Origin of the sequence: Acinetobacter sp. UBA3461 (assembly GCF_002381195.1) — a bacterium.
Taxonomy (GTDB): Bacteria; Pseudomonadota; Gammaproteobacteria; order Pseudomonadales; family Moraxellaceae; genus Acinetobacter; species Acinetobacter schindleri.
Genome location: NZ_DFRO01000016.1, coordinates 81,188 through 138,858, shown reverse-complemented (window position 1 = coordinate 138,858; position 57,671 = coordinate 81,188). Strand labels below are relative to the sequence as shown.

At 42.4% G+C, this 57,671-nt stretch carries 45 protein-coding genes, 1 tRNA gene and 2 pseudogenes (1 of these 48 cut by a window edge); 26 read left to right on the top strand and 22 right to left on the bottom strand.

Annotated elements, in window-relative coordinates:
* Window positions 1–397: the 3' portion of a YqiA/YcfP family alpha/beta fold hydrolase gene (locus tag B3D47_RS03180; RefSeq protein ID WP_004810867.1), read on the top strand. It extends 110 nt beyond the left edge of the window; the window shows 397 of its 507 coding nt (coding positions 111–507); its start codon lies off the left edge, out of view; it ends in the stop codon at window positions 395–397.
* Window positions 398–465: 68 nt separating this feature from the next.
* Here the strand turns inward: B3D47_RS03180 and B3D47_RS03175 are convergent, their stop codons facing one another.
* Window positions 466–1,008 (bottom strand): adenine phosphoribosyltransferase, encoded by a 543-nt coding sequence (locus B3D47_RS03175; protein ID WP_286859886.1) that lies wholly within the window; start codon window positions 1,006–1,008, stop codon window positions 466–468.
* A gap of 497 nt (window positions 1,009–1,505) precedes the next feature.
* Between B3D47_RS03175 and rubA the strand changes: the two genes are divergently transcribed.
* From rubA to oxyR, 4 genes are all read left to right on the top strand, one after another.
* Complete coding sequence (rubA, locus tag B3D47_RS03170) at window positions 1,506–1,670, top strand: rubredoxin RubA (protein ID WP_004783011.1); 165 nt, start codon at window positions 1,506–1,508, stop codon at window positions 1,668–1,670.
* A gap of 78 nt (window positions 1,671–1,748) precedes the next feature.
* Window positions 1,749–2,927 (top strand): NAD(P)/FAD-dependent oxidoreductase, encoded by a 1,179-nt coding sequence (locus B3D47_RS03165; protein WP_004810871.1) that lies wholly within the window; start codon window positions 1,749–1,751, stop codon window positions 2,925–2,927.
* A gap of 56 nt (window positions 2,928–2,983) precedes the next feature.
* Window positions 2,984–3,928 (top strand): esterase EstB, encoded by a 945-nt coding sequence (gene estB, locus B3D47_RS03160; RefSeq protein WP_004810873.1) that lies wholly within the window; start codon window positions 2,984–2,986, stop codon window positions 3,926–3,928.
* 12 nt (window positions 3,929–3,940) lie between these two features.
* Window positions 3,941–4,840: a LysR family transcriptional regulator OxyR gene (gene oxyR / locus B3D47_RS03155; protein ID WP_004810876.1), complete on the top strand. Its 900-nt coding sequence runs from the start codon at window positions 3,941–3,943 to the stop codon at window positions 4,838–4,840.
* A 116-nt stretch (window positions 4,841–4,956) separates the two neighbouring features.
* Here oxyR and ppk1 read toward each other — a convergent pair whose 3' ends face one another.
* Complete coding sequence (gene ppk1 / locus B3D47_RS03150) at window positions 4,957–7,038, bottom strand: polyphosphate kinase 1 (protein ID WP_071319957.1); 2,082 nt, start codon at window positions 7,036–7,038, stop codon at window positions 4,957–4,959.
* A 127-nt stretch (window positions 7,039–7,165) separates the two neighbouring features.
* Entirely contained in the window at window positions 7,166–7,840 is a 675-nt protein-coding gene (mtgA, locus tag B3D47_RS03145; RefSeq protein WP_163168485.1) for a monofunctional biosynthetic peptidoglycan transglycosylase, read from the bottom strand.
* Window positions 7,841–7,917: 77 nt separating this feature from the next.
* Here mtgA and B3D47_RS03140 point away from each other — a divergent pair, with 77 nt between their 5' ends.
* Window positions 7,918–8,736 (top strand): rhomboid family intramembrane serine protease, encoded by an 819-nt coding sequence (locus B3D47_RS03140; protein ID WP_278362941.1) that lies wholly within the window; start codon window positions 7,918–7,920, stop codon window positions 8,734–8,736.
* Between the two features lie 18 nt (window positions 8,737–8,754).
* Here the strand turns inward: B3D47_RS03140 and B3D47_RS03135 are convergent, their stop codons facing one another.
* Complete coding sequence (locus B3D47_RS03135; protein WP_278362942.1) at window positions 8,755–11,229, bottom strand: ABC transporter permease; 2,475 nt, start codon at window positions 11,227–11,229, stop codon at window positions 8,755–8,757.
* Between the two features lies 1 nt (window position 11,230).
* Entirely contained in the window at window positions 11,231–11,956 is a 726-nt protein-coding gene (locus B3D47_RS03130) for an ABC transporter ATP-binding protein (RefSeq protein ID WP_004893459.1), read from the bottom strand.
* A 78-nt stretch (window positions 11,957–12,034) separates the two neighbouring features.
* On the opposite strand from B3D47_RS03130, the gene B3D47_RS03125 reads away from it, so the two are divergent.
* Window positions 12,035–12,601 carry an arylesterase gene (locus B3D47_RS03125; RefSeq protein WP_372510645.1) on the top strand — a complete coding sequence of 189 codons (567 nt, stop codon included), beginning with the start codon at window positions 12,035–12,037 and terminating at the stop codon, window positions 12,599–12,601.
* 35 nt (window positions 12,602–12,636) lie between these two features.
* Here the strand turns inward: B3D47_RS03125 and B3D47_RS03120 are convergent, their stop codons facing one another.
* Window positions 12,637–13,251 (bottom strand): carbonic anhydrase, encoded by a 615-nt coding sequence (locus B3D47_RS03120; protein ID WP_004810892.1) that lies wholly within the window; start codon window positions 13,249–13,251, stop codon window positions 12,637–12,639.
* A 307-nt stretch (window positions 13,252–13,558) separates the two neighbouring features.
* Here B3D47_RS03120 and B3D47_RS03115 point away from each other — a divergent pair, with 307 nt between their 5' ends.
* Both B3D47_RS03115 and B3D47_RS03110 read left to right on the top strand, forming a co-directional pair.
* Window positions 13,559–14,596 carry an alpha/beta fold hydrolase gene (locus tag B3D47_RS03115; RefSeq protein ID WP_163166803.1) on the top strand — a complete coding sequence of 346 codons (1,038 nt, stop codon included), beginning with the start codon at window positions 13,559–13,561 and terminating at the stop codon, window positions 14,594–14,596.
* Between the two features lie 14 nt (window positions 14,597–14,610).
* Window positions 14,611–15,615, top strand: a complete 1,005-nt coding sequence (locus B3D47_RS03110; RefSeq protein WP_278362943.1) for a hypothetical protein — start codon at window positions 14,611–14,613, stop codon at window positions 15,613–15,615.
* Between the two features lie 42 nt (window positions 15,616–15,657).
* On the opposite strand, the gene B3D47_RS03105 is transcribed toward B3D47_RS03110, so the two are convergent.
* Window positions 15,658–17,721, bottom strand: a complete 2,064-nt coding sequence (locus B3D47_RS03105; protein ID WP_286859880.1) for a TonB-dependent receptor domain-containing protein — start codon at window positions 17,719–17,721, stop codon at window positions 15,658–15,660.
* A gap of 178 nt (window positions 17,722–17,899) precedes the next feature.
* On the bottom strand, window positions 17,900–18,538 hold the full coding sequence (gene nfuA / locus B3D47_RS03100) for a Fe-S biogenesis protein NfuA (RefSeq protein ID WP_286859878.1): 639 nt from the start codon (window positions 18,536–18,538) through the stop codon (window positions 17,900–17,902).
* Between the two features lie 160 nt (window positions 18,539–18,698).
* Here nfuA and B3D47_RS03095 point away from each other — a divergent pair, with 160 nt between their 5' ends.
* Entirely contained in the window at window positions 18,699–19,316 is a 618-nt protein-coding gene (locus B3D47_RS03095; RefSeq protein WP_008304768.1) for a rhomboid family intramembrane serine protease, read from the top strand.
* A 200-nt stretch (window positions 19,317–19,516) separates the two neighbouring features.
* On the top strand, window positions 19,517–21,058 hold the full coding sequence (locus B3D47_RS03090) for a hypothetical protein (RefSeq protein WP_286859877.1): 1,542 nt from the start codon (window positions 19,517–19,519) through the stop codon (window positions 21,056–21,058).
* 372 nt (window positions 21,059–21,430) lie between these two features.
* Here B3D47_RS03090 and B3D47_RS03085 read toward each other — a convergent pair whose 3' ends face one another.
* Entirely contained in the window at window positions 21,431–23,050 is a 1,620-nt protein-coding gene (locus B3D47_RS03085; RefSeq protein WP_017401556.1) for an inorganic phosphate transporter, read from the bottom strand.
* A gap of 516 nt (window positions 23,051–23,566) precedes the next feature.
* Between B3D47_RS03085 and metH the strand changes: the two genes are divergently transcribed.
* Both metH and B3D47_RS03075 read left to right on the top strand, forming a co-directional pair.
* Window positions 23,567–27,253 carry a methionine synthase gene (metH, locus tag B3D47_RS03080; protein ID WP_286859876.1) on the top strand — a complete coding sequence of 1,229 codons (3,687 nt, stop codon included), beginning with the start codon at window positions 23,567–23,569 and terminating at the stop codon, window positions 27,251–27,253.
* 244 nt (window positions 27,254–27,497) lie between these two features.
* Window positions 27,498–28,328 (top strand): TIGR02391 family protein, encoded by an 831-nt coding sequence (locus B3D47_RS03075; protein WP_180184827.1) that lies wholly within the window; start codon window positions 27,498–27,500, stop codon window positions 28,326–28,328.
* 56 nt (window positions 28,329–28,384) lie between these two features.
* Here the strand turns inward: B3D47_RS03075 and B3D47_RS03070 are convergent, their stop codons facing one another.
* Window positions 28,385–28,798 (bottom strand): endonuclease domain-containing protein, encoded by a 414-nt coding sequence (locus B3D47_RS03070; RefSeq protein WP_286859874.1) that lies wholly within the window; start codon window positions 28,796–28,798, stop codon window positions 28,385–28,387.
* A gap of 285 nt (window positions 28,799–29,083) precedes the next feature.
* Here B3D47_RS03070 and dhaK point away from each other — a divergent pair, with 285 nt between their 5' ends.
* Window positions 29,084–30,814, top strand: a complete 1,731-nt coding sequence (dhaK, locus tag B3D47_RS03065; RefSeq protein WP_286859872.1) for a dihydroxyacetone kinase subunit DhaK — start codon at window positions 29,084–29,086, stop codon at window positions 30,812–30,814.
* A gap of 95 nt (window positions 30,815–30,909) precedes the next feature.
* Here the strand turns inward: dhaK and B3D47_RS03060 are convergent, their stop codons facing one another.
* The 3 genes from B3D47_RS03060 to B3D47_RS03050 all read right to left on the bottom strand — a co-directional run bounded on the left by B3D47_RS03060 (window position 30,910) and on the right by B3D47_RS03050 (window position 34,105).
* The gene (locus B3D47_RS03060; RefSeq protein WP_286859870.1) at window positions 30,910–32,184 is read right to left on the bottom strand and encodes a glutaminase; all 1,275 of its coding nucleotides are present in this window, start codon (window positions 32,182–32,184) and stop codon (window positions 30,910–30,912) included.
* A 422-nt stretch (window positions 32,185–32,606) separates the two neighbouring features.
* A complete protein-coding gene (locus B3D47_RS03055) occupies window positions 32,607–33,413 on the bottom strand; it encodes an SDR family oxidoreductase (RefSeq protein WP_048881397.1) in 807 nt (268 codons plus the stop codon).
* 17 nt (window positions 33,414–33,430) lie between these two features.
* Window positions 33,431–34,105 carry a hypothetical protein gene (locus tag B3D47_RS03050; RefSeq protein ID WP_008305002.1) on the bottom strand — a complete coding sequence of 225 codons (675 nt, stop codon included), beginning with the start codon at window positions 34,103–34,105 and terminating at the stop codon, window positions 33,431–33,433.
* A 188-nt stretch (window positions 34,106–34,293) separates the two neighbouring features.
* Here B3D47_RS03050 and B3D47_RS03045 point away from each other — a divergent pair, with 188 nt between their 5' ends.
* Both B3D47_RS03045 and B3D47_RS03040 read left to right on the top strand, forming a co-directional pair.
* Entirely contained in the window at window positions 34,294–37,188 is a 2,895-nt protein-coding gene (locus B3D47_RS03045; protein ID WP_286859868.1) for a valine--tRNA ligase, read from the top strand.
* A gap of 76 nt (window positions 37,189–37,264) precedes the next feature.
* Complete coding sequence (locus B3D47_RS03040; RefSeq protein ID WP_180085125.1) at window positions 37,265–38,221, top strand: hypothetical protein; 957 nt, start codon at window positions 37,265–37,267, stop codon at window positions 38,219–38,221.
* Between the two features lie 69 nt (window positions 38,222–38,290).
* Here B3D47_RS03040 and B3D47_RS03035 read toward each other — a convergent pair.
* The 3 genes and pseudogenes from B3D47_RS03035 to B3D47_RS03025 all read right to left on the bottom strand — a co-directional run.
* Window positions 38,291–38,557, bottom strand: a pseudogene (locus tag B3D47_RS03035) (endonuclease domain-containing protein); the annotation flags it as partial.
* 184 nt (window positions 38,558–38,741) lie between these two features.
* Window positions 38,742–39,770 carry a molecular chaperone DnaJ gene (locus tag B3D47_RS03030; protein WP_286859866.1) on the bottom strand — a complete coding sequence of 343 codons (1,029 nt, stop codon included), beginning with the start codon at window positions 39,768–39,770 and terminating at the stop codon, window positions 38,742–38,744.
* A 111-nt stretch (window positions 39,771–39,881) separates the two neighbouring features.
* Complete coding sequence (locus B3D47_RS03025) at window positions 39,882–40,601, bottom strand: carbonic anhydrase (protein ID WP_286859864.1); 720 nt, start codon at window positions 40,599–40,601, stop codon at window positions 39,882–39,884.
* Window positions 40,602–40,986: 385 nt separating this feature from the next.
* Here B3D47_RS03025 and B3D47_RS03020 point away from each other — a divergent pair, with 385 nt between their 5' ends.
* Complete coding sequence (locus B3D47_RS03020; RefSeq protein WP_163168504.1) at window positions 40,987–41,667, top strand: DUF421 domain-containing protein; 681 nt, start codon at window positions 40,987–40,989, stop codon at window positions 41,665–41,667.
* Here B3D47_RS03020 and B3D47_RS03015 read toward each other — a convergent pair.
* The 3 genes from B3D47_RS03015 to B3D47_RS03005 all read right to left on the bottom strand — a co-directional run bounded on the left by B3D47_RS03015 (window position 41,664) and on the right by B3D47_RS03005 (window position 45,053).
* A complete protein-coding gene (locus B3D47_RS03015; protein WP_286859862.1) occupies window positions 41,664–42,353 on the bottom strand; it encodes an HAD family hydrolase in 690 nt (229 codons plus the stop codon). The two genes, B3D47_RS03020 and B3D47_RS03015, sit on opposite strands and share 4 nt — an antisense overlap.
* A gap of 139 nt (window positions 42,354–42,492) precedes the next feature.
* Window positions 42,493–43,671 carry a porin gene (locus tag B3D47_RS03010; RefSeq protein ID WP_286859861.1) on the bottom strand — a complete coding sequence of 393 codons (1,179 nt, stop codon included), beginning with the start codon at window positions 43,669–43,671 and terminating at the stop codon, window positions 42,493–42,495.
* Window positions 43,672–43,808: 137 nt separating this feature from the next.
* A complete protein-coding gene (locus tag B3D47_RS03005) occupies window positions 43,809–45,053 on the bottom strand; it encodes an MFS transporter (RefSeq protein ID WP_286859859.1) in 1,245 nt (414 codons plus the stop codon).
* A gap of 133 nt (window positions 45,054–45,186) precedes the next feature.
* Between B3D47_RS03005 and B3D47_RS03000 the strand changes: the two genes are divergently transcribed.
* The 5 genes from B3D47_RS03000 (at window position 45,187) to putP (ending at window position 49,941) form a co-directional block, all read left to right on the top strand.
* On the top strand, window positions 45,187–45,816 hold the full coding sequence (locus tag B3D47_RS03000; RefSeq protein ID WP_286859857.1) for a 1-acyl-sn-glycerol-3-phosphate acyltransferase: 630 nt from the start codon (window positions 45,187–45,189) through the stop codon (window positions 45,814–45,816).
* Between the two features lie 62 nt (window positions 45,817–45,878).
* Window positions 45,879–46,796, top strand: coding sequence for a patatin-like phospholipase family protein (locus B3D47_RS02995; RefSeq protein ID WP_286859855.1), 918 nt, complete (start codon window positions 45,879–45,881; stop codon window positions 46,794–46,796).
* 99 nt (window positions 46,797–46,895) lie between these two features.
* Window positions 46,896–47,357 (top strand): NfeD family protein, encoded by a 462-nt coding sequence (locus tag B3D47_RS02990; RefSeq protein ID WP_004810952.1) that lies wholly within the window; start codon window positions 46,896–46,898, stop codon window positions 47,355–47,357.
* A 23-nt stretch (window positions 47,358–47,380) separates the two neighbouring features.
* The gene (locus B3D47_RS02985) at window positions 47,381–48,235 is read left to right on the top strand and encodes an SPFH domain-containing protein (RefSeq protein ID WP_004810953.1); all 855 of its coding nucleotides are present in this window, start codon (window positions 47,381–47,383) and stop codon (window positions 48,233–48,235) included.
* 215 nt (window positions 48,236–48,450) lie between these two features.
* On the top strand, window positions 48,451–49,941 hold the full coding sequence (putP, locus tag B3D47_RS02980; RefSeq protein ID WP_286859853.1) for a sodium/proline symporter PutP: 1,491 nt from the start codon (window positions 48,451–48,453) through the stop codon (window positions 49,939–49,941).
* A 64-nt stretch (window positions 49,942–50,005) separates the two neighbouring features.
* Here putP and B3D47_RS02975 read toward each other — a convergent pair whose 3' ends face one another.
* Window positions 50,006–50,914: a polyprenyl synthetase family protein gene (locus B3D47_RS02975; protein ID WP_076753204.1), complete on the bottom strand. Its 909-nt coding sequence runs from the start codon at window positions 50,912–50,914 to the stop codon at window positions 50,006–50,008.
* A gap of 252 nt (window positions 50,915–51,166) precedes the next feature.
* Window positions 51,167–52,360: a 2-methylaconitate cis-trans isomerase PrpF gene (gene prpF / locus B3D47_RS02970; protein ID WP_286859851.1), complete on the bottom strand. Its 1,194-nt coding sequence runs from the start codon at window positions 52,358–52,360 to the stop codon at window positions 51,167–51,169.
* Between the two features lie 332 nt (window positions 52,361–52,692).
* Between prpF and B3D47_RS02965 the strand changes: the two genes are divergently transcribed.
* From B3D47_RS02965 to B3D47_RS02950, 4 genes are all read left to right on the top strand, one after another.
* Window positions 52,693–54,045: an amino acid permease gene (locus tag B3D47_RS02965; protein ID WP_286859849.1), complete on the top strand. Its 1,353-nt coding sequence runs from the start codon at window positions 52,693–52,695 to the stop codon at window positions 54,043–54,045.
* A 91-nt stretch (window positions 54,046–54,136) separates the two neighbouring features.
* Window positions 54,137–54,209, top strand: a tRNA-Arg gene (locus tag B3D47_RS02960).
* A gap of 348 nt (window positions 54,210–54,557) precedes the next feature.
* A complete protein-coding gene (locus tag B3D47_RS02955) occupies window positions 54,558–55,850 on the top strand; it encodes an OmpP1/FadL family transporter (protein ID WP_004810962.1) in 1,293 nt (430 codons plus the stop codon).
* Between the two features lie 324 nt (window positions 55,851–56,174).
* On the top strand, window positions 56,175–57,395 hold the full coding sequence (locus B3D47_RS02950; RefSeq protein WP_286859846.1) for an OmpP1/FadL family transporter: 1,221 nt from the start codon (window positions 56,175–56,177) through the stop codon (window positions 57,393–57,395).
* 69 nt (window positions 57,396–57,464) lie between these two features.
* Here the strand turns inward: B3D47_RS02950 and B3D47_RS02945 are convergent.
* Window positions 57,465–57,671: pseudogene (locus tag B3D47_RS02945) on the bottom strand (bifunctional phosphoserine phosphatase/homoserine phosphotransferase ThrH); the annotation flags it as partial.

Sequence of the window (57,671 nt, the reverse complement as noted above, 5' to 3'; positions counted from 1 at the left end):
TTACCGCAACCTCAATTATGCGACTGTGGCAGAGTTTTATAACGAGATGATTGAAAAAATTCATCCAGATATTCTGGTTGGGCACAGTCTGGGGGGTTACTGGGCACTGAAAATGTCACAGCAACACCAGATTCCTTGTGTAATTGCCAATCCAAGCCTAGCTCCCTATTTCCGCGATGATTATCCTGCAATTTGTGATAATGACCTACAACATGACATTCCTCAGCTTGCCTATATTGAGTTAGGCGATGAAATACTGGATATGCATGCAGTACAGTCCCAACTAGAAGATTATATGCAGGTAGAAGCGGTTCCCGGTGGACATCATCGCCTTGAAACACCAGAACGGATCAACCCCCTGATCCTGCAAATCCAACAGAATCTGCAAAAAAGTTAAGTGGTACATTTAAAGAACCCATAAAAAAAGCCCTGCAATATGCAGGGCTTTTTATTCATCTGTTGCGTTTAAGCAGCATTAGCTTGAGGCTTAGATTTGTCATCCAATACAGACCAGATATTCAGCCCAAGATCACTATGTAAATCAGGTAGATCAAGAAAAATGCTCGCGCCGAGTACTTTATGATTACATTTTTCAGCCAGTTCATTGACAGCTTTCAATGTACCGCCAGTGGCCAATACGTCATCTACAATAATTACTTTTTGTGATTGAACCTCAGCAGACATTTCCAGACGGTCCAGACCGTATTCCAGGCTATAACCCACACCAACCACTGGAGGTGGTAATTTACCTGCCTTGCGAACCAACAACAGGCCCTTGCCGGTACGTTGTGCCAACAAGCTTGCCAATACAAAGCCACGTGCTTCAACAGCAATAAAGCTATCTACTTCTGCCAGTTTTTCAGCAGGAATGCTTGCAATCAAAGCATCAGTTAATGGACCGATGTTATTCATGAAAAGCGGTGTTAAGTCAAAGAAACTAATACCCGGCTTTGGAAAATCCTGGACAGTACGAATGTGAGACCACAATGAAGTAGACATATTGCTCATGGGAGATCGTTAGATAAGAAAAAGGAACCGGCAAATTTTAAACTGAATTACGACTAAAGGATAGGGAAAACCGAGTATTATTGCAGCAACACCCCTATTGACATGCAATTATTTACTTATATTTCATTAATTTATAAGAGCACTTTTTTCATAAAAAATTTAATGATTTTTTTAAATCCATGAATCATTACCCAACGGTAAAATATTTTTTTATTTCTCTCAGTGTGAGAAACAATAAGCTTTTATTTATTTGCATAAATAAAATTATATTCCGGCATTTTCAAGAGAATAAAAAGCTTGAGTAAAGGACTTTTACTGACCCGGATCACTATTCTGCTTTTAATTTTGCTGTTTAAACTGTTATCTACTTTACTTTCTGAACAGAACTGCGTAAAAATTTAGCCAAATATGTCCGCTATTAAATGCCATATTATTAGAGTCTTGCCTGTTTAGGATTTTTGAGCCAGCTTCCATATTCGCTGGTTTTGGAGAGTTACATGAAAAAATATCAATGCATCGTTTGTGGATGGATTTACGACGAAGCGGAAGGTTGGCCTCAGGACGGTATCGTCCCTGGTACTAAATGGGAAGATATTCCAGATGACTGGACCTGCCCAGACTGTGGCGTTTCTAAAGTCGATTTTGAAATGATCGAAATCTGATTTCGCCCAAACAAAGGCCATATTGAGTGGTCTTTTTTTATGCCTTTCTACTATCTATAAAAAAGCATGGAGTTAAATATGCATCCTATCGTCATCATTGGTTCAGGTATGGCAGGCTATGCTGTCGCACGCGAATTCCGCAAGCTGAATCCAGACCATGAACTCGTCATGATTTGTGCCGATGATGCAACCAACTACGCCAAACCGACACTTTCCAATGCTTTAGTGGGCAAAAAAGCACCCGAAAATATTGCCTTGGGCGATGCTGCCAAAATGGCAGCTCAGTTAAATATGCGTATTGAAACGCATACCTGGGTTAAAGCCATTGATGCTACTGCACATGAACTGACTGTTGTAAAAGATCAGTCTGAGCAAAAACAGGCATATTCAAAACTGGTTCTTGCCGTGGGTGCACAGCCAATTCGTCTGGCAATTGCTGGTGATGGCAGTGACGATATTCACGTGGTCAACAACCTGACTGATTATAAAGCTTTCCGTACCAGCCTGGAAAAACGTGAAGATAAGCGGGTAGTGATTTTGGGTGCCGGTTTGATTGGCTGTGAATTTGCCAATGACCTTCAGCACACGGACCATCAAGTGACTGTAATTGACTTGGCACCTCAGCCTCTAGCCCGTTTATTGCCTTCACATGTTGCAGATGTTTTCCAGCAAAACCTGGAAGAAACTGGTATTAACTTTGTATTAGGCACGACTGTAGAGAAAGTCTCTAAAGTTGAAAATGGTGACTACCTGGTGACATTAGCCAATGGTCAGTCAGTCGTTGCAGATGTGGTTCTGTCTGCAGTGGGCTTACAACCAAATGCCTCGGTAGCCAAAGAGTCTGGTGTACAAATCGGTCGTGGTATCTTGACCAATAGCCAGCTCGAAACGAATTTAGCTGATATTTTCGCTGTCGGTGACTGTGCTGAAGTGAATGGTACTTTATTGCCTTATGTGATGCCGATCATGCAGCAGGCGCGTGCGCTGGCTAAAACCTTGAATGGTGAAACGACAGCAGTGCATTATCCAGCAATGCCTGTTGCGGTAAAAACACCTGCTGCTCCCCTGACTGTACTGCCTGCACCCGCCAATATTGATGTAACCTGGGACACTGAAGAGTTTGAGGATGGCATGATTGCCAAAGCCACAGATACTGAAGGAACCCTGCGCGGCTTTGTACTATTAGGCGCTACCGCAGCGAAACAGCGTCTTATATTGACTAAGCAGGTTCCTGACTTGATTCCTGTATCAGTTTAAGGTTTAAATACAAAGGACATTCTTTGTACAGAATGTCCTTTTATAGGGAACTTAACATGAATAGTCATGTGCAATCGAGTCTATTACCATCACCATATACTGCTTTCATGCATGAAACCAAGGTTGACCTTGGCAATGGTATTGAATTGCATGTAGAGGTAGGTGGTCAGGAGAATCACCCGACCTTGTTGCTGATTATGGGCCTGGGTGCACAGATGCTGTATTGGCCGGACTTTTTCTGTAAATCTTTTATCGACCAAGGTTTCCGGGTCATCCGTTTTGATAACCGCGATATTGGCCTATCCTCTAAAGTCCATCATAAAGGTCCACGATTAAATACCATTAAACTGATGAGTCGCTTCATGCTAGGCCTGGGTAACCAGGGAGCACCTTATACCCTGTATGACATGGCAGATGACGTCAGTCTGCTGATTGATAAAATGGAACTGGACGAGGTGTATGTGCTCGGTGCTTCGATGGGTGGTATGATTGCCCAGATTCTGGCAGCACGTTATCCTGAAAAGGTTAAAAAGCTGGCCCTGTTATTTACCAGTAACAATCAGCGTCTGTTACCTCCACCATTTCCAAAACAGCTCTTTAGTCTGATTGGCAAACCCGCTTCGCAGGATGAAAATGGTATAATTGACCATAGTTTAAAACTGTTTAACATCATTGGCTCGCCTGGTTATATTAATCAGCTTGAGGCAATGCAGACCGCCCGTAAATTATATAATCGAAGTTATTACCCAGCGGGTGTACTTCAACAGTTTTTAGCAATATTATGTACGGGCTCGTTGCTGCAACTGGATAAGCAAATCCGACAAGAGACGCTTGTAGTTCATGGTTCTCAAGATCGCTTGCTACCACCCAGCCATGGTAAGGCTGTTGCGAAAGCAATATCTGGTGCTAAATTTGAATTAATTGATGGAATGGGGCATGATATCCCACCGCATTTTATTCCATATCTTAGCGAATTATTTGCTGATCATTTTAAATCATAAAATTAGGACACTATGGCTGCATTACCATCCCTAAGACAGCTGTCATATCTCGTAACACTGTCTGAGACGCTGCATTTTACAGAAGCTGCTCGCCGTTCATTTGTGACCCAGTCCACCCTATCGGGCGGGATCATGGAGTTGGAGCGTTTACTCGGTGGCGTTCTTGTTGAACGTGATCGCCAGAATGTACGCTTGACTCCACTCGGAGAGCAAGTGGTTGCACGCGCTCGTGTTCTACTGGCTGATGCTCAGGACTTAATGCGTTTAAGTCGTGAGATGAGTGAACCTTTAACAGGTGATCTGCATTTAGGTGTGATTCCGACCATTGCGCCGTTCATTCTGTCGCAACTTCTTGATGAAGTGCATAAACAGTTGCCGAAAATTCAGCTGCATCTGCACGAAGCACAAAGTGAAAAAATTGTTGAAAAGCTGGAACATGGCAACCTGGATATGGTTGTACTGGCCCTGCCTTTTGATACACGTAGCCTAAAAGTTGCTGAAATTGTGAAAGAAGATCTGTATGTGGTTCACCACAAGTCAGATCAGAATGCAGCTCAGGCCACTTCCTTAGAAGATCTGGATCTTTCTCGTTTAATGTTACTTGAAGAAGGCCACTGTCTACGTGATCATGCTTTAAGTGCTTGTCCAATTGGTGAGCGTAAGAATGATCATCGCCTGAAAGCAAGCTCATTGCCAACGCTGATCGAGATGGTATCTTCCGATCTTGGTTTTACCTTGTTGCCTGAAATTGCACTTCATACCAACATGATTAAAGCCAATCCTGAACTTCAAGTGAAAAAGATTGCTGCTGCACCAAGCCGCACCTTGGCATTGGTGACACGTAAGAGTACACCGCTACAAAGCGAATTTGATGTACTGCTACCTATCCTGCAAAAGATCGCGCAGCAATAATGATACTGCTATAGCGTAAAAAAGGAGCCCACACTGGCTCCTTTTTTTGTTTTTAGAGACAGCATATTTATATAAAAAGAGACTGAAAATTCAGTCTCTTTTTAAAAGATTATGTCTTATTTAAAGGTTTCCAGTAACACGCGCTGTGCATTATGCGGCTGTTCACCTTGCGCAGGCTGTGCACGGATCCAGGTACCATCACTTTGCAGTAACCAGGATTGCTGATTATCTTTGAGATAGTTCAATAAGCCTTGCTGATAGATGCGTTTTTTCAATGCTTCATCTTCAATCGGGAAACAGGCTTCAACACGATTAAACAGGTTACGGTCCATCCAGTCTGCGCTTGAGCAATAGATACGGGAATTGCCATTATTGCTAAAGTAATACACGCGAGTATGTTCCAGGAAACGTCCGACGATGGAACGAACGCGGATATTTTCCGACAAGCCCGGCAAACCAGGACGTAAACAGCAGATCGAACGGATAATCAGGTCAATCTGCACGCCTGCTTGCGATGCTTCATACAATTTATTAATGAGCTGTAGTTCTGTCAGCGCATTCACTTTGACAATAATCTGAGCCTTTTTGCCTTCTTTGGCATTGGCAATTTCATTGTCGATGTAATTCACCAGCTGGGTATGTAGTGTAAATGGAGCATGTAACAGCTTTTTCAGCTTGGCCATTTTTCCCATACCGGTGAGTTCCTGGAAGATACGGTGTACATCTTCACACAGTTCTTTGTCTGTGGTTAACAGTCCATAATCGGTATAGATGCGCGCATTACCCGCGTGATAGTTCCCGGTACCCAAGTGTACATAGCGCACCAGCTTGTTATTTTCACGGCGTACCACCAGAATCATCTTGGCATGAGTCTTATAGCCAACAATACCATAGACAACTACAGCCCCTGCTTCTTGGAGGACATTGGCTACGGCGATATTGGACTCTTCATCAAAACGCGCACGCAATTCGATGACAGCAGTCACTTCCTTGCCATTTCTTGCTGCTTCAGCCAGTACCTGAACAATTTCAGAATCCGCTCCACTACGGTATAAGGTCTGCTTGATCGCCAGGACTTGTGGATCACGCGCAGCCTCACGCAGTAATGAAATTACGGGCGAGAATGATTCAAAGGGATGATGTAGCAGGATGTCCTGTTTCTGCATCGCGCTAAAGATATTTTCTGATTTCTTCAGTACTTTCGGTACGATCGGCGTATGTGAATCATAGCGTAAATGTGGACGTTTAAAATTCGATAACAGACGTGCCAGATTGACCGGTCCGGCAACCTTGTACAGATGCTCTTCTTCTAGATCAAATTCATCCAGCAGGTATTCATAAATATGTTTTGGACAGTTTTCTGTAACTTCCAGACGTACTGCACGCCCAAAACGACGCGAGTTCAATTCACCTTTTAAGGCAATCGCCAAATCTTCGACATCTTCGTTTAAAGCCAGATCAGCATTACGGGTTACACGGAACTGATAGCAGCCTGTTGCAGTCATACCCGGGAATAGATCAGAGACATGTTCATGTATAATTGCGGAAAGCATCACATGATGTTCCTTGCCACCTGTTAATTCATCCGGTAAACGCACCACACGTGGTAGTGAACGTGGTGCAGGTACAACAGCCAAATCGATCTGACGGCCAAAAGCATCCTTCCCTTCCAGCGTCACAATAAAGTTTAGCGACTTATTCACTAAACGTGGAAATGGATGGGCTGGATCCAGGCTGATCGGGGTTAAGACTGGTGCTACCTGTTCCTGAAAATATTTTTTTATCCATTGTGACTGTGCTGGTGTCAGTTCACCACGGCGCAGGAAACAGATATCTTCTTCACGCAGTTTAGGCAGAATTTCTTCATTCAGAATGCGGTACTGGCGTTCGATGGCAGCATGTGCAGTTTTGGAAATTTGATCTAGCACCTGCTTCGGCGTTAGCCCATCCGGACTACGACTTTCATTGCCCAGATCCAGCTGTTCCATCACCCCAGCCACACGAATTTCAAAGAACTCATCCAGATTACGCGAGAAAATCAGCAGAAAGTTCATGCGTTCAAGCAGTGGATGTAAAGGATCGACAGCCTGTTCCAAGACACGCAAATGGAAATCCAGAATAGACAATTCCCGGTTAATGTACCGGTCATTATAGGTATATTCAGTTTGTACCGAAGGGCTGTTGGCTGCCGTATTCATATCGAACCTTTAATCGTTTTAAAGCCTGAGTCAATAATATCAGTATGCTTCAAATTTATGACAATTTCATAAAAAAAGCCCGAATTCTCGGGCTTTATGGCAATTTTTTTATAACGATTTTTTACTGTCAGGGTAATTCTGCATAACGCATATAACGTTGAATCATGCGTTTACGTGCTTTTAAAGCAGAAGCATTGCGATTTTCTTCAAAATATTTTGGATTGGTCAAAATTGCCGCCAGGAAAATTGCCTCTTCTCTGGTCAGACTTTCTGAAGTTTTACCAAAATAATGTTTGGCGGCCGCTTCCACCCCGTAAATATGATGACCAAACTCAATCGAGTTTAAATACACTTCAAGAATACGCTCTTTCGACCACATGCGTTCCATCATCCAGGTGGCAACCGCTTCCTGACCTTTACGCATGAAAGAACGTTTGTTGAACAGGAACAGATTTTTTGCCAGCTGCTGGGAAATGGTAGATCCCCCCGCAACAACTTTACCCTGCTCTTTATTACGGCTTAAAGCTGTTTGAATCCCATCCCAGTCAAAACCATGATGATGCACAAATTTTCCATCTTCCGCAGTTACCACTGCTTTTTTCAGATTGGTACTGATCTCATCATAAGGACGCCATTGATGTTGAATGGGCTTGGAGGGTTCAGTCCAATAATCGATCCGCATCATCATCGTGGTATTGACCGGATTAAAACGCCACCAGGCCAGACTGGCAAAGATCCAGAGCTGAATACATAAAACCACACTGAACAGCAGCAAGAATATTCGGATTAGGAAAGCTTTCATGTCAGTGGGTTACTCCTGAAGATGTTATTTTTTCGTGTTAAGCTTATTTGAAATATCTCATACAGCGCAAGAATAGCATGTCTGAATACGCACCTCCTTCCATTCACCGTAAACTGGACGTCCACACCTGGTGGTTTACTGCGGTATTGATTGCAGTGAATGTCGGATTGTTTGCCTGGCAGATTTTTTCTGGCACAGATGCCAGCCATCCAAGTACGCAAGATGCCATCCGCTGGGGTGCTGATTATGCACCTTTGACTTATCTGGCGGAACCCATTCGTGTGTTCAGCAGCATGTTTTTTCATTTTGGCCTGATTCACTTGATGTTAAACATGTGGGCGCTTTATATTTTTGGAAGCGTGGCAGAACAGCTATTTGGGCGCTGGTATTTTGTTGGCCTCTATCTTTGTGCTGGGCTGATGGGCAGTCTGTTCAGCGGTTATATGAATATTCAGGATAGTTATGCCTTAATTAAAGGTGGGGTCGCCAATCCGGGACTTTTACCAAGCGTAAGTGCTGGTGCATCGGGTGCTGTCATGGGCTTGGGCGGTGCACTGACAGTCTTGTCGATTCTGCCAGTTCTTCCACGTCAGCGCTTTATTTTAGATAAAAAAACCTTGCTGATGGTGATGGGGATTAACCTGTTCATGGGCTTTATGATTGCTGGCATTAACAATGCTGCACATATTGGTGGCATGATTATGGGCGCTGTGCTGGCTACACTCTGGTATGCCGGGCAAAAGCTGCAACGCGCAGGTTTTATTCAATTCATCGCACTCATAGCTGCTTTAGCAGCCTGCTATGAGCTTTATCAATATAACTTGATCCTGATTGATCCTATTAAGTCGCTCTGGCAGGAAATTCTGGAGATGATGCGTCAGCAGTTAAAGCTGTAACTGACGCATCTTCGATTTTTATTGATTCAGTTCGCGCAGACTTTGCAGCGGTGGAATATCACTCAGATAACTCAGTCGATAACGACCAATCAGCGCACAGAGTAAAGTCATAAAGATCGGTAGAATCATCCAGATTTCCCAGTGTGGCTGAATCGTTAATTCCATGCGGTAACTCGCGACGGCGCTAATCACTTCGGCAAACAGGCAAGATACAATTCCGGCACATAGACCAATAAAACCAATTTCCAGACTAAGCATGGTTTTCAGTTTCTGTTTGGAACTTCCGAATGAGCGTAGTAAAGCCACCTCCCGCTTGCGTTCATCCATGAGCAGATTCAGACAGGCAATCAGAACCAGTATCCCTGCTACACTCACCAGTAAGGCCAGGATCGTCACGATCTGTACCAGTACATTCACAATACGCTTGATCTCGTTCAGAATCAGGCTGACATCGATAAAGACCGTATTAGAAAACTGCTGGATCAGCTGAACCAGTTTTGGTCGTTCCTGTTCCGGCACATAGAAACTGCCCAGATAACTACCGGCATTGGCATCCATGGTATTCGGAGTAAAGATAAAGAAGAAATTCGGACTAAAGCTTTCCCACTCCACACTACGCAGATTCACCACTTTGGCTTCTAGTGGTCCCTCAGGTAAGCTAAACGTTAGCTTATCTCCAATCCTGATTCCCAGCTCTTCCGCAGTCGTGGCTTCAACCGAAACTTCTCCCGGCTGTTTCAATTGCGCTTCGCCAGTTAAAATCACATTATCTTGTGGATACTGATCGGTCTGGGTCAGGTTCAGTTCACGGCGTAGTGTATTACTCTTCTTGACTAAGTCTGCAGCAAATGGCTGATCATTTTTGGCAATCAGACGGCCACGAATATTCGGATATAGCGGCGTACTGTTCCAGCCATTTTGCTCTAACTCAGCCCTCAACTGTGGCATCTCAAAAGGCGGCAAGCCATAGACAAACTGGTTCGGTGTACCTTCTGGTAACTGCTGTTGCCAGCGTTCCAGCAGATCGGTACGCAATACGGCTAATACAGTAATCAGACTCAAGCCCAATGCCAAAGCGGTGATCTGTAATGCAGTCTGATACGGTGTCCGCACATAAGCGGAAATCCGGGATTTTGTATTACGCAGGACTTTCAGCAAGCCCCATACGGTGAGATACAGCACAGCACAAAGCAGAATAATGGCGCCAATCACCCAAGCCGTTAATACAATATTCTCGGTGAGCACCACACTGAAAATAATCAGGCTCAGTGTCCCACTCACCAGCATCCACAACATGGAATGTACGGATTTTTCTTCCTGACGGATAACCCGGATTGGTGCAGTATTAAGTAGTTGCCACAAACTTGGCAGCACAAAACCAAGCAATACCACAGCACTGGTCAGCATCGCAATCGGCAATGGACCTGATAGCATTGCCATCGCCGAGAATTGCAGCTGCAGATGTGGAATCAGCTGTAACATGAGTTGCAGCAAAGCATAACCTAAACTGATGCCAACAATGGTGCCTATGAGCATCGCGATTGCCAGTACCAGTCCAAGTAATGCCAGATAAGCCGCCAGAATTTGCTGTTTCGTCGCGCCGATACAACGCATTAACGCAATATGATCCTGATTCTGCTGTACATAGCGCTGTGCGGTTAAGGCAATCGCGATACCACAAAGCAAGATGGTCAAAATATTTGCCAACTGCAAAAAGGTATCCAGATTAGCAATCGGCTTCATCAAACGGGTATTGCTTTCACTGGCATTTCTTAGACGCAGACTATTCTGCTCCTCAAACTGTTGTTCCTCAGCTTCTGTATCCACACCCGGTTTAACAATCTTCTTAAAGTCTTTTTGATAGGTTTGAACACTGTCCGGATCACCTGCCATGAGCAGACGATAATCAATCCGGCTACCGACCTGAATCGCATTGGTTCGTGCCACATCTGCCTGAGAGATAATTACGGTCGGTGAGAAACCTGAGAAGCCTAATTCCTGATTAGAGTCATAGTCAATCACGGCAGTAATCTTGAATGAGGCATCGGCAATATTGACCTGATCCCCCACTTTGACTTTGAGCAGATCCATGGCACGCTGACTGAGCCAGATTTCACCCGGTTTTAATTGTTTAGCTTCAGGTTTGACTCTTAGCTCACCGCGTAAAGGAAAAGCAGTATCAATCGCTTTGACATTGACCATGACAAATTCGTCATTGGTATGTGCCATACTGCCAAATACAGTAACCTCCGATTGCTGCAAACCCAGCTGATCAGCCTTTTCTCGCCAGGCATCTTCGATCGGCTCGTTATTACTGAGTAGCAGATCTCCAGCCAGCATTTCCGCAGCTTGCAATGCCACGGCATTCTGAATCTGCTCATTACTGAACTTAAGCGCTGTGGTCGCGCTAATTGCCAGGGTCAATGCAATAATCAGCAGATAAATGCCCGTAGTCTTAAAACTTTGAGTCAGTAAAGGACGGAAGAGGTTCATATCATCCTCCATTCACATGTTCAGTTAACTGACCATTGCTTAACTCAAAATGACGCTGGCATAGTTGTGCCAGTTTCTGGTCATGGGTCACCAGAATTAAAGTGGTACCCAATTCATGGTTTAACTGAAATAACAGCTGTTCAATTTCCTTGGCGGTCTCCCCATCCAGATTTCCAGTCGGTTCATCAGCAAAAATGATTTTTGGCTCACTCACCAAAGCACGGGCAATCGCAACACGTTGCTGTTCCCCGCCAGAAAGCACTTTAGGGGTTTGCTGGGCCTGACGGTCCAGCCCTACTCTTTGCAACAGATTCAACGCTTTTTGTTCAGCTGCGGCATAATTGAAGTTTGGCTGTAAACGTAAGGGCAACATCACATTTTCTAATGCAGTCAGATGTGGCAACAGCTGAAAAGACTGAAATACAAAACCGATATTTTCCAGTCTGACCTTGGCTCGCTGTTCTTCATTCATTTCAGTAATCGATTCGCCACAGACCTGTAACTGACCTGAACTGGCCTGATCCAGGGTTGCCAGTATGCCCAGTAAGGTGGATTTCCCAGAGCCGGATCGTCCGGTAATCGCTACCTGTTCTCCAGCCAGAATCTCCAGATTGAGGTCCTCAAAAATCGTCAACTGTTTTTGTGATAGTTGTATCTTTTGTGTCAATTGTTGAGCAGAAATTATTGGCTGTGGCATGATGGTAGCTTTCTGGCGATCTTGAATCATACTTTTCCTATGCATCTGAATATTCAAATTCTAAAGTCTTATTTATTCCGCAGCTTAGCACTGTTTGGCCTGTGCCTGATGCCGGTGCTGGTTTCAGCAAAGACCATTATGATTCTGGGTGACAGCTTAAGTGCGGGTTATGGTATTCAACCTGAACAGGGTTGGGTCAATCTGTTGCAAAAACGTTTAAACCAACAGTATCCGAAACAGCATAAAGTGGTCAATGCAAGTGTAAGCGGCGAAACCACCAGCGGTGCACTGGCACGTCTGCCTAAACTCCTCCAGACCCATAAGCCACATATTGTCGTTATTGAACTGGGTGGTAATGATGGCCTACGTGGTCAGCCGCCACAGATGATTCAGAAAAATCTGGCAAATCTGGTGCAGCAAAGTCAGAAAGCCAAAGCAAAAGTCATTCTTTTTGGCATGAAAATGCCGCCAAATTATGGTCAAAGTTATACAAAAGCTTTTGAAAATAATTACAAGGTGGTGAGCCAGCAATATAAAGTGAAATTGTTACCATTCTTTTTGAATGGGGTAGCAGGAAATAAAAACTTGATGCAACAGGATCTGGTACATCCAAATGCCAAGGCACAAAGTATCCTGTTAAATAATGCTTATCCATATATTAAAGGCGCCCTCTAAGGCGCCTTTAATATCATTCATTCTTAAAATTCAAATTAGAAATCAAAAAAGGTGACTTCACCAGTTTCCAGTGAGTATTCAGCACCTACCACCAGTAATTTACCTTGTGCAATGAGATTTTCCAGTACTGCTGAACCATGACGTAGCTGGTTCACAGAAGCAAATACATTCGAACGTACTGCATGCTTAGACAGTTTATTCAAGTCATCTTTCAGTTCAGTCTGCATCAGAATTTCAACTGATGGACGTACACGGTTAACAATTGACATCAGATTTGCAGATGGCGGAGTTGCCGGATTGGTCAGTGCTTCAATCGTAGAATGAATTGCGCCACAATGTGTATGACCCAAAACAATGACTACGGGACAACCAAAGCTTTCTGCAGCAAACTCAACACTACCAACCTGAGACGGCGCGACAATATTCCCTGCTACGCGAATGACAAACAGATCACCCAAACCTTGGTCAAATACCATTTCTGCTGGCACACGTGAATCTGAACATCCTAAAACAATAGCAAATGGTTCCTGACTTTCTGCCATTTCAGCACGTTGCTGATGCGATAATAATTTTAAATGCTGCGTTTCACCGTTGACAAAGCGTTGGTTACCCTTTTTAAGACGTTCTATAGCTTCCTGAGCTGTGAGCATTCGTGTTTACCACCGTTGTTTTAAGTTGCAATATCTTAATCCTCTGATTTATGAATGTCACTTGCAAAAAATCAGCTTGTCTAAATTTCTATCAGTAGACCTGTATCACACTAATATTTCAATTTATGATCAGAGTTCACATGAAAACTGAATTTTTTTCATTTATGCGGATAACTTATTGGTGACATTACTTCACAATTATTTACAATAGAAATAACTCTATGATTTTATCCGAACAAGGTGGATTTGCTTCAGAATAAAACTGTTTTGAACAGTACGCTGGATGCAAGACAAGGAATGTGACGCCATGATAAGAAAATTAATAAAGCGCTCAAAATTACTCTGCGCCATGACCCTAATATTAGCCCCAAGCTTCAGCACACTAAGTCAAGCCCAAGTCAGTTTTCCTACGCGTGCTCAGCCAAGCAATAATATTCTTAGCCAGTATCTGGTTCAGGAACGGCTACAGGCGGGTCTGAAAAGCAAAACGCTGAAAGTCGGTCATATTTCCTGGAGCTATAACGAGGGCGGGAATGTCAATAAACCGTCTATTTTACTGATTCATGGTCTGGCGGGCACCAAAGACGACTGGAATCGTGTCGCACGGTTTCTTACCCCTTATTATCATGTGATCGTTCCCGATTTACCCAATAATGGTGACACCCGTACACCTGCAGATTTTGATTTCTCAGTACCGAATGTAACCTCTCAACTGCGTATCTTTCTGGAAGCTTTGGATGTCGATGAGAATCTGCATGTTGCTGGACATTCTCTAGGGGGGTCGATTGCCACAGTTTATGCTTCTCAATATCCTTTCGACACGCAAAGCCTGTTCTTACTGAATAGTGCCGGAATCTATAAAAATGCCAATACGCGCTATACTCGTGATCCATATGCTTTAAAGAATCTGATTGTAAGCAAACCGGGAGATCTGGAAGATGTCAGTCATAAACTGATGCAGCATCCGCCTGCTCTCTCAGATCAGTTAAAACATGCCCAGGAAAAACTGCTGATTTCCCGTTCCGAGCAGACCAGCAAAGCCATTGATCAAATTGTCATGCTGAGCCGGATCTACACCCCGGAAACATTTGCTCGTTTGACCCGTACTGTAGAAGCACCAACTTTGATTTTATGGGGTAAGCAGGATCGTATTATTAATGTTGAAGTGGCTAAAGAGCTGCACTCCCTATTTAAACGTGCCGAAACACCAGTGATCCTGAACAATGTTGGTCATATACCGATTCTTGAAGCAGAAAGACAGGTTGCACAGTATTATTTACCTTTTCTTGCAAAGACACAGACCCTAAAAAATCCACTTGCTGATAAACTCATCCCTTTAAATTAACTTTTAGAATCAATATGCAGAAACACCCGATGATTGAGCAATTGATCGAAGCTCAGCTTGACTTTCTAGATCAGTCATTTGCTCAATCTGAAACGATTCAAGATGAGTTTCAGGCTTTTTATCTCTGGTTTCGCAAACAGACCCTGAAAGATCTGTGGAGCCCGATGCAAATTAACCTGCTATTGCAAAAACAAATATTAGGCACAGCAGCCAGCTCTTTTCTGATTGAACAGATTGCAGAACATATCCGTTTTGCTTTGGTCCATCCTGCAAATGACAATACCAAGATTGCCGATGTGATTCCTGTACTGACCATTGATAAAATTGCTCAGTATGTCGCAAGTAAAAGCAGTCATCGTCAGCGCCTGATTAAGAAAGTAGTAAACAACCCTGCCTTCTCTGCCATGATCAGCCAATTAATCCAACATTCAATTCAGGATTATCTAGATAATTCGGTGATTGCCAAAAGCGTACCCGGTGTTTCCCGCTTTATGAAAATGGGCAAGTCTGTACTGGAAAATGTCACTGATACCAGTCTGGACAATACCATTGCCAAATACTTGCAAAAGAATATTCTCAAGCTTGGCCAGTTGAGTGAAAATATCCTGAACCAGCATTTTGATGATGAAAAGCTCTATCATTTTCAAGCGAATCTCTGGCATAAAATCAAAGACATGCCTCTGTCTGTATTAAAGAATTATATTGAAGTACAAGACCTGACCCAGACTGTGAATTTGGGCCATGAGATCTGGGATCACATGCGCCAGACCGATTATCTGCAACAGCAGATACAGGATGGCGTACATGCTTGGTATGTCCGTAATCAGGAACACACTTTTGATTTGCTACTTCGTGATCTGAATATCAATGAGTCGCTGATTCAACATGAATTAAATGAATTACTGGTCCCCGTCATTCAGCAGATAATTTCACAAGGTCATTTACGTGAACGTGCGCGCCAATATCTGGAACAGTTTTATTATTCCGAAAGTACACTGAATATCTTAAAGATTGAATAATAAAAAAAGCCGCTTCACGCGGCTTTTTTTATACTCACAGATTTAGAATTTTGCATTTAAGCTGATACCGTAACGACGACCATCTAATAATTGGTCACCATCAATATCTTCTGCTTTTTCATCTAGCAGATTATAGACCCCAAATTTACCTGTCAGGCTCGAGCTAAATTTGTAGTTAAAACCAAGGTCTATAAATTGATAGCCTGGATTCGGCTGGGCTATAGAGGTACGACTCAGGTAAGCAGATGTTTCAGAACGATGGTGCAAGCGGCTCCATACATTTAATGCATCGCTTAATTCGTAATCTACCCCGATATTGAACATATGTTCTGGCATCTGGTTCAGTGGCTGACCTTTAAAATCACCCGACTTAAACTCAGAATCTGTATAAGTATAATTTGCAGTTAATGTCGTATAGTCATTTAAAGTTGCTTCTAAAGTAGCTTCCACACCACGAATTTCTGCTTCATCCACGTTAATACGCTCACTGATGAAGTAGAACGGCGTATTTCCTTCGAAACATGTCCAGTTTTGCCAGTTATTTCGGTTTGTCGTTGCACCATCGGTATCGGTTTCACAGGCACGCACTTCGGTAATACGGTCTTCATATTTAGTGATAAAGCCGGTAATAGAAGTACTGATATAATCATTTTTCCAGTTGAAGCCCAGTTCAGTAGATAGACTCGATTCAGGTTCTAAATCCGGATTCGCACGAATGATGCCACGCCCTGTTGGTAATGGTGAACCGCTGCCACCGGTAACACTATAGAAACCTTCAGTGGCTGCACGAATATCAGGTTGTTTATAACCTGTGGCTACACCGCCTTTTACAACAAAATTATCATTTACAGCGTACACCCCATACAGACGTGGTGATAAATGACCACTATAGTTTTCATCATGGTCATAACGTAAGCCGGCTGTTAAATCGAAACGATCTGTCATGCTCCAGGTATCTTCCAAGAACGCTGCAGCAGACCAGCGCGTCAATTCACTAAACTCAGGTGAATTCGGATTACGGTTAGTGGCTTTATCTTCGAGCTTTTCATCTTTAAAATATCCACCAAATGATAAAGTATGGTCACCCAACAACAAATTCCATTGACTGTTAGCAGTCCAGGTATCTAAGGTAATTCCTTTGGTACCCAGTTCCGTATTGCCTCGATCCGGATTTTTTGAATTTTCATATTGAATATATGATGAACTGTCCAAGTTATCGTTATAACGGCCATTATGAGTTACTGAATAAACATTACGATAATTGCGCGAAAACGAATCTGCAGCACCTTGAGCGGGTGCTACCGTTTTACCGACTGAAGTCGTAGATTCCTGTTGCACAAAATTGGCTTCAACTTGCACATCATGATCATCATTAATCGCATAGGTCAAACGCGAGTTTAAGCTTTCACGCTCGGTGCCACGGAAGCCGCCAATATAACGATCTTCATTACGTTCCTGCTTATTGACTGCCAGTTGCAAGCCAAGCTTATCTGCAATTAAAGGACCGGCAAGATATACAGAACCATTTTTAATATCACCTGAGCGGTTACTATCCTGAATGATAGTCCCTAACTCAATATTGCCAGACCATTCATCAGACACTTTTTTGGTAATGATATTAACTACCCCGCCCATGGCGTCTGTGCCATAAAGAGTTGACGCTGGACCACGGATAATTTCAATACGTTCAATTGCGGCAATTGGTGGCAGGATATTTTTTTCAAAACCACCGTCATCACCATTTGGGTTTACATCTTTACCATATTGACGCTTACCATCTACTAGAAACAAGGTGTAATTTGAGCTCATGCCACGAATACTGATGGTCTGTGCAGAACCTGCACCTGAAACTACGACCCCTGGCGTATTACGCAATACATCGGTAATGTCGTTATATTCACGCTTTTCTAATTCTTCACGATCAATGACCGTAATGGATGCAGGTGCTTTAGCCAGGTCTTGTTCATAACCTGTTGCAGTTACCACAATCGTTTGCAGTTTCGCAGCTTCAACTTGTGGAGCACCAACTTCTACTGCAAATGTATTGCCCGCCATTGCCGAGCCGATTGCAAAAGCTAACGTCGATTTCAAAAACGGTGTGTTCATACTCTATTTACGCCCCAAAAGTAGATTTATGAAGAAATATTGATGGAATTGTGACGCATTGTATCAAATGTTACTCTAAATACAATTACTATTGATAATTATTATCATTATTAAATACAAATAAAAAAAAGACCTCAATATTTGAGGCCTTTTTTATAAGCTAAATTTTATTCGCTACTTACTTGAAGTATGCACCTTCAGCCTGACTATGGTCGGTCTGGTCAACCACACGTGCAAGTTCAGGAACGTGTTGTTTCAAAGTCGTTTCAACGCCTTGTTTCAAAGTCACGTCAATTGCTGAACAGCCCTGACAGCCGCCGCCAAATTTAAGTACAGCAGTCAAACCGTGTTCAGGATCTTCAACCACTTCAACCAGTGCACAGTTACCACCATGACCTGCCAGACCTGGATTAATTTCTGACTGAAGCACGTAAGTGATACGCTCTTCTACAGAGGCATCAGGACCTACACGTGGCACTTTAGAGTTTGGTGCGCGGAAAGTCAGCTGACCACCAAAACGGTCTTTGTTGTAATCAATTACTGCATCAAGCAAATAAGGAATAGATGGAGTATCGATGTACGCAGGGAATTTTGGATAATCCTGTTTGTAATCTGTCGGTACAACTTCATCTGGTGCACTATAAGCCATGCAACATTCAGCGCGCGGTGTACCCGGATTTTCCACGAAAACGCGTACACCAATACCTGGTGTATTTTGCTTTTCCAGTAGATCCTTTAAATACTCTTGTGCAGTCGGTGTAATCAATAGATTTGGAATTTCTTCTGTAACTGCAGTGCTGCTGTTCTCAGTCGACATAACAATAATTTCCTCAAGCTGAAGCTGCCATTTTAACTGAAGATGCGGGGTAAATTTAAAATTTCAACTAAAATTGTCGGATTTATTATAAAAGTACTACCTAAATGTCAGAATAATGGCAAGATTAGGGATCACTACTTCAGAATTAGAACTGCCGTCTATGCTGCATTTACCCTTTAATCATACCGTTACCCTTATTCTGATTACCTGCATCATCTCTTTTATTGCCTTTTCCAAAGAGCAGGTCATGAACCGTCTGATTTTCTGGCCACCAGCAATTCAACGTGGTCAATATGACCGTTTTATTTCGCATGGCTTTATTCATGCAGATGGCACACATCTACTGTTCAATATGATTACGCTGTTCTTCTTTGGCAGTATTATCGAGAGCTTTTATCGCCAGTATCTTTATGATCTGGGCTTTGTCCTGTTCTATCTGGGTGGTCTGATTGCAGCCATTATTCCGAGTTATCTGCAAAATAAAAATAATCCACGCTGGGCAAGTCTGGGTGCCTCGGGTGCAGTATCAGCAGTATTATTTGCCTATATTCTGTTTGAGCCATGGAAACTGATTTTCGTGTTTTTTATTCCTGTGCCGGCCATTATTTTTGCAGTACTTTATGTCGCTTATAGTGTCTGGTCTGGCAAACGCGGGAACAGCAATATCAATCACAGCGCCCATCTTTGGGGGGCGGCTTATGGTGTGATTATGACTATTATCCTGGAACCTCGACTTATTCCACACTTCCTGAATAAACTGGCTCAACTTCCCTTCTAGATTCTTTCATTCATTAAGGATACTGAGAATTAGTTTTTAAACGAGTGATCATAAGGAAGCCATGCGCTTCCTTTTAGTTGGAAACATCTCGTAATAATTTTAAAAGTCAGGATGTCATATATTGCCAACCTTGGAGTGGATTTTGCAGTGATAATGTATACATCTGTATATTAATTGCTGTAAATCGCGAGATATTTTGCATGTCCAATTCCCCAGACGGTCTTCAATTCCCTATTTCTGCTTCACAACAAAAACCTAGCACTTCAAAAATTGGCCGCACTATCATTTCTGAAGCCTTAAACGCTGTTAATCCTGTACATGCCAGCGCAGCTCAACAGGAAAAAAACTGGCGTAAGCAATATCCGGTTCACTTTAAACATCTGGTTGAAGACGGCCTGCGCTCTCCAGGTGCAGCACTGAATATTGCCCAACAAGGTCTGGAAACAGCGCATGCCAGTTTTGAATATTACCGTGATGGCCAGAAGCATCTACTCAAAGATGTAATGTCTTTACCTGCGCAAAACCTGAGTACCTTTCAGCTGAAAGGTCAGTCTGAAAAAGCTCCTGAATGGTATGTGCCTTATCATGGTAAAAAATTGCAGGGACAAGCCCTACTGAACCAGATCCAACTATGGGAAGAACGTGGTATCGTCGAGCCAAGTCATGCTCATGCCCTGCGTGAATGTATTGCCCATCCGGAATGGTTTGACCTGTCAGATCGTACCACGGTGCTGTTCGGTGCTGCTTCTGAAGCGGGTCCACTGACCTGGTTATCTAAATGGAAAGCCAATATCGTGGCAATTGACCTGCCAAATACCCGTGTCTGGAGCAAGATTCTGGATACGGTAAGTGAAGGTAATGCTACTTTATATGCGCCTTCAGCTGAAACTCTGCCAGCGGATACTTCAATTGAAGTTCTAAAAGAGAAGCTCGGTGCCAACCTGTTGACGCAAATTCCAGAAATTGCCCAATGGCTGATTCAGTTCAAGCAAAACCTGGATCTGGCAGCAATCGCCTATCTGGATGGTGAAAAACATGTGCGTGTTTCCATGGCAATGGATGCAATCATGAAACACGTTAGCGAGCAGAAAGCCAATACCAGTCTGATGTATATGTGTACGCCAACTGACGTCTATGCCGTACCAGAAGAAGTGGTTCAAGCATCGCAAAGCAAATACCAGCAACTGTCTAAACTGGAAAGCACTTTGACCAAAGGTATTTCGCTAATCTCACGCAAATATTTCTTTAAGAAAAATGCACAAGATTTATTCAAAGTTGCTGATCAATCCTATGGCATATGTGACTGCTTGGTGGTTGAACAAGGCCCGAACTATGCGCTGGCAAAACGTATCCAGCAGTGGCGTGCGACACTGGCGCGTGCCAATGGCCAACGTGTCAGTATTAATATCGCACCTTCTACAACCACTTATTCTGTAACCAAAAATCCTCTGCTTAAAGCTGCGTTTAATGGTGCCAGCCTGTTTGATGTCGAAGCTTTTGCACCAGAAACTACCAATGCGATTATGGCAGCCTTATGGATTCATGATCTGCGTAATCCGGAGTCTGTAGCTAATCCAGATGTAAAACTGAATCATCCACTTGAGCTGATGATGTCCGGTGCAAATCATGGTGGTTTATGGCGAGTGGCTTATCTGGCACGTACTGCACTGCCATTTGCTGCGCTGTATGGTTTTGCGACGGATAAACTGCCGAAAGGATTGTTAGGTAAGTTGAAGAAGTAAATTGAAAGTTCCTTCTCCTCCTAGGAGATGAGCAGCACTGCTGCGCAAGGAAGAGGTCAATATAGGCTTTGAATCTTTCAAACTTTTATGAATGGACTTTAAGCAAATTGAAGTTGATCCATTCTATACATTCTTTTTTTCTTTACTTTTGAAAGATGAGCAGCACGGCCGCGCAAAGGTAAAAAAATCTTTTGTTAGGCTGATGATATATCCTGAGTAATTTTTTAAGCATTGCTTTAAAAAATTACGCAAGACAACCTAACGGCGACATCCCTGTCGCCTTCATCATAATTTAAAACCTTTCGATTTTTAAACTTTTCAAAACGTCATAAAAAACGCTGCCTCGGCAGCGTTTTTTTACATCAAATTTTCTTAGAAAACTTTTAACAGTACCCAGTACAAACCACCTGACAGACAGATCGTTGCTGGCAGTGTGAACACCCAGGCAGACAGAATCGTTTTCACCATCTGGAAGTTCAGGCCAGACTTGTTCGCTACCATCGTACCTGCAACCGCAGAGTTCAGAACATGAGTCGTTGATACCGGCATACCGAAACCGTCTGCAGCAGCAATTGTAGTCATGGCTACCAGCTCCGCAGACATCCCCTGACCATAAGTCATATGTTGTTTACCAATACGCTCACCTACAGTCACTACAATACGTTTCCAGCCTACCATGGTACCTAGACCAAGTGCTAAAGCAACTGCTACTTTTACCCAAGTCGGGATGTATTGCAGGAATGAATCCAGGTTATCACGATAGTCGTCAACTGTTTTTTCCTGTGCAGCAGTCATCGCAGGTAAAGCTTCTGCTTTATCCAAGCGTTTAAATGCTGTGGTGCTCAAGTACATGTCATTACGGAATTCTGAAACTTGCGCCTCAGGCACATCTTTAATATTCGTATATGAACCGACTTTTTCACCCAAATGATCCGTTAAGCTTGCCAATGCTGGTACAACTTCAGCATTTAACTCTTTAGTCTGAATATATTTGGTAATTACGGCACGTGCCTGTTCATCCGGAATATCATCATGCTGTGGATAAATCACATCAGCAGTTTGAGCAGATAACTGACCGAAAGACTGGATATGCTGGGCATCAAGATTCTTGTTTAACGAGTATGCCAAAGGTACACAACCGATCAAGATCAGCATGATCAGGCCCATACCTTTTTGACCATCATTTGAACCATGGGCAAAGCTTACGCCAGTACAGGTAAAAATCAGAATGGCACGAATCAGTGGTGGTGGTGGCTTGTTACCTTCAGGTGGCTTAAACAGTTCTAGCTGCTTTCTGAAGATTTTTTTCACCAGTAAGAACAGGATTGCAGCAAAAGCAAAACCGATCAAAGGCGAAAATAACAGCGCCTTACCGACTTTCATCACCTGTTCCATGTCCACACCGGAAGCACCGCCACCTGCATTGAGCAGATAGTTCATGATACCCACACCCAGAATCGAACCAATCAGGGTATGTGAACTAGAAGCAGGAATACCCAGGAACCAGGTGCCCAGATTCCAGAGAATCGCGGCGATCAACATGGCAAAGACCATGGCAAAACCGGCACCTGTACCCACGTTCATAATCAGTTCAACAGGAAGTAATGCAATGATCCCGTAAGCAACGGCACCACTGGCCACCATTACCCCAAGGAAATTACAGAAACCTGCCCACATGACTGCAACCGGTGCAGACAATGCGTTAGTATAGATTACGGTGGCAACCGCGTTGGCTGTATCGTGGAAACCATTGACGAATTCAAAGCCCAGCGCAATAAATAGCGCTGTGGCTAAAAGAATCATCGAATACAGACCAATTGCTGGAACATGCGCCAGATCTGAAGTCAACTGAAAGCCGATATAAATCAGCGTAGAAATAATTACAGTCAGAAACACCGGCATAAAAAATTTCGGTGTTGGCACATGAACATTAGTCGACTTATGTGAAGGCGACTGATGGGCTGAACCTGAGGGAGTTTGATTAGAATTCATGCAAGCAGGAATAGAGGATTCAAGAATCCCCATATTGTTCAGTTTAATTGTGACAATTATATGACAAAGCGCCGTCATATAGACCAATTTTTTAGACTTTCTTGCTGCCGTTCATCCTAAAGCTACATACTATCAATATTAAAATTAAAAAATAAAAATCAATAATTTATTTAAATAAAAACCGTTTCTCCACTCAACTTCATTCATGTTTTGCAATAAAATTGATCATTTTCTCAGGACTGTCATTTTCCTGAGCCGGTCACAGTTGACTCTATATTGCCCCAGTCATATGACACTTTCATGAAACTCATTTATATTTTATTTTCGGTCAAATTCCTCCATAACTGACTTCGAGCTTTTTGTTTTCTATCTGTTTTCAGCTTTCTATACACAGTTCAATTTGCTTATCAGATTTTCATATCAGCCATATCCAGCATTCTGAATAATGGCTACAGAAAACTGCGCACTAATCTGTTAAGATTATTGCCGTTTTTGATGCTTACTGAGAAAGTCTGAATGTCCACACTTGCCACCCTGAAAGAACTTCTTGCCAAAAGAATTTTAATTATCGATGGTGCGATGGGTACCATGATCCAACGCCATAAATTGGAAGAAGCCGATTATCGGGGTGAGCGTTTTGCTGATTGGGCATATGACCTTAAAGGCAACAACGACCTTCTGGTTTTAACACAACCACAAATTATTCAAGGTATCCACGAAGCGTATCTTGAAGCGGGCGCTGACATTATTGAAACCAATACCTTTAATGGTACGCGTGTTTCAATGTCGGATTACCACATGGAAGATCTGGTACCGGAAATTAACCGTGAAGCAGCGCGTATTGCCAAAGAGGCCTGCGCGAAATACTCAACCCCTGAAAAACCACGTTTTGTGGCAGGTGTAATTGGTCCAACCTCACGTACCACCTCTATTTCACCAAACGTAAATGACCCGGCGTTTCGTAACATCACTTTTGATGCATTAAAAGTCGACTATATCGAATCGACCAAAGCATTGATTGAAGGTGGTGCGGACATCATCCTGATCGAAACGGTATTTGATACCTTGAATGCTAAAGCTGCGATCTTTGCGGTGAAAGAAGTCTTTAAAGAAATTGGTTATGAATTGCCAATTATGATTTCGGGCACAATTACCGATGCATCAGGCCGTACATTGACCGGTCAAACCGCTGAAGCGTTCTGGAATTCAATGCGTCATGCAGAACCGATTTCAATCGGCTTTAACTGTGCGCTGGGTGCAGATGCGATGCGTCCACACGTAAAAACCGTATCTGACGTTGCTGATACTTTCGTTTCTGCACATCCAAACGCAGGCTTACCAAATGCGTTTGGTGGTTATGATGAAACCCCTGAAGAAACGGCTGCTTTCATCAAAGAATTTGCAGAAAGTGGCTTGATCAATATCACGGGTGGTTGTTGTGGTACCACTCCTGATCATATCCGTGCCATTGCGCAAGCGGTCGCAGGCATTGCGCCACGTGAAATTCCAGACATTGAACCTGCGTGCCGTTTAAGTGGTTTAGAGCCATTTAACATCACCAAAGATTCACTCTTTGTAAACGTCGGTGAACGTACCAACGTGACGGGTTCTAAAAAATTCCTTCGTTTAATTAAAGAAGAAAACTTCACAGAAGCGTTGGACGTTGCCCGTCAACAAGTTGAAGCTGGTGCGCAGATCATCGACATCAATATGGATGAAGGCATGTTGGATTCACAAGCTGCAATGGTGCACTTCCTGAATCTGATTGCGTCTGAGCCAGATATTTCACGTGTGCCAATCATGCTTGATTCTTCAAAATGGGAGATCATTGAAGCAGGTTTGAAATGCGTACAAGGTAAAGCCGTGGTGAACTCGATTTCCTTAAAAGAAGGTTATGACGAGTTTGTAGAACGTGCCCGCCTGTGCCGTCAGTACGGTGCAGCGGTCATTGTCATGGCATTTGATGAAAATGGTCAGGCGGATACGGCAGAGCGTAAAAAAGAAATCTGTAAACGTTCTTACGACGTGCTGGTAAATGAAGTCGGCTTCCCATCTGAGGACATCATCTTTGACCCGAATGTGTTTGCAGTGGCAACCGGTATTGAAGAACACAACAACTATGGCGTCGATTTCATTGAAGCGACTGGTTGGATCAAACAAAACCTGCCAAATGCGATGATTTCAGGCGGGATCTCCAACGTATCATTCTCATTCCGTGGTAACGAGCCTGTACGTGAAGCGATCCATGCAGTGTTCCTGTATCACGCGATCCAGAAAGGCTTGACCATGGGGATCGTGAATGCCGGCCAGCTTGCGATTTACGATGATATCGATGCAGAACTGAAAGAAGCTGTTGAAGATGTGGTATTGAACCGTAATCAAGGTGAAAGCGGTCAAGAAGCGACTGAAAAATTACTGACTATTGCTGAAAAATACCGTGGTCAAGCAGGCGCACAAAAAGCCGAAGAAAACCTTGAATGGCGTAATGAAAGTGTTGAAAAACGTCTTGAATATGCATTGGTGAAAGGCATCACCACGTACATTGACCAAGATACTGAAGAAGCTCGTTTAAAATCTGCACGTCCTTTAGATGTCATTGAAGGGCCTTTAATGGCAGGTATGAACGTGGTCGGCGACCTGTTCGGTGCTGGTAAAATGTTCTTACCGCAAGTGGTAAAATCTGCACGTGTGATGAAGCAAGCTGTGGCTTGGCTCAACCCGTTCATTGAAGCGGAAAAAACCCAAGGCGAAGCTAAAGGTAAAATCTTGCTTGCAACAGTAAAAGGCGATGTCCATGACATCGGTAAAAATATCGTAGGTGTGGTACTTGGCTGTAACGGTTATGACATTGTTGACCTTGGCGTAATGGTGCCATGTGAGAAGATTTTACAAACAGCGATTGACGAGAAAGTCGACATCATCGGTCTATCTGGTTTGATCACACCGTCACTGGATGAAATGGTCTTTGTTGCCAAAGAAATGCAGCGTAAAGGTTTTAACATTCCACTGATGATTGGTGGTGCAACGACTTCTAAAGCACATACTGCGGTGAAGATTGCTCCGCAATATCAAAATGATGGTGTGTTCTATACTGCCGATGCCTCTCGTGCTGTAGGTGTGACCACACAATTACTTTCTGCTGAAATGAAACCACAATTGATGGCAGACTATGCCGCGGATTATGAAAAAATCCGTACACGTCTAGCGAACAAGCAACCGAAAGCGGCAAAACTTTCTTATGCTGAATCTGTTGAAAATGGCTTCAAGATTGACTTTGAAAAGCATGCGCCAGTTAAACCAAACTTTATTGGTTCACAAACTTTCACCAACTATCCTTTAGAAACCTTGGTGGAATATTTCGACTGGACACCGTTCTTTATTTCTTGGAGCTTGGCGGGTAAATTCCCGAAAATCCTTGAAGATGAAGTGGTGGGCGAAGCAGCACGTGACTTGTATGCACAAGCACAAGAAATGTTGAAAGACATTATCGAAAATAAACGCTTTGATGCGCGTGCAACATTCAGCATTTACCCTGCCAACCGTGTGGCAGCAGATACGGTTGCCGTGACTGATGAAAATGGTCATGTGACACATAGTTTCGAGCACCTTCGTCAGCAGTCTGACAAAGTGACTGGTAAAGCGAACTATTCTTTAGCTGACTTTGTTGCGCCGAAAGATGTAGCGCAAGATTACTTGGGTGGTTTCACCGTATCGATCTTTGGTGCGGAAGAACTTTCGCAAGAATACAAAGCCAAAGGTGATGACTATAACGCGATTATGGTTCAAGCCTTGGGTGACCGTTTTGCAGAAGCCTTTGCAGAGCATTTGCATGAGCGTATTCGTAAGGAGTTCTGGGGTTACCAAGCCGACGAACAGCTTTCTAATGAAGAATTGATCAAAGAGAAGTATGTGGGTATTCGTCCTGCACCGGGCTACCCTGCTTGTCCCGAGCATTCTGAAAAAGCACCCCTCTTTGACTGGTTAGGCACCACTGACAAGATCGGCACTTATTTGACTTCAAGTTTTGCGATGTGGCCACCTTCATCTGTCAGCGGTTTCTACTATGCCAACCCTGAAACAGAATACTTTAACGTGGGTAAAATTTCTGGCGATCAGTTGGAAGATTATGCGAAGCGTAAAGGTTGGACCTTGGATGAGGCGAAACGTTGGTTAGCGCCGAATTTGGATGATTCTGTGGTTTAAAAATCACTGAATCCCCCTAACCCCCTTTAATAAAGGGGGAACTAAAAATCCCCTCGGTTGAAGGGATTTTTAGTTTGAATATTTAAATCTCCCCTAACCCCTCTTTTTCAAAGAGGGGAATTTCACGGATCAAATGAATTACGTGACAGCTCCCTCCTTTTTAAAGGGAGGTTGGGAGAGATTAATTGATATAAATAAAACAATTACTTAAAATGAATAAATACTAAAAATTGAACATTAAATAATGGCTATCATAAAAATTCTAGATTCAGGAAGTTTAGAGTCAATATGTAAAATTCTCGGTGAAACGAATGATGGACTTTCTGGAACTGAGATAGGCAAATATCTAGCAGAATGTCATATCCCTGACCTTCAACCGAATATCACCAAATGGAAACGTCTATACGAAGCTTTAAATAGCAAACAACACAATGACCGTTGCTCAAATCATATTTTAGCTTTTATAAAGCACGTTATGCGCCCATCAAGACACATAAATAGGAAGGAGTGGTTTGAATACATAAGAAATGATTTAAATTTTGCTTTATCTTTCGAAGGTTTTGAATTAACAGAAAGTGGGGAAATCAAGTACGCTGAAAAAGTTCAAACTTTCAGTGAGGCTGAAGCACGAGCACAAAATTTAAGAAAATCATTATTAGATAGAAAAATTCATCCTGATGTACTTACTTTCTGCAAAGCAGAATTACTTGTAGATAACTATTTTCATGCAGTATTTGAAGCTACTAAAAGTATTGCTGAGAAAATCAGACTTAAAACAAATCTAACTTCTGATGGAGCTGAATTAGTAGATGAAGCATTTTCCTATAAAGGTAAAATTCCTTATTTAGCATTAAATAAACTCACAACTCAAAGTGAGGAAAGTGAACAAAAAGGATTTATGAATTTACTCAAAGGCGTATTTGGGACTTTTCGAAATACAACAGCCCACGCTCCTAAAATCACATGGAGTATTAATGAGCAAGATGCATTAGATATTCTATCAATGATTTCACTAATTCATCGCAAAATTGATAATGCACTTGAACCACAAAAAATATATAAAGGTTTAGTTTAGAATCCTTCTTAACCTCCCATTAAAAAGGGAGGAACAGCACAAATCCAAAACTGCTATTAAATTTGCGTGAAGTCCACCTTTATCAAAGGGGGATTTTTGGGGGATTCTTTAGAAAACTCATTCAAACAATACTGATAAATCACTTCAACCACATCATCAATCTGCCTCATCACCTGCCTATTATCAAATCTGAACACTTTCAACCCAAGTTGAGCCAAAGCCTCATCTCGAATTCGATCTGCTTCCAAACCATTATCAGTAAAGTGCTGACTGCCATCACACTCAATCACCAAATTAGCCGCAGGACAGTAAAAATCCACAATGTAATTTAACAACGGTTTTTGCCGATAAAACTGCAAACCTAAAATTTGCTTGTTCTGCAGCCGTGACCACAACAGCTTTTCAGCATCCGTCATGTTATTGCGTAAATCCCGCGAGGCTTGTTTTAAGTTTTTATTATAGGGTTTCATTTTTTATTCTCTTTTTTAATACCTCCTTGCGAAGCATTGCTTCTCACCCTTTAAAAAGGGAGGAACTGTCACGAAATTTATTTAATCACATGACAAGTCCCCCTTTATCAAAGGGGGATTTAGGGGGATTCATATAAATTAACTTATATACCAAATTTAGCCCCTTTTCTAACCGCTCATACCAAAATCCTCCGTTTTAACATTATTCATTCAGCAATCTCAGTCAATTTCCATAATAATAAGTCCTTAAATTTATCTCCCAAATCAATAACTACTGGTGTTTCAATGAAAAAACTCATCAACAACCCTGAAAACCTGGTTGTCGAAATGTGCAAAGGCTTTGTACTAGCACACCCTGAACTGCAATTTACTGAATCGCACAAAATCATCTCACGTAAACAAAAACACAATAATGTGGCACTGATCAGTGGCGGTGGTAGTGGTCACGAACCTGCACATGCGGGCTTTGTCGGTACAGGCATGTTAGATGCTGCCGTATGTGGTGACGTATTTGCATCACCTTCTCAAATTCAGGTCTACAAAGCCCTGCAGCATGTCGCAACAGACAAAGGCGTGCTCATGATCATTAAAAACTATTCTGGCGATATGATGAATTTCCAGAATGGTGCAGCTTTAGCTATAGAAGATGGCATTAAAATCGATTATGTAAAAGTAGCAGATGATATTGCAGTCAAGGACAGCCTCTATACGGTCGGCCGTCGTGGCGTGGCGGGTACTGTATTTGTACATAAAATTGCAGGTGCAGCAGCGTCAAAAGGTTTAGAGCTTGCGGAAGTCAAAGCTGTGGCTCAAAAAGCAGCGGATAACGTGATTAGTCTTGGTTTCGCCTATAGCTCATGTACTGTTCCTGCCAAAGGTACACCCACCTTTACCCTAGCGAATGATGAAATGGAATACGGCGTCGGCATCCACGGCGAACCGGGTATCCGCCGTGAAAAAATTCTGCCATCCAAAGAGCTGGCACAACGTATTATCGATGACCTGTTCCTCGATCGCCCTGATCTGACTGAAGTTGCTGTTCTAGTCAACGGCTTTGGTTCAACACCAATGCAAGAGCTGTATGTGTTTAACAATGATGTTTGCGAACATCTGGCGCGCAAAGGCATCAAGATTTACCGCACTTTTGTTGGTAACTACATGACCAGTATCGACATGAATGGTGCCTCGGTGTCTCTTCTGGCAGTCGATGATGAGCTAAAAAGCTACTTAGATGCGGAAGCCAACACGCCCACTCTTAAAATGGATGGTTCAGCAGCACAGCCTTTAATCTTCGCAACAAAAAATGCCGCAGCAGAAGATGTAATAAATACGGAAGTCGAAACTCAGCCTGAACATGCTGAAATTCAAAATGAACAGTTCACGATTGAAAATATGCGTTATGTGGTCGATGTGATGGCGGCCTGCATCATCAAAAATGAAGTGCCATTCTGCGAGCTGGATGCCCATGCAGGCGATGGTGATTTTGGCATGAGTGTGGCTAAAGGGTTTAAACAACTGAAACGCGAATGGCAAAGCCTGATCCAAGCGCAGCACATGGATGAATTTTTGCTGAACAGTTCAATGATTATCATGGAACATTGTGGCGGTGCGTCGGGTCCAATCTGGGGTTCAGCATTTCGTGCAGCGAGTAAAGCCATTCAAGGCAAATCCACATTAACTGTGTCAGATTTTGCCGAGATGCTGCAAGCAGCAGTGAAAGGTATTCAAACTACTGGTGAGCGTTCATTTGGCCGTGGAGCAGTCGTTGGTGACAAAACCCTGATTGACGCTTTGGTTCCTTGTGCAGATTCATGGTCCGCCAATACCGACAAAACATTTAAGGAAAACTTTGTGTTGGGTGCAGCCGCTGCGGTGAAAGGTGCGGAATCGACCAAAGATATCGTGGCACGTATGGGACGTGCCGGAACTGTCGGTGACCGTAGCTTGGGCTATCCGGATGCCGGCGCACACGGCTTAGGTGTGATCTTTAGCGATATTGCAGAGCATATTAAGTAAATAACACCCAATAAAAAGCCTCGAATTCTCGGGGCTTTTTAATTTCCTGGCGAGGATGATAAACCTTGCTTTCAATCAAGATGACAGAAAAATATTTATTGAAACTTTTCTAGATACTTGTCCGGTTTTTCTTTGACCACCACCCTTTTATTGCCCTTCATCTGTGCTTCACTCAAAATCCCTTCAGAGTCAACCACCACGACTGGATGGCCATCCTTCTTCAAACGGGCCACGCCTTCAAATAACATCCGGGCACCGACATTATGAATTAAGGTCAAATTGGTCAGATCCAATACAATCCGTTTTTTGCCTTCCGGTTCATCTTGCAATATACGTAGCAGCATTTCCGATTCGGTAAACTGTAATACGCCACGTAGTTCATATACCACCACATGATCACGTTTACCGGTGAGATAACGACTTTGCAAAATAGTTTGTGCCGATGGTGTCCCTTCCATTAAGTGCAGACCCATTTCCCGGGACATACGTTCAAAAATATCGACGCCACGTACACTATGTCCATGCTCATCAATTCTCGGAGAAAACACGGCGATACCCACCTGCCCAGGTAACACGCCGATAATACCGCCTGCAACCCCACTTTTGGCCGGAATACCCACGGTGGTCAGCCAGTCACCGGCAGCATCATACATGCCGCAAGTGAGCATCACACTCAGGACTTGCCGCACTACAGAACGGTCCAGCAATTTTTTACCAGTCTGTGGCTGAATTCCCCCGTTGGCGAGTACCCCGGCGATCATCGCCAGGTCTTTGACCGTCACCTTGATTGAACACTGCTTGATATAACCATTCACAATCGCTTCTGGATCTTCTTCCAGCACCCCCACGGTACGCAGCATATAGCCCAGGGATCTGTTACGAAATGCTGTTTTCAGTTCAGACGTATATACTTCGGTATCAAAACTCAGTTCACGCCCCGCCAGACCACTTAAAAAACGGCGCAATTGCTCTGCACGGGACACTGTCCGTTTATAGGGAATCAAGGAGTGGGTGGTAATTGCACCCGAATTGATCATCGGATTTTTTGGAATATTGGAATCCTTCTCCAGTGAAATCTGGTTAAAGGCCTCCCCCGAAGGTTCCACGCCCACCTTTTCCATGACCTTAGTCAAGCCGACTTTCTGCAAAGCCAAGGCATAAGCAAAAGGCTTGGACATAGACTGCATGGTGAACTCAACTTCGTCATCACCGGTGGAATAGATCGTGCCATCTACGGTGGAAAGTGCCAAAGCAAACTTATCTGGATCGACTGCTGCCAGCTCAGGAATATAATCTGCCAGAGCACCTTTTTCATTGTCACGGCAGGAAGTTAAAACATGCTTGAGGTAGTCTGGCACCGGTGTTTTCATCGAATGAGCTTATTCCAATTCACTATTATTTTTAATTAACATACCGGTTTTCAGCTTAAGTACCAGAGTGAAAAGGTAATTTACTGCATATCCGTGTTATCAGAGCTGTACTTTCTGGATCCGATTCTCCAGAAATAAATGGTACGTATATTAGGGTTCTTTCATAAATCATTATGGAATCACTACAAAGGGAACTCCCTCTCCTTGCAGGAGAGGGTTAGGGAGAGGTTTTTTCTAAGAAATCCCCTCATCCTCTTGCGAAGCTATATTTCTCATCCCAGAGGGAGACGGAACTTTCAATATCCATTTAAATATGAATATAACGATCATGTTTTGATTTATAAAAAGATCTATTTTAATTTTCTCTTTTTAAGGAATATCAAAAAAAGGGCAATGCTGCCCTTTTATGTATGCTAAATAATTTATTTCACTTTAGTCTTGCGAATCATTTTATACAGCATCTTTGGTGAAATACGTGCAACCAGTACGCCCAGTTTTTCTTTCTTGCCACCGACCACAATATATTCCTCGCCCTGCTGTAACGCCCTCACCGTCTGTTTAGCAAAATCATCAGCCTCTAAACCATTTTCAATTGCTTCATCCTGCTTGGCTTGCGGTTTACCTTCACCATTTAAGGCATTAAAAGAGACATTGGTTTTGACAAAGCCCGGGAAAATCACCGAGACCTGAATACCCTGATCTGCCACTTCAGCACGCAGGCTGTTCGCCCACATATGTATTGCACCTTTGGCAGCGGAATAGGATGCGCGATACTGGGTGCCGAGCAAACCTGCCACACTGGAAATAAATGCAATACGTCCAGACTGCTGTTTCAAGAAAGTTGGCAAGACCGTTTTTGTCAAAAACACTTGCGAGAAATAATCCACTTCCATAATGGCGCGTTCAGTCTGCATGGTAGTATCAGCAATCAAGGCACGCTGACTTAAACCAGCATTATTGATCAGCCAGTCAATCCGGCCTTTATTTTCCAAAACCTTGGCATAGGCTTTTTCCACCTGGGTTTCATCGGTAATGTCAGCAATGACAGATAGATGCTGATCAGGATTAGCTAAACTGAGACGCACATTTTCCAGTTCTTCAAAACGGCGTGCCGTTAAAACTACCTGCGCTCCCTGTGACGCACATTCCTGCGCGACTGCCTTACCAATCCCTGAAGATGCTCCGGTAATCCAGACCACTTTTCCATTTAAACTTTCCAGCTTTGCCATTGATCCCTCTATCTCTTTTAAATATCCGATGTCTGTTTTACTTCATCTTCTAAAAACGCTAAAAAATGCTCGAAGTAATGACTGATAGTCGGTGCATCATACAGGCTTCCCAACTTGTCAAAACGCTTATAACCGAGCTGCGTAGTTAAATTAATCACACCATTCAGGGTTTTATCAACCACCATATTGAACTTCAGCATGTTTTTGGGTTGACGTACCAGATGGGTAACCCCCTGATCCACCACTTCAATAAAAGTCTTTAAGGCAGGTGAAACACAGTGATGATTGCCACTTTCCATTTCTTTTACATAGCCGAGTAATTCGATCGCCAGTGTCTTCTGAATGGGATAACGCACGTAATAATCGCCTTCAATTTCATGGGTCATTTCATAAAGATAATTCACCATTGGAATCAGCCGTTCATTGCCAAAAAATGACACTGACCATGGCATATATTTACGTGTGGTCTCAACAATTTGCTGAACGACTTTTTCAGACTCGCGATCCGCAGAATTTGAAAGACGCGCAAGGCGGCCAAAGACCTGATCAATAATTTCACAGGCAATATCCGTGAGGTTTTCACCCAAGGCTTTGGACAGACTGGTTTGATCACCACTATTAAGACGGGAATGAATATCGCGGAAACGATAGTGAGTTTCTGGCTGTATTTTCAGGGAAATGTTATAGCTCATCTTCTTATCCTTAATATTCATCTTGTTATTTAAATTTTGTGATGAGTTGTCTGGCGCTGTTGCTATCATACGATGAGTTCAGCTTACTGCCAATTGCTTAAAGTTTGCTTTTGGTTAAGCTGCCGCAGCCGCCATTTTTTTTGCTACAATAGATGCAATTTTTTATCCACTTTTGATCTGTTCGAACTATGACTGATTCAGCGCAAAATATTGCTACAACTTACGATCCGACCGAGATCGAGAAAAAATGGTACCAAACCTGGGAGGAGCGCGGTTACTTCAAGCCGTCTGAAAAAGGCGAGTCTTTCTGTATCATGATTCCGCCACCAAACGTCACCGGTAGCTTGCACATGGGTCATGGTTTTAACAATGCCATCATGGATGCGTTGACGCGCTACAACCGTATGTCGGGTAAAAATACTTTATGGCAACCGGGTACTGACCACGCAGGTATTGCAACGCAAATGGTGGTAGAGCGTCAGTTGGGTGCGCAAGGCATCAGCCGTCATGACCTAGGGCGTGAAAAGTTCATCGAAAAAGTATGGGAATGGAAAGAACAATCTGGCGGTAACATTACCCGTCAAATCCGTCGCCTAGGTTCTTCAGTTGACTGGTCACGTGAACGCTTCACCATGGATGAAGGTCTATCTAACGCAGTGAAAGAAGTGTTCGTTAAACTGCATGAAGAAGGTCTGATTTACCGTGGTAAACGTCTGGTGAACTGGGATCCTAAACTTCAAACTGCGCTTTCTGATTTAGAAGTTGAGTCTGATAAAGAAGAAGCAGGTTCACTTTGGCACTTCAAATATTTCTTTGAAGACAAGTCACTTCGTACGCACGATGGTAAAGATCATATCGTTGTGGCAACGACTCGTCCTGAAACTTTGCTCGGTGATACGGCGGTTGCGGTTGCGCTTGATGATGAACGTTATGCACACTTGGTCGGACAAAACATCATTCTGCCAATCACAGGTCGTGCTGTTCCAATCGTTAAAGATGAATATGTCGACAAAGAATTCGGTACAGGCTGTGTAAAAATCACTCCTGCGCATGACTTTAACGACTATGAAGTAGGTAAACGTTGCGAATTGCCAATCATCAACATCTTCAACAAAAATGCTGAAGTGTTGGCTGAGTTTGAATACATCGCCAAAGCCGGGGAGCAAATCTCTAAAACTATTCCTGCGCCTAGCGAATACGTTGGCTTAGAACGTTTTGAAGCACGTAAAAAGTTAGTTGAACAAGCAGAAGCTGAAGGCTGGTTAGACCAGATCCAACCATATACGCTTAAACCACCTCGCGGTGACCGTTCTGGCGTAATCGTTGAGCCGTTATTGACAGACCAATGGTATGTGAAGATCGCGCCACTTGCGAAACCTGCCATTGAAGCGGTTCAAGACGGTCGTATCAAGTTTGTACCTGAGCAATACAGCAACATGTACATGGCTTGGATGAACAACATTCAAGACTGGTGTATCTCACGTCAATTGTGGTGGGGGCACCGTATCCCTGCTTGGTACGATGCGGACGGCAATGTATACGTTGGTCGTGACGAAACTGAAGTACGTGCGAAAAATAACATTCCTGCCGATGTTCAATTGAACCAAGACGAAGACGTGTTAGATACATGGTTCTCATCAGGTCTTTGGACATTCTCAACTTTAGGTTGGACAGGTGACGAAGCGAAAGATAAAGAAAACTATTTCTTAAATACCTTCCACCCGACTGATGTATTGGTGACAGGTTTTGACATCATCTTCTTCTGGGTTGCTCGTATGATCATGCTTACGATGCACTTCATGAAAAATGAAGATGGTACGCCACAAGTACCGTTCAAAACTGTGTATGTACATGGTTTGGTACGTGATGGTGAAGGTCAGAAGATGTCTAAATCGAAGGGTAACGTGCTTGACCCATTAGACCTGATTGACGGTGTGGATCTTGAAACACTGGTACAAAAACGTACCACAGGTTTGATGAATCCAAAACAAGCGGCGAAGATTGAAAAATCAACCCGTAAAGAATTCCCTGAAGGCATTCAATCTTACGGTACAGATGCGGTTCGTTTCACATTCTGTGCGCTTGCAAACACAGGTCGTGACATTAAGTTCGACATGAAGCGTGTTGAAGGTTACCGTAACTTTGCCAACAAAATCTGGAACGCAACCCGTTTCGTAATGATGAACTGCGAAGATCAAGTAATTGGTCAAGACGTTCGTCAAGACCTTTGGGAATTGCCTGAGCAGTGGATTGTAAGCCGTTTACAAAAAGCGGAAGCTGCGGTTCAACAAGCCTTTGCGACCTATCGTTTAGACTTGGCTGCACAAGCGATTTACGAGTTTATTTGGAATGAATACTGTGACTGGTATGTTGAGCTGACGAAGCCTGTTCTAAATGATGAAAACGTATCGGTTGAGCGTAAAGCTGAAGTACGTCGTGTGCTTCTTTCTGTAATGGAAGCCTCTTTACGTTTGGCACATCCATTGATGCCTTACTTAACAGAAGAAATCTGGCAAACGCTTGCGCCGAAGTTAAATATTTCTGGCGAAACGATTATGCTTGCACAGTACCCTGTTGCTGACCAAGCGTTAATCAACGACCAAGCTGAAGCAGATATGCAATGGCTACAAGGTTTGATTGGTGCGGTGCGTAACATCCGTGGTGAGATGGGCTTAGGTAATGCTCGCTTGTTGCCTGTTCTACTTCAGAACACCACTGAAACTGAAAAAGCGCAAATCGCACGTATTGAACCATTGTTTAAAGCATTGGCAAAAGTTGAAAGCATTACCTTCCTTGCTGATACTGAACAACCACCATTGTCTTCGTCATCTGTAGTGGGTCATGTGTCTGTATTCGTTCCAATGAAGGGTTTAATTGACCCTAAAGCGGAATTGGGTCGTCTACAAAAAGACTTAGACAAGGTTCAAAAACAGCATGACCAAATTGCAACTAAACTTTCTAACGAAGGTTTTGTGGCTAAAGCACCTGCGGCTGTAGTTGAAGGCGAGAAAGTGAAACTTGCTGAGTTTGCTGATCAGTTAGCGAAGATTAAAGCGAATATGGAGCAGATTGCAGCGCTGTAAGGTGTTGTCAATTTAATCATTTTTGTAGTATAAAGGGCTGATTATTCAGCCCTTTATCTTTATTGAAATTATTAAAATGCTAAACAATAATAGAATAGAAATTAATCTTGGGATTATTGATAGTTCCATTTCGTATTGGGCTTTGCATTTTTATTCCATTTTGGAATGCTTAAGTTCTCATAAAACATTGACTTACCCTGCTCATAATTTGAAGAGCTTTCCCATATGGTCATTAAGCAATATGAAAGGGCATTATCCTAATAGTTTTTGGGATGATATGGAAAAAAGCATGAGAAACTGGGGAAGCCAATATTTTTTCACACACTTTTTAAATCAAAATTTGGGATTACCAATAGTTGACGAACTAAAATCGCGGCTAGATGATTTATTTTATGTTCGAAAAACGTTCGACTATAATAATTTTGAATTCTTTGTTTCTGGCAAAGATTCTAGATTATTTTTAAATCTTAACAAACGGTATGATGAAATTTATCCTAAAAATTTCAACCTTAACCCGCTACAAATTTTAGACCTTGAAAATTATTCTGACTTTTGTTTAGTTCTAAAAAATACTGAAGAAAATAGAAATATTGGAATTTTTGGAGAAGTTGAAGGATGGCATGGAGAAAAATTACTGCGGAACTCTTTTTGGGATCAGAGAAAATCTCAGCACTGTGTAATGGGGGTAGGAGCTATTGACGGAACAGATAAAAAACTATACATCGAAACTTTTTACCATCAAGGTAAGTTCCCAAAAATCATAGTATTATTTGAACAGTCTCATTTTATCATATCTGATTTTTACAATATTCTACAAGAATTTAGAAATATGTTTTATCAGGGTGCATATTATAAATGTCATTCACGTGATGAAAGTATCATATTTATCATTAATTATATAATAAGTAATTGGGATGAACCTGTTGGAACCATTTTATCTTTTCTCCGTAGCCAAATATACGGAAATGGAAATTTAATAGGCATTATTAAAGATGAAAAAATTGAAATAATTCCTTCTATTGATGCTAAATAATAATTAGGTTAGTTGTATTAGTTAAGCATTTATTAGATATCTAGACCTGTTTTTACACTATCTCTTTTTCAAGCCGACAGCCTCTAAAAACTTGGTTCGTTCAGCATCATATTCCACAGCATCATCCGTTCCATGCTGACTACCATCCAACTCAATCACTAAACCAATTTCATGACAATAAAAATCCACAATATAAGGTTCAATCACATGCTGACGACGAAATTTGAGGTTCATAAATCGCTTGGCACGGAGTATTTGCCACATCAGGTGTTCTGCATCGGTGGCGGTGTGGCGCATGGATTTGGCGAATTCTAATAATTGGGGATCTATTTTCATTTTTATTTTCCCTCTTAAATTTATTGTCATTATACGATACGCAAAGAAGTTCCCTCTCCTCTCAGGAGATGAGCAGCACTGCTGCGCAAGGGGAGAGGTGAAGCTAAAGAAATAAATCTAATAAATTACCCTCACCCCCTTGCGGAACGTTGTTCCTCATCCCAAAGGGAGAGGGAGAAAAGCATTAAAGCACTCCATGTTCCAACAACATTTCCACCCCACTTACCTTCTTCATATACTTCAAGCGTTCCTTCTCGCCTTTTAGCTGCTTTTTCATCGCTGAAGTATCTGTATCCACCTGCTTATATAAATCAGTAATTTTGACCTTGCCTATATGGCCTTTTTTATTCCAGCTCAACGATTGAAGAATCTCTTCTATTTGATCATCTAATTTTTGACTTTGTAGATCTAAAGCCAGTTGATAAAACTTTAGCTGCTCGGCACTTAACCCTTTTTGTGAAACACCCCGATTTTGCTCAATCTGGATTTGCAGTTTCAACAAATAAAATAAATCTTGCGCTGCATAGGCCTCATTCGCCCGTTGCAATAACTCGGTCTTTTCAACTTTCTTGGTTTCATCCGGTTCACGGTCAGGATGAATAGTAGCAGCAATTTTTAAATACACTGTTTTTAAAGACTGCTCTGCCAACTTCGCAGCCTGTTCCAGTTTTTCCTGCTGGCGTTTAAGCTTGGCTTGCTCTCGTGCCTGACTGTACTTTTCGCTATCCCATTCTTCAAAATTTTCAGATGCTGCCTGATCCGAAGTATCGTCATCAGCAAAGTACAGCTCAACATCCTTTATGCTTTGCTTTTTGTTTTTTCTGGCTTGGCTATGTTCAATATGCTGTTGATAGTAATTATAAATTTCCTTAACAATCTCGGCCTGTTGTTTTGATAAAGATTGGGAGTCGGTTAAATAAGCCGCAAGATACTGGATTTTAACATCTAGCTGCGTCGCTTCGGCCTTGGAAAATTCTGCCTCATGCAAATGCTTCCATAACTGTTCCAGTTGCTGAAACAGCACTGTATGTAACTCATGATAGACCGGCATCAAGGTTTGACGGGTATATTGCTGAATCTGTTCCTGCGCCTGCTGCCACTGCTTCAGTTCAAGCTGCTGCTGTTCAATTTTATCAATCAGACGGTTCAGCTTTCTCTGCTGCGGTGAAAGCTCAGTATCGGGCTGAACAGTGGTTTTCAAATCAAAAGACATAGCAAACATGCAAAGCAAATAAATGCTATTTTATCCTTAAAACTTTTAAGTGACTGCTGATTTACTGCAAATAAAAAAAGCAGACCGCAGTCTGCTTAATGGAGTTATCAATTAATTTTCAACAATAACCCGTCCATTTAAGGACTGAATCGGACGATTATTCGGATGTCCCATAAGTTTAGAGAACGCTGCTATCTGTTGTGCCGAAGCCTGCTGAATATCTTTTAAAATTAGCCAGCGTACCCCTTCCGAACAAGGTGGTGTCGTCAGTGACCCGCTAAAGCGATAATAATCAAGGTTTTTAGGCAGCATCTGATTCACCGGTTGCGGCTTGCGTAATACCACTTTTTCACCTTGTTTTTTCGGCAAACGGTTCCACATACGTTTGAGCATCTGGCTTTCTGCACCTTGTTCAAACATCATCCCCACTACAGCCAGCTCACCTTTGGCATTGGCATGTACAAAGTGAATTTCTAGTGGATAGCTTTTGCCCTTGATCAAGTTTTCACTCGGGCTATGCAAATGAAACTGTTTCAGTACAAAGGTATCGCCGTCCAGCTGCAATTCGCCACCTTGAGCAAAATCCACCTGTACGGTATGACCTTTATTCTCGATCGCATGAATCATGGTGTTATAGCTGAACTTTAAAGGTTCCAGTTCTGCCTTTACGCTGCCTTCGATATTAATAGGTGACTGATTTACGCTATTGCATGCAGCATATTTATCGCTCAGTGAACCCCACTGATGGGTATGCTTATAATCCCAGTCTGCATCCGCATATGCCGTATTCATTAGTCCAAAAGCAACTGCACATAGCATGGCCTTTTTCATCTATTCACCCACCCTTATTATCAATCATCTTGTCAAAATGCATGAATATTCATACATTAATTTTCTATACGATATAATTAAGCAACTGATTTATTAATATAATAATGATTATGATATTAAAAAATTCAGACGGGTATTATTAAAACAGAGCGGAAATTTGAAACAAGCACAAAAGATTCCATTCTCAAACTTGAATGTCGTTGGAGTTTTATAGTTTTGTTATTAATTGAAAAATATAATATTTTTAAATTGGTAATTCATGTTCATCATCGGCTAATCGATAACTGATGATACCGAGATCTTACCTCTATAAACATAATCACTAAACTTCGCATCCAAGTTCATTGCTACACTCAGTTCACTTAAGGAAATATGAGCCAAGCCTATGGATTTTTTCACGATTTTTGTCCATGACACTGACTGGACCTTTATTGGTGAAATTCTGCTGCGCTGCCTGGTCATGTATACCATGATCATTGTATTCTTGCGCCTGACCGGTAAACGTGGGGTACGTCAACTTTCCATTTTCGAAGTCGCAATTATCTTGGCTTTGGGTTCGATCGCAGGCGATCCTATGTTCGATGAAACACTGCCTTTGCTGCAGGCGTTTATCGTCATGTCTACCATCATTATTTTATACCGTCTTACCACCTACCTGACCATGCAATATCAGTCCTTCGAAGATCTGCTCGAAGGCAAACCGCTTTATATTGTCGAAAATGGTGAAATGGTACTTGAGCATATTTCCAAAGGCAAAATGTCGCATGATGAATTCTTTGCCGAAATGCGTCAGCAAGGTACTGAACATTTGGGACAAATTCGTACTGGACTGCTGGAAAGCGATGGTAAATTCAGCATACTCTTTTACAGTCCCGAAGAAGTCCGTTATGGCTTGCCCTTATTTCCTAAAGCCCAAAAGGACCTCATTACAGAAGTTGAACCACATACTTATTATGCCTGTCTGCATTGCGGCAACGTGGAGTTGCTGTCTAGTCCAGATGCAATCTGCCAGCGCTGTGAATATTGCAAATGGGTCAAAGCCATCAATACTCAGCGTCAGACTTAATGTTTGAGATAATCCAGCACTTGAGCCAGATTCTGGATCTTGTGTTCTATCTGCTGTAAAGGCATATGGAATCCTTCCATCCATAAAGTCTGCATACCGGCATTCTGTGCACCCTGAATATCATTGACAGGATGGTCTCCAATATAAAGACAATGCTCTGGAGCTACAGCGAGCTTCTGCGCAGTATATTGAAATATTTCAGGATTTGGCTTACTGATGCCAACCAGACCTGAACTCATGATTTCATCAAAATAATGAGCAAAACCCAGCCCGTTAATAATATTCATCCGGGTGTCATGTCCACCATTAGAAATAATCGCCAGCTTATAATCTGCGGCTTTAAGTGATTGCAATAAGTTTTCTGCTTGCGGCATGGCGACGGCAAACTGGCCAAAATTCTGGAACCAGAAATCACTCAATTCTTCTAATGCTGGCTGAGATTTCCAGGACAATTCTTGCAGAAGCGCAAAAGCGACTGATCCACCAATTGTGGAATGGGTCAGCAGTTCTTTTTCCGGATAGCCACCATTATCAATACGGCGTACGATCTCGGTAATTTTTGCGATATCGGCTAGATTAAGCATCTGACAATATTGCTCTGCCAGATAGCGACTATAAGCCTGCACACTCAAATCACGATGTGTCAGTGTATTATCTAGGTCAAATAAAACAGCTCGTACAGTCATAATAGTTACATCAAACTTTTGTGTTTACTTTAACAGCTCAAATCCTGCGGCTAATGGGTTTAAACTCATAAGCTATACAAAATTCCATATAAAAAGGCGATGTAAAAACATCGCCTTTTTTCAGCATACAAAGTCTAAATTAGAATTTGTATTCGAAACCTGTACCTAACAGGAACTGATTATCTTCATCAGAACCTTGTTCAATCGTCAGGTAGCCTGCTGTACCGTACACTTTTACTTGTTTAGAGAAAGCATAGTCAACACCAGCAAGAATTTGCTTAGCTTCAAAGTCAGAAGTAGCATCATCAAACGTTACATCGCTATAACTATATTGACCTTTAACTGTCCAATTTTTAGCATTTGGAAGGTTATATTCCGCACCTACCAACCAAGCTTGCGCATCGTCAATATTACGAGCAAAGGCTGGAGCAATATTAGTTGTTACACCTTCCACAGTACTATTAACTGGAACACTTGCATCAGCATCTTCTACCTCAGAAACCTGATATAGACCGCGGATTGACAAACCATTATCTAAATTTACACGACCAATAGCACGAATTGTATTTAACTCAGTAGTAAAGTTAGATAGTTCATCCACATCTCTACCAGCTGTATCAGCATTCAGGAAACCACGTGCTAATAAGCGAGATGGAATTGCTTTGTCATAACCTAGACCAGCAACAAAAGTTTTGTCTGAATACACTACAGAAGAAGACCAGGAATCACCTAGGCCACGACCAGCAACAGTTGAACCACCTTTAGTTGCTTTAATGGTGTCATTACCTTCACCGGTTGCTAATTGAAGTTTAGCTTCAATCTTGCCTTCACCTACCTGAAAAGCTGGTGTTTCATAAACAAGTACGTTATCAATACGGTTTTCACCAGCCATAATACCTGCGACATCGGCATTGTTAGCTACATAGTTATTGAAGGTATCTACTACAGATGAAAGTTGCTTTACTGGCGTATCAATTTTACCAACTTTTAATGCACCAATTTTTTCATCTTTTAAACCGATTAGAATATTACGTGGTACAAAAACGTCATTGCTACTATTTGAACCTTCATCACCATAGAAAGTAAATTCTGCTTGGTAAAGTGCACTTAGTCGGTCAGTTAACTTCTCATCACCCTTTAAACCAAGGAATGAGTTATTTGAATTTAGGTCAGTAATATGACGATCTTCTACGCCATTTTTATTATCTGCCTGTACATGGTCAACAGAAAGGTCAATTTCACCATAGAAAGTTGGTGCTGCAAGAGTTGTCCCCGCCAATAGGCTCAATGCAATCGCTGTCGCTAACTTGGTTTTCATTTCAATAATCCTTTGGTTTATTTTGTAACAAATCATACACAACGTCTTTATATTACAAAATTATTAAAAATGTATTTATATATTCTTTTTAGTACTTTAGGCTAATATCCAATCAAACATTTGATTTAGATAATTTTTCAATCAATTTTACGGTATTTTATCCAACCGTTTATCGGGATTAAGCACAATATTGCAGTAAAAACGATGCCATACAGATAATCCTGATAACCCAATCTATCCCCTAATATTCCACTTATGCTATAAAGCCCGCCACTTACCGTCGCCATGATCGCTACTTGAAACGTAAAGTCCGTTCCCGCCAGATGTTTACGGCTGTATTGCATAACTAAAGTCAGTATGACGACTAATAACATGGCAGAAATCATATCTTCAGCCGCATTAATCAAGTAAATCACCATGGGTGTAACTGACTGTTTGGCTTCGTATTGCATTGCCAGCCAGGCATACGCCATTAGGGTAATAATTTTGATAATTGAGAAAGCCATCAAAGTTCGGGCACGGGAAAATATTTTCAGGCACCAACCAGCCAACCCTGCTCCAATCAGTGCCGCAAATGCACCGAACATAGTCACATAAACCCCGATCTGGCTAAAACTCAGCCCCATATCTACCATTAACGGTTTTAATAGAGGTCCAGACAGGCCATCCGCAATTTTAAACGTCACCAGAATCGCCAGCCACCAGCGTAAAGTAGGCTGTTGGAGAAAATATTGAAAATAGGTTTTTAACTGGAATTTATTTTGCTGGGCTTTGGCAATCTCGTTCAGGTTTTCATGTTGCGGCTCTTTAAATAAAAGTATGGGTAAAGTATTCAGAAAGACCAGAGCTGCTAAAATCAGGAACGTCGTTTGCCATTGCAGGACATCCAAAAGCCATAGGATGGCACCCCCACCGACAATAAAACCCAGACGTGAACCCATTACCTGAAAGGTATTGCCCCAGTGTTGCTGGTCATTTCTCAGAATATTGACCGCGAGTCCATCCGTAGCAATATCCTGTGTCGCCCCAATGCCATTCATAAATAGCAGTGCCACAAAAAAAGCTAGCAGATAAACTGGCTGATTTAATGCCTCAATTGGTATAAAGGACAGGATGATGAGTACGATGACAGACAATAACTGTGCGGGAATAATCCAGCTACGATAATGGCCTTTTGTAGAACCATAACGATCGACTAGAGGTGCCCAAAAGACTTTGATTGACCAAGGCAGCATCAGCAGGCCGAATCCCCCAATATGCGTCAAAGATACACCTTGAGCACGCAAAATTACTGGAAGTGCATGCGTCATAAATCCCACCGGTAAACCTTGCGCCCAGTATAAGGAAAATAGCAAAACATAGAGGTTGCGCATGGCCGGCATTAAAAGTCCTTGGCTGATCAAATATTCCAGAAAACATCATCTGGCATGGATATTTTGCCAGTGAAAAAATTATCACGAAGGAATAATATAATAAAAAACAAAGAATATTGTCGTAATTCAAGAGTCTTATAAGATGGCAAATACTTCCTTTCCTGACCTACCTGCTTTAGTCCCTGGGCGTGGCAGTAAATTCAGCCGGACATTTTATAAAAAGCTTTTTCTTGCTCAAGGCTGGAAAATGGAAGGTGAATTTCCAAATCTGCCAAAAGCTGTTGCCATCATTTCTCCGCATACCTCTAATATTGATGCCTGGCTGGGCTTTAATGCTCTGCTCGGTCTCGGCATTCAGATCACGATTTTTGGCAAGGACAGTTTATTCCGCACACCACTGAAACCGATTCTGGAATGGATTGGTGTGGTTCCGGTTGTACGTGATACCCCTCAAGGACATACCCGACAGATTGCTGATGTCATTAACAAGACTGATCGGATCTGGGTAGGTATGGCACCTGAAGGTTCGCGTAAGGCACCGGAAAAAATCCGTAGCGGTTTTTATCATATTGCCAAAGCTGCCAATCTGCCGATTGTGATGTTTTCTTTTGACTATGACATTAAAACCATTCATATCCTGGGCGTATACCATTTAACCGGTGATTATGAATATGATCTGGAGCAGATCTATGCCCATTATGAAGGCAAGATCTCGGCAAAAAACCCGGACTGGATTGCCAAGCCTTTACAAAAACTGGTGAAAAAACGCTAGGCAAAATGTCTTTTTTTTGCTCTGATAACCATAATTTGCTTATTTAATCCTCAATTTTTAGAATGAAATTAATTCGTTATGCAATGATTGGCTGTTTGGGCCTAAGCCTTGCAGCCTGTGACAGAAGCCCATCGAAGCCTGTTGTTACCCCGACGCTTAAAGCCCGTGAACCTGTCATTGCCCTTGCCTTGGGTGGTGGCGGAGCGAAAGGTTTTGCCCATATCGGCGTGATTAAAGTCCTTGAATCACATGGAATCAAACCCAAAATCGTGACTGGAACCAGTGCCGGCAGTTTTGTCGGCAGTCTGTATGCCAGCGGTAAAACTCCATATCAGCTGCAACAAATTGCGCTTAATTTTAAAGAGGCGGATATTCGTGATCTGACTTTAAACCGTCAGGGCATTATCGCCGGTCAAAAGCTACAGGATTATGTAAATAAGAACGTGGCCAATAAACCCATTGAACAGTTCCCGATCCGTTTTGCTGCGGTGGCTACCCGCCTGGATAATGGCCGTAAGGCTGACTTTATCAAAGGCAATGCTGGCCAGGCGGTACGTGCCTCTTGCAGTATTCCAAATGTCTTTGTGCCAGCGGTGATTGGGGGTAACAAATATGTCGATGGTGGATTAGTCAGTCCAATTCCAGTGAAAACAGCCAAAGATATGGGAGCGGATATTGTCATTGCAGTTGATATCTCAGCGCGTCCGGATGCCAACAAAGCCATGAACATGTTTGGCCTACTGGATCAGACCATTAATATCATGGGTCAGCAAAGTATTAATGAAGAACTGACTCAGGCTAACGTGGTCATTCAGCCGAAGGTCGGACATATTGGTACACTGGATCTGAAATCGAGTAATGAAACGATTCTGGAAGGTGAAAAGGCGGCCCAGTTAAAAATCCGGGCCATTGAAAAGGCCATCAGCGATTTCAGCAAGTCCCCAGCTGCATTACAACCGCCACGCAAGGCCAGGTTCTAAATCGGGATTGCAGGTATTCATCCGCTGCTGCATCTGCTACATTGAAGTGAAGATAAAAATCATGATGAATATTTAATTTTGAATTACATAGGTTAATTTATGCAATTTGTTCTTGAACCGTGGCACTGGTTTGTACTTGGCATTATCCTGATTCTGTCAGAGTTAATTCTGCCAGCATTTGCTGCACTCTGGTTTGGTATTGGGGCCATTATGGTGGGTATTCTGTACTGGATGTTCCCGATGATGGGACTGACCACGCAGCTACTGACCTGGATCGTTCTCTCTGTGCTGTGTACCCTGGCCTGGTTCAAGTTTATTAAACCGCTGTCTACAGACAAGACCAAAGCCGGACTGTCACGTGAGGCCACCATTGGCCAAGTGGGGATGGTGATTCAAACCAATCTGGATCACGGTCAAGTCAAAGTCCGCTTTCCGCTCCCTGTCCTCGGTTCAGATGAATGGGAATGTCGTACGCTCAGTCCGGTACAAGTTGGCGACCGGGTTCGTGTGGTCGATATTCTCGGCAATGACCTGGTGGTACAACCACATAGCAATAATTAAGAAAAGGAAAAGGTGAAAAAGACATGAGTATAAGTTCTATTATTGTATTGGCCTTGCTGGTCTTTGTGGCCGTCACCATCTTTAAAGGTGTACGAATTGTTCCTCAAGGCTATAAATGGATTGTGCAGCGTCTGGGTAAATACCATTCTACCCTGAATCCTGGTTTGAACTTCGTCATTCCTTATATCGATGAAGTTGCTTATAAAGTGACGACTAAAGATATCGTGCTAGATATTCCTTCTCAGGAAGTGATTACCCGTGATAATGCAGTCTTGCTGATGAATGCCGTAGCTTATATTAACCTGACTACACCTGAAAAAGCCGTATACGGGATTGAAAACTATTCATGGGCGATTCAGAACCTGGTTCAGACTTCATTGCGTTCGATTGTCGGTGAAATGGATCTGGATGATGCCTTGTCATCTCGTGATCACATTAAGGCACGTTTGAAAGCCAGTATTTCGGATGATATTTCAGATTGGGGGATTACCCTGAAAACCGTAGAAATCCAGGACATCAAACCATCGCATACCATGCAGGCAGCGATGGAAGAACAGGCAGCGGCTGAACGTCAACGTCGTGCCACAGTAACTAAAGCCGATGGTGAAAAACAGGCAGCCATTCTGGAAGCAGATGGTCGTCTTGAAGCCTCACGTCGTGATGCGGAAGCACAAGTGGTATTGGCTGAATCTTCACAGCGTGCTATTGATATGGTGACTCAGGCGATTGGTGATAAAGAAATTCCTGTGGCTTACTTACTTGGCGAGCAATATGTAAAAGCCATGCAGGATATGGCGAAATCTCCAAATGCCAAGACTGTGGTCTTGCCAGCAGATATTATGAATACCATTCGTGGCGTTATGGGTCGCAACAATTAACTGTTAAGAAATATGAATCAAATAGGCAGTCGAATGACTGCCTATTTTCATTTAAATCAAGAAAATCTCAGCAAAGATTGTGAAATTATGGTTAAATTTCGCGTTTATTTTTGAAATCTTCTGGATTTAATGTTGCATGGCTTTCGGATTAAAGACCATAACATTTGCCATAATCCTTATTTCGATCTACTGTCCAACTTAAAAATGGATACCGTATGAGCTCCCTAAATCCAACCTTAATCACCTTTCTATTTTATATTGTTGCCATGATCATAATTGGCCTGATGGCTTATCGCGCGACAACAAACTTTTCCGACTACATCTTAGGGGGCCGACGTTTAGGTAGTTTTGTTACTGCACTTTCTGCTGGTGCTTCCGATATGAGCGGCTGGCTGCTGATGGGGCTGCCAGGGGCAATTTATCTTTCAGGTCTGTCTGAAATGTGGATTGCAATTGGCCTGATCATCGGTGCCTGGCTGAACTGGCTCTTGGTCGCTGGACGTTTACGTGTACATACTGAAGTACAGCACAATGCCCTGACCTTGCCAGATTATTTCTCGAACCGCTTTAACGACCAGAAAAAAGTTCTGCGTGTGGTTTCTGCATTCGTGATCCTGATTTTCTTCGCAATTTACTGCGCTTCAGGCATGGTCGCAGGTGCACGTCTGTTTGAAAGCATGTTTGAACTGCCATACAGTACTGCCCTCTGGATTAGCGCGATTGCGACGATCAGTTATGTATTCATTGGTGGATTCCTGGCTGTCAGCTGGACTGACACGATTCAGGCGGGTTTGATGATCTTTGCTTTGTTGCTGACACCAATTGTGGCTATTTTATCTTTCTCCGATATGTCACAAATCACTTTGGCACTTGAAGCGGCTCGTCCACAAGCCATGAATGTCATGGGTGATCTGAGCTTTGTTGCGATTATTTCCTTACTGGCTTGGGGTCTGGGTTATTTTGGTCAACCGCATATTCTGGTGCGTTTCATGGCAGCAGATTCGGTGAAATCGATTCCGAATGCACGTCGTATTGGCATGACATGGATGATACTGTGTCTGGGTGGTGCGGTCGCAGCCGGTTTCTTTGGTATTGCTTACTTCCAGGCACATCCAGAACTGGCAAGTGTGGTCAATGCCAATCCTGAAACCGTATTTATGGAGCTGACTAAAATTCTGTTCAATCCATGGATTGCCGGTGTGGTTCTGGCTGCAATTCTGGCTGCGGTAATGAGTACACTCAGCTGTCAGTTACTGGTCTGCTCAAGTACCCTGACTGAAGATTTCTATAAGTCTTTCCTGCGTAAAAATGCCTCGCAAAAAGAACTGGTTTGGGTCGGTCGTTTGATGGTGCTATTGATTGCCCTACTTGCGATCTGGATGGCGGGTAATCCGGAATCTAAAGTGCTTGGTCTGGTTGCTTATGCTTGGGCTGGTTTTGGTGCTGCATTTGGTCCATTGATTATCCTGTCACTGTTCTGGAAACGCATGACCCTGAATGGAGCCTTGGCCGGTATGATTGTGGGTGCAACTATTGTGATCCTATGGAAAAACCTGTTTGCTGCGACTGGTCTGTACGAAATCATTCCAGGTTTCGTCTGTTCAATGATCACTATTATTGTAGTGAGCTTGATGGGCAAAGCGCCGACAGAAGAAATTACTGACCGTTTTGAACAGGCAGAACGTCTGTACAATGAAAGCAAATAAAATGAGCTGAAATAAAAAAGAGGACTAAATGTCCTCTTTTTTATGCGTTACATCCCTATGAAAATTAACTTTTGCGATGCAATAAGAACTGTGTGATCTGAGTCAACTCTTCAGCTTGACCTTCGAAGTGAGCCAAAGCATTTAAGGCTTGATCATGCAACTGTTTAGCATACTGTTTTGCCTGCTCGAGTCCCATAAGCGCAGGATAAGTCGATTTCTCTACCTGTTCATCCTTGCCTGCCGTTTTTCCTAATACTTCAGTATCAGAAATGATATCTAGAATATCATCCTGCACCTGGAAAGCCAGACCAATTGCCTGACCAAATTCACGCAGTTTTGGAATCGCCAGATCGGTACCTTCAAAAATCGTCACCGCTGCCATCATAATCGCGGCGCTAATCAGTGCACCGGTCTTATTACGGTGAATGGTTTCTAATGCTTCCTGGTCAATTCGTTTTCCTTCAGACTGCAGATCTAAAACCTGACCATTGACCATCTTGGAAGATGCTGTAGCCAGAATCTGCATCTGTTTTAGTACAATCGCGGGGTCAACTGCAGGTCCCTGATCAAACAGACGGCTGCCTAAAATTTCAAAAGCCATGGACTGCAGAATATCGCCAGCAAGCAACGCGGTATCTTCACCAAAGGCAACATGGCAGGTTGGTTGTCCACGACGCAGCAAATCATTGTCCATACAAGGCAGATCATCATGAGCCAGTGAATAGCAATGAATGAACTCGATTGCGACTGCAGCACGACGCACAGCAGCAGTGTTCTGATTTGGCTTGAGTGCGGCCGTGGCATAACACAAGGCTGGACGTACACGTTTTCCACCCAGCATCACTGCATGGTGTACGGCCGATTTCAGCGGCTCAGTAATGGCAAAAGCATCTAATGCTGTCAATAGGTCCTGTTGAATACGATGTTGTGCTTGAGTCAATGCATGGGTTGACAGCTCAGTTGTAGATGACACATTCGCCTCAGATCGGTTGTTCAATATATTTTCGATGACAAGAATAAAGAACTTGCCGCTTTATTCCTGCATTGTACCTCTAAATATCCTGAATTATCAGCTTGAATTCGTCTGCTGATTTTTTTCTATAAAGAGCAAAGTTCATTTTTAATGAAAAGAAGCTATCTAGAATGTTAAAGGTGCTGCCCTGAATATAAAAAACCATTGTACGGACAATGGTTTTTTATATAAGCAGATTTCATTAAATTAATTCTATTCTTTCAAAACTTCTGCAGGCACACGTACCCAGCCTTCCATCAAGACACGCGCACTACGGCTCATGATGGCTTTCTTCACTTTCCATTCACCATTTTCCTGAGTAGCTTGTGCGCCAACGCGTAAAGTCCCTGATGGATGACCAAATCGCACCGCTTCACGCTCACCACCACCTGCTGCCAGATTCACCAATGTTCCTGGAATCGCAGCTGCAGTGGCAATCGAAACCGCGACGGTTCCCATCATGGCATGATGCAGCTTACCCATCGATAAGGCACGTACCAATACATCGGTATCTAATTCGGTGATCGCTTTACCCCCTGAAGATACATAGGCCTTAGGCTGGGATACAAAAGCAATTTTCGGCGTATGCTGACGTTGAGCTGCTTCAGTAATATCTGAAATCAGCCCCATTTTTAATGCGCCATAAGCACGAATGGTTTCAAATTTAGCGAGCGCTACCGGATCACTATTAATATCTTCCTGCAGCTCTGTGCCCTGATAACCTAGGTCTTCAGCTTTCAGGAAAATTGTCGGAATACCCGCATTGATCAAAGTTGCTTCAAAGGTACCGTATTCTGGAACAACCAGCTGATCGACTAAATGACCTGTCGGAAACATGGCTCCCCCCTCGGCATCATCATCGGCAGGGTCCAGAAATTCGATCTGAACTTCAGCTGCTGGAAAGGTGACACCATCTAGCTCAAAATCACCCAATTCCTGTACCTGCCCATTCACAATTGGCACATGGGCAATAATGGTTTTCTGAATATTGACCTGCCAGATCCGTACTGTGCAGATGCCGTTTTCCGGAATACGAGAGGAATCCACTAGACCATTGCTAATCGCAAATGAACCTACACCTGCTGTCAGGTTGCCGCAGTTACCACTCCAGTCGACAAAAGGTCGGTCAATTGCAACCTGTCCAAACAGATAATCTACGTCATGATCAGGTTGCTGGCTTTTAGACAGAATGACCGTTTTGCTGGTACTGGAACTGGCTCCCCCCATCCCGTCAATCTGCTTGCCATAAGGATCTGGGCTACCAATCACACGTAAGAGTAACTGGTCTCTGATTTTGCCCGGCTGTTGTGCTGCAGGTGGAAGATCTTCCAGCTTGAAAAATACACCTTTACTGGTACCGCCACGCATATAGGTAGCTGGAATCTTGATTTGCGGGGCAAAACTCATCGTTATTATCTTCCTTTGTCTGATCTTTATTTTGTAAATGCAATGTAACTGAGGTTGAATTTGAGTATAGTATATTTATATCGTGATAAATTGACTGCAAGACCTTTGTATAAAAAAACAACATATACAACGGCTGTCTTTTTAATATTCGATGAGGAATATCAGATTCAATAAAATTAATATATTGATTCATTTATCTTTTATTTAATTTATTTTTATAATAATTTTTTATTAATCTGATAATAATTTTTCATTCAAGGCTTTTACTAGGCTTCTTTTGACTGATCAATTACAATCTTTCAACTTATTTTTACATTGTCGGGCTGAATACTTTGAATAACGAGTCTTCACAACTTCAGCGTGGCTTAAAGAACCGTCATATTCAGTTGATCGCCATGGGCGGTGCAATTGGCACAGGCTTATTCTTAGGTTCCGCACAGGTGATCCAATCCGCTGGTCCTTCGATTATTCTGGGCTATGCCATTGGTGGCTTAATTGCTTTCCTTATTATGCGTCAATTGGGTGAAATGATTGTTCATGAACCTGTTGCAGGTTCTTTCAGCCATTTTGCTTATAAATATTGGGGTAAATTCCCTGGCTTCCTCGCGGGCTGGAACTACTGGATCCTGTATATCCTGGTCGCAATGACCGAGCTTACCGCTGTCGCAAAATATATTAACTACTGGTGGCCCCATATTCCTGCTTGGGCATCGGTGCTGTTTTTCTTCATTGTGATTACCCTGGTCAACCTCGGCAATGTGAAATTCTACGGTGAATCAGAGTTCTGGCTTTCAATCATTAAAGTGACTGCCGTCATCTCGATGATTGTCTTTGGTTTATACCTGATCCTGACTGCAGATGCTTCATCTACCGCATCTTTTAGCAATTTATGGACTGCAGGTGGCTTCTTCCCGAATGGCTTTGAAGGTTTATTCTTCATGCTGGCCTTCCTCATGTTCGCCTTTGGCGGGATTGAACTGATTGGTATGGCAGCGGCAGAAGCGGAGAATCCGGAAAAGACCATTCCTAAAGCGATTAACCAAGTTGTTTTCCGTATTCTGATTTTCTATGTTGGTGCGTTGACCATCTTGTTATCATTAGTGCCTTGGAATCAGTTGGAACTCGGCGGTCTGGATAAAAGTCCATTCGTAATGATCTTCAGTCAGCTTGGGATTGACTGGGCAGCCCACCTATTAAACTTTATTATTCTAACTGCAGCACTGTCTGTATATAACAGTGGTATGTATGCGAATAGCCGCATGCTTTACGGTCTGGCCAAACAAGGCAATGCACCGAAGCTCTTCCTGAAAGTAAATAAACAAGGTACGCCAATTCCTGCAGTACTCTTCTCTGCTGCTTTGATTTTTGGCTGCGTACTGTTGAACTACTTTGTACCAGAAGATGCTTTAAGCCATTTGATCTATGTGGTGGTAGGTGCCTTGGTCTTGAACTGGGCAATGATTTCACTGACACATTTCAAGTTTATTCAGGCAATGAAAAAAGTTGGGGAAAAAACTAAATTTCCAGCACTTTGGTCTCCAGCAAGTAACATACTTGTATTAGGCTTTATTGCGACTATTCTTTACATTATGTGGACTCAGGGCTTCCAGGAATCTGTATACATGCTTCCGATTTGGATCGTGATCATGTTTATCCTGTTTAAACTGCTCAAGACCAAAAATTAATTAAAAAGTTTTAATTGACTATTTTTTAAAGTTATTGCTTCGGCAATAACTTTTTTTTTCGTCTTTTTTGGAGTAGATTAGGGATCGTTTTGCGCCCTTAGCTTAACTGGATAGAGCAGTTGCCTCCTAAGCGACCGACGTGGGTTCGAGTCCCGCAGGGCGCACATATTTCAAATATGTGAACTAATTAACAAAAAATTTAAGCAATAATTCAATAAATTTATATTTTTTTCATTTTTTTTACTATCTCTCTATTTCTAATTAAATTTTTAAATTTCAAAAACTTATATCCTTACATTACTTTTCAATTAGTATTTTTACTCTAATTTGATGTTTTTTTGAACTACTCATTCAAACTAGAGCATTTACTCTTTTTTATATTGTGTTATTTTTGTCACATGGAGTAACAAATCAGCCATTGAAGGCATAGGAATGACTCCAAAAACAATACCAAGCTAATACCGAAAAAACGTTTTAAATACCCAAATTTGTACCTCAAGGGAAGATGAAGAATGAAATTAAAAGCGCTTAGTACAGCAATGATTTTAGCAGCATTACCTATGTCAGGCGCATTTGCTGCAGCTATCGACCGTTCTGGTCAATCTATCGCAGCATTTTTACAGCCAGGTAACTATTTTGAAGCAGGGATTTCTGTTTTAGATCCATCAGTATCTGGTAAAGTTCAAAATAATTGGACACCAGGTGGAACGGCTGCACCTTTAGCTCCTGCTTACCGCGGCACTTCAGTGGGTGAGATGGCTGATGACTACTATTTTCCAAGTGCAGCCTTAAAGTTTCAGTTAACTGATAATTTTTCATTTGGTTTGATTTACGATCAACCATTTGGTGCAAAAGCAACCTACTCTACTGATACTTATCTAAATCCTTTAGGTGGTGGTGTTTTCCATAACGGAACAGAAGGCACAGAAGTAGAAGTTAAATCAGAAAATATTACTATGCTCGTAGGTTATCAACCTACTGAAAATTTTAATATTTATGGTGGTGCTGTATACCAGACAGTTGAAGGTAATGTTCAACTACGTGGTTTAGCATATGGTAGCACAACTGCCTTAGGTCAATACAATGCTAACATGGACGATGATAGTGCTGTAGGTTGGTTAGCAGGTATTGCTTACCAGATTCCTGAAATTGCTCTAAAAGCATCACTAACTTATCGTTCTGAAATTGATCATGATTTGAAAACAAATGAGTATGGTCGTAGTGATATTTTAGCTTTAGTAACGCAAAACCCTGCTGCTGCACTTTATAATGTAAATACAAATACTGAAATTTCTACTCCTCAATCTGTAAATCTTGATTTCCAGACAGGTGTAATGGCTGACACGGTTGCCTTTGCTAATCTTCGTTGGGTGAACTGGAAAGAATTCTCTATTCGTCCACAACAGTTTGAACAAGTTTCAAGAGCTTTAGGCGCAGCTGGTGCTACTCCTAACAATCCAAATGGCTTTGATATCGTTTCTTATACTGATGACCAAATCTCTGCTACTGTCGGTCTAGGCCGTAAATTTTCTGAGCAGTGGGCAGGTAATGTTTCTGTAGGCTGGGATTCAGGTTCTGGTAATCCAGTGTCTACTTTAGGTCCAACTGAAGGTTATTGGAATCTTGGTTTAGGCCTACAATTTAGTCCTGCATCAAACTACTTCATTGCTGGTGGTGTTAAATACTTCTGGTTAGGCGATGCAAAAGCTCAAGCGGCGTCCGATTTTGGTTCTAATTCATATGTAGCTGACTTTGAAGATAACGATGCTTGGGGTTATGGTCTAAAAATTGGTTACCGTTTCTAATTCAGTCAATTTAATAAAAAAACCGCCTTCGGGTGGTTTTTTTATTGCTATGAATTTATTTTTATACACTTGTAAACTATTTGATGATTTAAACATCACTTAACTTTTAAATTATTTACGTGTCATTTTAGCCAATTCATCACACTAAAATATTATTTAATTCAAATATTTAACATCGTGTTTTTAGTATAAAAACTCTAACTTCTTCTATTTTAATTACTACTCAGTTCAAATCTTCATCGAAGCTGAGCATTTACTCTTTTTAATTTTATGTTACTTTTCCACAACTTTTTTATATCTTTATGAAACATTCAAGGACGAGCCATGAAGCTTAAGCCGATTTCTAATGCAATATTACTTGCAACTCTTCCAACTACAGCAGTTTTTGCAGGTGGTTTAGATCGTTCTGGTCAATCTATACAAGCTTTTTTACAGCCTGGTAACTATGCTGAAGCTGGTATTTCTGCACTTGATCCGGATGTCAAGGGCAAGTCAAGTGTGCGTTCACTTGGTAACAGCTTTAATGGTGAAAAAATTGACGATATGGCTGAAGATTACTATTTCGTCAACACAGCAATTAAAGTACAAGCGACTGATAAAATTTCACTCGGTTTAATTTACGATCAGCCTTATGGTGCAGATGCAAGCTATTCTACTAACGGACCATTATCTAGCTTCTCTGCTGCTGGTGAAGGAACAAAAGTTGAAGTAAAAACCCAAAATATTACAGCTCTCATCGGTTATCAACCGAATGAAAACTGGAATTTATATGCCGGACCAGTATGGCAAACAGTAGAGGCTGATATCTCTTTACGAGGCGCCGCTTATATTTCTCCTTTAGATCCAACAAAAGCATTAAGTGGATACAATATTAAAATCGATGAAAAAGAAGCATATGGCTGGTTAGCAGGTTTTGCTTATTCTATTCCTGAAATTGCTTTAAAAGCCTCTGTAACTTATCGTTCTGAAATTAAGCATAAGGCAACAGGAACTGAAAGTTTTACCTTTGCTCAGTCTACTACCTTAGCACCGGGATTCACTGTACCTGCAGGTACTACTGTTCCTATGAGTAATGAGCGCGTAGATGCAATTACACCACAATCTGTGAATTTAGATTTCCAGTCTGGTGTTGCACAAAATACCATCGCTTTTGCTAATATACGTTGGGTACATTGGGATCAATTTGCTGTAACTCCTGTATTCTTAAAAGCTAATTCAGGGAATAATCTTATCGATTACTCTGACGACCAATGGTCTGCAAATATCGGTGTCGGTCATAAGTTTAATGACAAATGGTCAGCATCTACTTCAGTAGGCTGGGATTCAGGTGCAGGTAACCCTGTGACAACACTTGGCCCAACTGAAGGTTATTGGAGTTTAGGTCTAGGTGCTCAATATAGCCCTGCTGCAAATTACTTTATCCAGGCTGGTGTAAAACACCTTTGGTTAGGTGATGCGACTGCACAGACAGGAGGAAATCCAGTAGGTGAATTTGAAGATAATAATGCATGGGCATATGGCATGAAGATCGGTTACCGCTTCTAATTCAGGCTATGTCCTCAAAATAAAAAAGGCGCCTCAAGCGCCTTTTTTATTTCATTCAGCTTTTAACACTTAAGCTGGAATATTACGGATTGAAGCATTACGGATGGCTTCTTTCAACGCTGCATAACCATGAATCGATGGGAATTGTGGGAATTCAGCAATCACATTTTCCGGTGCATCAAACAGGAAACCGTGATCCGCTTCACCCAGCATGGTAGTATCGTTATAAGAATCCCCTGCTGCGATCACACGGAAGTTCAGGCCATGTAATGCTTT

What these genes read in the sequence shown, in the direction of transcription:
- rubA (WP_004783011.1), top strand. Translation starts at nt 1,506, where the DNA reads ATGAAAAAATATCAATGCATCGTTTGTGGATGGATTTACGACGAAGCG.
- metH (WP_286859876.1), top strand. Translation starts at nt 23,567, where the DNA reads ATGTCCACACTTGCCACCCTGAAAGAACTTCTTGCCAAAAGAATTTTA.
- B3D47_RS03135 (WP_278362942.1), bottom strand. Translation starts at nt 11,229, where the DNA reads ATGAACCTCTTCCGTCCTTTACTGACTCAAAGTTTTAAGACTACGGGC.
- B3D47_RS03085 (WP_017401556.1), bottom strand. Translation starts at nt 23,050, where the DNA reads ATGAATTCTAATCAAACTCCCTCAGGTTCAGCCCATCAGTCGCCTTCA.
- B3D47_RS03015 (WP_286859862.1), bottom strand. Translation starts at nt 42,353, where the DNA reads ATGACTGTACGAGCTGTTTTATTTGACCTAGATAATACACTGACACAT.
- B3D47_RS03140 (WP_278362941.1), top strand. Translation starts at nt 7,918, where the DNA reads ATGTCTGAATACGCACCTCCTTCCATTCACCGTAAACTGGACGTCCAC.
- oxyR (WP_004810876.1), top strand. Translation starts at nt 3,941, where the DNA reads ATGGCTGCATTACCATCCCTAAGACAGCTGTCATATCTCGTAACACTG.
- B3D47_RS03040 (WP_180085125.1), top strand. Translation starts at nt 37,265, where the DNA reads ATGCTAAACAATAATAGAATAGAAATTAATCTTGGGATTATTGATAGT.
- putP (WP_286859853.1), top strand. Translation starts at nt 48,451, where the DNA reads ATGAGCTCCCTAAATCCAACCTTAATCACCTTTCTATTTTATATTGTT.
- B3D47_RS03130 (WP_004893459.1), bottom strand. Translation starts at nt 11,956, where the DNA reads ATGATTCAAGATCGCCAGAAAGCTACCATCATGCCACAGCCAATAATT.
- B3D47_RS03120 (WP_004810892.1), bottom strand. Translation starts at nt 13,251, where the DNA reads ATGCTCACAGCTCAGGAAGCTATAGAACGTCTTAAAAAGGGTAACCAA.
- B3D47_RS03050 (WP_008305002.1), bottom strand. Translation starts at nt 34,105, where the DNA reads ATGAGCTATAACATTTCCCTGAAAATACAGCCAGAAACTCACTATCGT.
- B3D47_RS03165 (WP_004810871.1), top strand. Translation starts at nt 1,749, where the DNA reads ATGCATCCTATCGTCATCATTGGTTCAGGTATGGCAGGCTATGCTGTC.
- B3D47_RS02955 (WP_004810962.1), top strand. Translation starts at nt 54,558, where the DNA reads ATGAAATTAAAAGCGCTTAGTACAGCAATGATTTTAGCAGCATTACCT.
- B3D47_RS03055 (WP_048881397.1), bottom strand. Translation starts at nt 33,413, where the DNA reads ATGGCAAAGCTGGAAAGTTTAAATGGAAAAGTGGTCTGGATTACCGGA.
- B3D47_RS03005 (WP_286859859.1), bottom strand. Translation starts at nt 45,053, where the DNA reads ATGCCGGCCATGCGCAACCTCTATGTTTTGCTATTTTCCTTATACTGG.
- B3D47_RS02990 (WP_004810952.1), top strand. Translation starts at nt 46,896, where the DNA reads ATGCAATTTGTTCTTGAACCGTGGCACTGGTTTGTACTTGGCATTATC.
- B3D47_RS03095 (WP_008304768.1), top strand. Translation starts at nt 18,699, where the DNA reads ATGCTGCATTTACCCTTTAATCATACCGTTACCCTTATTCTGATTACC.
- mtgA (WP_163168485.1), bottom strand. Translation starts at nt 7,840, where the DNA reads ATGAAAGCTTTCCTAATCCGAATATTCTTGCTGCTGTTCAGTGTGGTT.
- dhaK (WP_286859872.1), top strand. Translation starts at nt 29,084, where the DNA reads ATGAAAAAACTCATCAACAACCCTGAAAACCTGGTTGTCGAAATGTGC.
- B3D47_RS03075 (WP_180184827.1), top strand. Translation starts at nt 27,498, where the DNA reads ATGGCTATCATAAAAATTCTAGATTCAGGAAGTTTAGAGTCAATATGT.
- nfuA (WP_286859878.1), bottom strand. Translation starts at nt 18,538, where the DNA reads ATGTCGACTGAGAACAGCAGCACTGCAGTTACAGAAGAAATTCCAAAT.
- B3D47_RS03025 (WP_286859864.1), bottom strand. Translation starts at nt 40,601, where the DNA reads ATGAAAAAGGCCATGCTATGTGCAGTTGCTTTTGGACTAATGAATACG.
- B3D47_RS03115 (WP_163166803.1), top strand. Translation starts at nt 13,559, where the DNA reads ATGATAAGAAAATTAATAAAGCGCTCAAAATTACTCTGCGCCATGACC.
- B3D47_RS02995 (WP_286859855.1), top strand. Translation starts at nt 45,879, where the DNA reads ATGAAATTAATTCGTTATGCAATGATTGGCTGTTTGGGCCTAAGCCTT.
- B3D47_RS02985 (WP_004810953.1), top strand. Translation starts at nt 47,381, where the DNA reads ATGAGTATAAGTTCTATTATTGTATTGGCCTTGCTGGTCTTTGTGGCC.
- ppk1 (WP_071319957.1), bottom strand. Translation starts at nt 7,038, where the DNA reads ATGAATACGGCAGCCAACAGCCCTTCGGTACAAACTGAATATACCTAT.
- B3D47_RS03030 (WP_286859866.1), bottom strand. Translation starts at nt 39,770, where the DNA reads ATGTCTTTTGATTTGAAAACCACTGTTCAGCCCGATACTGAGCTTTCA.
- B3D47_RS03070 (WP_286859874.1), bottom strand. Translation starts at nt 28,798, where the DNA reads ATGAAACCCTATAATAAAAACTTAAAACAAGCCTCGCGGGATTTACGC.
- B3D47_RS03105 (WP_286859880.1), bottom strand. Translation starts at nt 17,721, where the DNA reads ATGAACACACCGTTTTTGAAATCGACGTTAGCTTTTGCAATCGGCTCG.
- B3D47_RS03000 (WP_286859857.1), top strand. Translation starts at nt 45,187, where the DNA reads ATGGCAAATACTTCCTTTCCTGACCTACCTGCTTTAGTCCCTGGGCGT.
- B3D47_RS03060 (WP_286859870.1), bottom strand. Translation starts at nt 32,184, where the DNA reads ATGAAAACACCGGTGCCAGACTACCTCAAGCATGTTTTAACTTCCTGC.
- prpF (WP_286859851.1), bottom strand. Translation starts at nt 52,360, where the DNA reads ATGAGTTTTGCCCCGCAAATCAAGATTCCAGCTACCTATATGCGTGGC.
- estB (WP_004810873.1), top strand. Translation starts at nt 2,984, where the DNA reads ATGAATAGTCATGTGCAATCGAGTCTATTACCATCACCATATACTGCT.
- B3D47_RS03175 (WP_286859886.1), bottom strand. Translation starts at nt 1,008, where the DNA reads ATGAGCAATATGTCTACTTCATTGTGGTCTCACATTCGTACTGTCCAG.
- B3D47_RS02950 (WP_286859846.1), top strand. Translation starts at nt 56,175, where the DNA reads ATGAAGCTTAAGCCGATTTCTAATGCAATATTACTTGCAACTCTTCCA.
- B3D47_RS03125 (WP_372510645.1), top strand. Translation starts at nt 12,035, where the DNA reads ATGCCGGTGCTGGTTTCAGCAAAGACCATTATGATTCTGGGTGACAGC.
- B3D47_RS03010 (WP_286859861.1), bottom strand. Translation starts at nt 43,671, where the DNA reads ATGAAAACCAAGTTAGCGACAGCGATTGCATTGAGCCTATTGGCGGGG.
- B3D47_RS03110 (WP_278362943.1), top strand. Translation starts at nt 14,611, where the DNA reads ATGCAGAAACACCCGATGATTGAGCAATTGATCGAAGCTCAGCTTGAC.
- B3D47_RS03020 (WP_163168504.1), top strand. Translation starts at nt 40,987, where the DNA reads ATGGATTTTTTCACGATTTTTGTCCATGACACTGACTGGACCTTTATT.
- B3D47_RS03090 (WP_286859877.1), top strand. Translation starts at nt 19,517, where the DNA reads ATGTCCAATTCCCCAGACGGTCTTCAATTCCCTATTTCTGCTTCACAA.
- B3D47_RS03045 (WP_286859868.1), top strand. Translation starts at nt 34,294, where the DNA reads ATGACTGATTCAGCGCAAAATATTGCTACAACTTACGATCCGACCGAG.